This is a genomic window from Vibrio sp. LaRot3, assembly GCF_027587025.1.
GTDB lineage: Bacteria > Pseudomonadota > Gammaproteobacteria > Enterobacterales > Vibrionaceae > Vibrio.
Genome location: NZ_JAPPTI010000004.1, coordinates 171,318 through 228,126, shown reverse-complemented (window position 1 = coordinate 228,126; position 56,809 = coordinate 171,318). Strand labels below are relative to the sequence as shown.

General features: G+C 45.3%; 57 protein-coding genes and 1 riboswitch (1 of these 58 running past the window's edge). Of the genes, 29 read left to right on the top strand and 28 right to left on the bottom strand.

Annotated elements, in window-relative coordinates:
- The 4 genes from putA to OH461_RS11625 all read left to right on the top strand — a co-directional run.
- On the top strand, positions 1–2,625 hold the 3' portion of the coding sequence (putA, locus tag OH461_RS11645; protein WP_270020786.1) for a bifunctional proline dehydrogenase/L-glutamate gamma-semialdehyde dehydrogenase PutA. The gene continues 507 nt to the left of window position 1, outside the view; the window shows 2,625 of its 3,132 coding nt (coding positions 508–3,132); its start codon lies off the left edge, out of view; it ends in the stop codon at positions 2,623–2,625.
- A gap of 1 nt (position 2,626) precedes the next feature.
- Positions 2,627–3,325 (top strand): 1-pyrroline-5-carboxylate dehydrogenase, encoded by a 699-nt coding sequence (locus OH461_RS11640; protein ID WP_270020785.1) that lies wholly within the window; start codon positions 2,627–2,629, stop codon positions 3,323–3,325.
- A gap of 68 nt (positions 3,326–3,393) precedes the next feature.
- The gene (gene putP / locus OH461_RS11635) at positions 3,394–4,884 is read left to right on the top strand and encodes a sodium/proline symporter PutP (RefSeq protein ID WP_270020784.1); all 1,491 of its coding nucleotides are present in this window, start codon (positions 3,394–3,396) and stop codon (positions 4,882–4,884) included.
- A gap of 498 nt (positions 4,885–5,382) precedes the next feature.
- On the top strand, positions 5,383–5,850 hold the full coding sequence (locus OH461_RS11625) for an Lrp/AsnC family transcriptional regulator (RefSeq protein ID WP_270020782.1): 468 nt from the start codon (positions 5,383–5,385) through the stop codon (positions 5,848–5,850).
- A gap of 71 nt (positions 5,851–5,921) precedes the next feature.
- Here the strand turns inward: OH461_RS11625 and OH461_RS11620 are convergent, their stop codons facing one another.
- Entirely contained in the window at positions 5,922–6,626 is a 705-nt protein-coding gene (locus tag OH461_RS11620) for a DUF445 domain-containing protein (protein ID WP_270020781.1), read from the bottom strand.
- Positions 6,627–6,842: 216 nt separating this feature from the next.
- On the opposite strand from OH461_RS11620, the gene OH461_RS11615 reads away from it, so the two are divergent.
- From OH461_RS11615 to OH461_RS11605, 3 genes are all read left to right on the top strand, one after another.
- Positions 6,843–7,670 carry a GNAT family N-acetyltransferase gene (locus OH461_RS11615; protein WP_270020780.1) on the top strand — a complete coding sequence of 276 codons (828 nt, stop codon included), beginning with the start codon at positions 6,843–6,845 and terminating at the stop codon, positions 7,668–7,670.
- 100 nt (positions 7,671–7,770) lie between these two features.
- On the top strand, positions 7,771–8,604 hold the full coding sequence (locus OH461_RS11610; protein ID WP_270020779.1) for a helix-turn-helix transcriptional regulator: 834 nt from the start codon (positions 7,771–7,773) through the stop codon (positions 8,602–8,604).
- A 144-nt stretch (positions 8,605–8,748) separates the two neighbouring features.
- Positions 8,749–9,156: a hypothetical protein gene (locus OH461_RS11605; protein WP_270020778.1), complete on the top strand. Its 408-nt coding sequence runs from the start codon at positions 8,749–8,751 to the stop codon at positions 9,154–9,156.
- Positions 9,157–9,256: 100 nt separating this feature from the next.
- On the opposite strand, the gene OH461_RS11600 is transcribed toward OH461_RS11605, so the two are convergent.
- The 3 genes from OH461_RS11600 to OH461_RS11590 form a co-directional block, all read right to left on the bottom strand.
- Positions 9,257–9,952 (bottom strand): VC0807 family protein, encoded by a 696-nt coding sequence (locus OH461_RS11600; protein ID WP_270020777.1) that lies wholly within the window; start codon positions 9,950–9,952, stop codon positions 9,257–9,259.
- A 319-nt stretch (positions 9,953–10,271) separates the two neighbouring features.
- On the bottom strand, positions 10,272–11,411 hold the full coding sequence (locus OH461_RS11595; RefSeq protein WP_270020776.1) for an iron-containing alcohol dehydrogenase: 1,140 nt from the start codon (positions 11,409–11,411) through the stop codon (positions 10,272–10,274).
- Between the two features lie 309 nt (positions 11,412–11,720).
- Positions 11,721–12,200 (bottom strand): DUF4234 domain-containing protein, encoded by a 480-nt coding sequence (locus OH461_RS11590; RefSeq protein ID WP_270020775.1) that lies wholly within the window; start codon positions 12,198–12,200, stop codon positions 11,721–11,723.
- A 286-nt stretch (positions 12,201–12,486) separates the two neighbouring features.
- Between OH461_RS11590 and OH461_RS11585 the strand changes: the two genes are divergently transcribed.
- Complete coding sequence (locus OH461_RS11585; RefSeq protein ID WP_270020774.1) at positions 12,487–12,924, top strand: hypothetical protein; 438 nt, start codon at positions 12,487–12,489, stop codon at positions 12,922–12,924.
- 41 nt (positions 12,925–12,965) lie between these two features.
- Here OH461_RS11585 and OH461_RS11580 read toward each other — a convergent pair whose 3' ends face one another.
- Positions 12,966–13,325: an HMA2 domain-containing protein gene (locus OH461_RS11580; protein ID WP_270020773.1), complete on the bottom strand. Its 360-nt coding sequence runs from the start codon at positions 13,323–13,325 to the stop codon at positions 12,966–12,968.
- A gap of 141 nt (positions 13,326–13,466) precedes the next feature.
- Here OH461_RS11580 and OH461_RS11575 point away from each other — a divergent pair, with 141 nt between their 5' ends.
- The 11 genes from OH461_RS11575 (at position 13,467) to OH461_RS11525 (ending at position 22,749) form a co-directional block, all read left to right on the top strand.
- Positions 13,467–13,796: an HMA2 domain-containing protein gene (locus tag OH461_RS11575; protein ID WP_270020772.1), complete on the top strand. Its 330-nt coding sequence runs from the start codon at positions 13,467–13,469 to the stop codon at positions 13,794–13,796.
- Positions 13,796–14,578 carry a YtxH domain-containing protein gene (locus OH461_RS11570; RefSeq protein ID WP_270020771.1) on the top strand — a complete coding sequence of 261 codons (783 nt, stop codon included), beginning with the start codon at positions 13,796–13,798 and terminating at the stop codon, positions 14,576–14,578. The genes OH461_RS11575 and OH461_RS11570 overlap by 1 nt, the downstream gene beginning before the upstream one ends.
- Positions 14,575–14,886: a hypothetical protein gene (locus tag OH461_RS11565; RefSeq protein WP_270020770.1), complete on the top strand. Its 312-nt coding sequence runs from the start codon at positions 14,575–14,577 to the stop codon at positions 14,884–14,886. Before OH461_RS11570 ends, OH461_RS11565 begins: the two co-directional genes overlap by 4 nt.
- Entirely contained in the window at positions 14,873–15,196 is a 324-nt protein-coding gene (locus tag OH461_RS11560; RefSeq protein WP_270020769.1) for a YtxH domain-containing protein, read from the top strand. Before OH461_RS11565 ends, OH461_RS11560 begins: the two co-directional genes overlap by 14 nt.
- Positions 15,193–17,256 (top strand): heavy metal translocating P-type ATPase, encoded by a 2,064-nt coding sequence (locus tag OH461_RS11555; RefSeq protein ID WP_270020768.1) that lies wholly within the window; start codon positions 15,193–15,195, stop codon positions 17,254–17,256. The genes OH461_RS11560 and OH461_RS11555 overlap by 4 nt, the downstream gene beginning before the upstream one ends.
- 79 nt (positions 17,257–17,335) lie before the next feature.
- Positions 17,336–17,471, top strand: a riboswitch (TPP riboswitch).
- A gap of 155 nt (positions 17,472–17,626) precedes the next feature.
- Positions 17,627–18,469 carry a bifunctional hydroxymethylpyrimidine kinase/phosphomethylpyrimidine kinase gene (gene thiD / locus OH461_RS11550; protein ID WP_270020767.1) on the top strand — a complete coding sequence of 281 codons (843 nt, stop codon included), beginning with the start codon at positions 17,627–17,629 and terminating at the stop codon, positions 18,467–18,469.
- Between the two features lie 3 nt (positions 18,470–18,472).
- Positions 18,473–19,237, top strand: a complete 765-nt coding sequence (locus OH461_RS11545; RefSeq protein ID WP_270020766.1) for an ABC transporter ATP-binding protein — start codon at positions 18,473–18,475, stop codon at positions 19,235–19,237.
- Between the two features lie 19 nt (positions 19,238–19,256).
- Positions 19,257–20,027 carry an ABC transporter permease gene (locus OH461_RS11540; RefSeq protein WP_443088457.1) on the top strand — a complete coding sequence of 257 codons (771 nt, stop codon included), beginning with the start codon at positions 19,257–19,259 and terminating at the stop codon, positions 20,025–20,027.
- A gap of 50 nt (positions 20,028–20,077) precedes the next feature.
- Positions 20,078–21,028 carry an ABC transporter substrate-binding protein gene (locus OH461_RS11535; protein ID WP_270020764.1) on the top strand — a complete coding sequence of 317 codons (951 nt, stop codon included), beginning with the start codon at positions 20,078–20,080 and terminating at the stop codon, positions 21,026–21,028.
- 67 nt (positions 21,029–21,095) lie between these two features.
- Positions 21,096–21,761, top strand: a complete 666-nt coding sequence (tenA, locus tag OH461_RS11530) for a thiaminase II (RefSeq protein WP_270020763.1) — start codon at positions 21,096–21,098, stop codon at positions 21,759–21,761.
- A 223-nt stretch (positions 21,762–21,984) separates the two neighbouring features.
- Entirely contained in the window at positions 21,985–22,749 is a 765-nt protein-coding gene (locus OH461_RS11525; RefSeq protein ID WP_270020762.1) for a phosphatase PAP2 family protein, read from the top strand.
- An 11-nt stretch (positions 22,750–22,760) separates the two neighbouring features.
- Here the strand turns inward: OH461_RS11525 and OH461_RS11520 are convergent, their stop codons facing one another.
- The 7 genes from OH461_RS11520 to OH461_RS11490 form a co-directional block, all read right to left on the bottom strand.
- Entirely contained in the window at positions 22,761–23,495 is a 735-nt protein-coding gene (locus OH461_RS11520) for an ABC transporter ATP-binding protein (protein ID WP_333482224.1), read from the bottom strand.
- A gap of 83 nt (positions 23,496–23,578) precedes the next feature.
- Complete coding sequence (locus OH461_RS11515) at positions 23,579–24,652, bottom strand: FecCD family ABC transporter permease (protein WP_270020761.1); 1,074 nt, start codon at positions 24,650–24,652, stop codon at positions 23,579–23,581.
- Positions 24,631–25,665 (bottom strand): FecCD family ABC transporter permease, encoded by a 1,035-nt coding sequence (locus OH461_RS11510; protein WP_270020760.1) that lies wholly within the window; start codon positions 25,663–25,665, stop codon positions 24,631–24,633. Before OH461_RS11510 ends, OH461_RS11515 begins: the two co-directional genes overlap by 22 nt.
- A gap of 2 nt (positions 25,666–25,667) precedes the next feature.
- Positions 25,668–26,612, bottom strand: a complete 945-nt coding sequence (fepB, locus tag OH461_RS11505; RefSeq protein ID WP_270020759.1) for a Fe2+-enterobactin ABC transporter substrate-binding protein — start codon at positions 26,610–26,612, stop codon at positions 25,668–25,670.
- Positions 26,613–26,712: 100 nt separating this feature from the next.
- Positions 26,713–27,537 (bottom strand): siderophore-interacting protein, encoded by an 825-nt coding sequence (locus OH461_RS11500; RefSeq protein WP_270020758.1) that lies wholly within the window; start codon positions 27,535–27,537, stop codon positions 26,713–26,715.
- Between the two features lie 199 nt (positions 27,538–27,736).
- Positions 27,737–29,398: a methyl-accepting chemotaxis protein gene (locus OH461_RS11495; protein WP_270020757.1), complete on the bottom strand. Its 1,662-nt coding sequence runs from the start codon at positions 29,396–29,398 to the stop codon at positions 27,737–27,739.
- Positions 29,399–29,605: 207 nt separating this feature from the next.
- On the bottom strand, positions 29,606–30,385 hold the full coding sequence (locus OH461_RS11490) for a DUF4344 domain-containing metallopeptidase (RefSeq protein WP_270020756.1): 780 nt from the start codon (positions 30,383–30,385) through the stop codon (positions 29,606–29,608).
- 142 nt (positions 30,386–30,527) lie between these two features.
- On the opposite strand from OH461_RS11490, the gene OH461_RS11485 reads away from it, so the two are divergent.
- Positions 30,528–30,884 (top strand): YibL family ribosome-associated protein, encoded by a 357-nt coding sequence (locus tag OH461_RS11485; RefSeq protein ID WP_270020755.1) that lies wholly within the window; start codon positions 30,528–30,530, stop codon positions 30,882–30,884.
- A gap of 90 nt (positions 30,885–30,974) precedes the next feature.
- On the opposite strand, the gene speB is transcribed toward OH461_RS11485, so the two are convergent.
- The 5 genes from speB to OH461_RS11460 form a co-directional block, all read right to left on the bottom strand.
- Complete coding sequence (gene speB / locus OH461_RS11480; RefSeq protein ID WP_270020754.1) at positions 30,975–31,907, bottom strand: agmatinase; 933 nt, start codon at positions 31,905–31,907, stop codon at positions 30,975–30,977.
- Positions 31,908–33,818: an arginine decarboxylase gene (gene speA / locus OH461_RS11475; RefSeq protein ID WP_270020753.1), complete on the bottom strand. Its 1,911-nt coding sequence runs from the start codon at positions 33,816–33,818 to the stop codon at positions 31,908–31,910.
- 377 nt (positions 33,819–34,195) lie between these two features.
- Positions 34,196–34,612 carry a MarR family winged helix-turn-helix transcriptional regulator gene (locus tag OH461_RS11470; protein ID WP_270020752.1) on the bottom strand — a complete coding sequence of 139 codons (417 nt, stop codon included), beginning with the start codon at positions 34,610–34,612 and terminating at the stop codon, positions 34,196–34,198.
- Complete coding sequence (dmeF, locus tag OH461_RS11465; RefSeq protein ID WP_270020751.1) at positions 34,575–35,522, bottom strand: CDF family Co(II)/Ni(II) efflux transporter DmeF; 948 nt, start codon at positions 35,520–35,522, stop codon at positions 34,575–34,577. Before dmeF ends, OH461_RS11470 begins: the two co-directional genes overlap by 38 nt.
- A 190-nt stretch (positions 35,523–35,712) precedes the next feature.
- Positions 35,713–36,069 carry a DUF413 domain-containing protein gene (locus tag OH461_RS11460; RefSeq protein WP_260260455.1) on the bottom strand — a complete coding sequence of 119 codons (357 nt, stop codon included), beginning with the start codon at positions 36,067–36,069 and terminating at the stop codon, positions 35,713–35,715.
- 246 nt (positions 36,070–36,315) lie between these two features.
- Here OH461_RS11460 and OH461_RS11455 point away from each other — a divergent pair, with 246 nt between their 5' ends.
- Complete coding sequence (locus OH461_RS11455) at positions 36,316–37,209, top strand: LysR family transcriptional regulator (RefSeq protein ID WP_270020750.1); 894 nt, start codon at positions 36,316–36,318, stop codon at positions 37,207–37,209.
- A gap of 131 nt (positions 37,210–37,340) precedes the next feature.
- Here the strand turns inward: OH461_RS11455 and OH461_RS11450 are convergent, their stop codons facing one another.
- Together OH461_RS11450 and OH461_RS11445 are read right to left on the bottom strand one after the other, a co-directional pair.
- The gene (locus tag OH461_RS11450) at positions 37,341–38,870 is read right to left on the bottom strand and encodes a YfcC family protein (protein ID WP_270020749.1); all 1,530 of its coding nucleotides are present in this window, start codon (positions 38,868–38,870) and stop codon (positions 37,341–37,343) included.
- Positions 38,871–39,590: 720 nt separating this feature from the next.
- The gene (locus OH461_RS11445) at positions 39,591–39,755 is read right to left on the bottom strand and encodes a hypothetical protein (RefSeq protein WP_270020748.1); all 165 of its coding nucleotides are present in this window, start codon (positions 39,753–39,755) and stop codon (positions 39,591–39,593) included.
- A 325-nt stretch (positions 39,756–40,080) separates the two neighbouring features.
- On the opposite strand from OH461_RS11445, the gene OH461_RS11440 reads away from it, so the two are divergent.
- Together OH461_RS11440 and OH461_RS11435 are read left to right on the top strand one after the other, a co-directional pair.
- The gene (locus OH461_RS11440) at positions 40,081–40,623 is read left to right on the top strand and encodes a TetR/AcrR family transcriptional regulator (RefSeq protein WP_270020747.1); all 543 of its coding nucleotides are present in this window, start codon (positions 40,081–40,083) and stop codon (positions 40,621–40,623) included.
- Between the two features lie 89 nt (positions 40,624–40,712).
- Positions 40,713–41,219, top strand: a complete 507-nt coding sequence (locus tag OH461_RS11435) for a GNAT family N-acetyltransferase (protein WP_270020746.1) — start codon at positions 40,713–40,715, stop codon at positions 41,217–41,219.
- Positions 41,220–41,276: 57 nt separating this feature from the next.
- Here OH461_RS11435 and OH461_RS11430 read toward each other — a convergent pair whose 3' ends face one another.
- Both OH461_RS11430 and OH461_RS11425 read right to left on the bottom strand, forming a co-directional pair.
- Positions 41,277–41,981: a class I SAM-dependent DNA methyltransferase gene (locus tag OH461_RS11430; protein ID WP_270020745.1), complete on the bottom strand. Its 705-nt coding sequence runs from the start codon at positions 41,979–41,981 to the stop codon at positions 41,277–41,279.
- Positions 41,982–42,248: 267 nt separating this feature from the next.
- Positions 42,249–43,178 (bottom strand): LysR family transcriptional regulator, encoded by a 930-nt coding sequence (locus OH461_RS11425; protein WP_270020744.1) that lies wholly within the window; start codon positions 43,176–43,178, stop codon positions 42,249–42,251.
- A gap of 117 nt (positions 43,179–43,295) precedes the next feature.
- Here OH461_RS11425 and OH461_RS11420 point away from each other — a divergent pair, with 117 nt between their 5' ends.
- Positions 43,296–43,964 (top strand): SDR family oxidoreductase, encoded by a 669-nt coding sequence (locus OH461_RS11420; RefSeq protein ID WP_270020743.1) that lies wholly within the window; start codon positions 43,296–43,298, stop codon positions 43,962–43,964.
- A gap of 83 nt (positions 43,965–44,047) precedes the next feature.
- On the top strand, positions 44,048–45,229 hold the full coding sequence (locus tag OH461_RS11415; RefSeq protein WP_270020742.1) for an MFS transporter: 1,182 nt from the start codon (positions 44,048–44,050) through the stop codon (positions 45,227–45,229).
- A gap of 96 nt (positions 45,230–45,325) precedes the next feature.
- Here OH461_RS11415 and OH461_RS11410 read toward each other — a convergent pair whose 3' ends face one another.
- The 3 genes from OH461_RS11410 to OH461_RS11400 form a co-directional block, all read right to left on the bottom strand.
- Positions 45,326–45,907: an FMN-dependent NADH-azoreductase gene (locus OH461_RS11410; RefSeq protein ID WP_270020741.1), complete on the bottom strand. Its 582-nt coding sequence runs from the start codon at positions 45,905–45,907 to the stop codon at positions 45,326–45,328.
- Between the two features lie 167 nt (positions 45,908–46,074).
- Entirely contained in the window at positions 46,075–49,074 is a 3,000-nt protein-coding gene (locus OH461_RS11405; protein WP_270020740.1) for an efflux RND transporter permease subunit, read from the bottom strand.
- A 12-nt stretch (positions 49,075–49,086) separates the two neighbouring features.
- Positions 49,087–49,863: an efflux RND transporter periplasmic adaptor subunit gene (locus tag OH461_RS11400; protein WP_270020739.1), complete on the bottom strand. Its 777-nt coding sequence runs from the start codon at positions 49,861–49,863 to the stop codon at positions 49,087–49,089.
- Between the two features lie 158 nt (positions 49,864–50,021).
- Here OH461_RS11400 and OH461_RS11395 point away from each other — a divergent pair, with 158 nt between their 5' ends.
- Both OH461_RS11395 and OH461_RS11390 read left to right on the top strand, forming a co-directional pair.
- Entirely contained in the window at positions 50,022–50,702 is a 681-nt protein-coding gene (locus tag OH461_RS11395) for a response regulator transcription factor (protein WP_270020738.1), read from the top strand.
- A complete protein-coding gene (locus tag OH461_RS11390; protein ID WP_270020737.1) occupies positions 50,702–51,964 on the top strand; it encodes a sensor histidine kinase in 1,263 nt (420 codons plus the stop codon). Before OH461_RS11395 ends, OH461_RS11390 begins: the two co-directional genes overlap by 1 nt.
- A gap of 11 nt (positions 51,965–51,975) precedes the next feature.
- On the opposite strand, the gene OH461_RS11385 is transcribed toward OH461_RS11390, so the two are convergent.
- Entirely contained in the window at positions 51,976–52,179 is a 204-nt protein-coding gene (locus tag OH461_RS11385; RefSeq protein WP_270020736.1) for a hypothetical protein, read from the bottom strand.
- A 268-nt stretch (positions 52,180–52,447) separates the two neighbouring features.
- Between OH461_RS11385 and OH461_RS11380 the strand changes: the two genes are divergently transcribed.
- On the top strand, positions 52,448–53,800 hold the full coding sequence (locus OH461_RS11380; protein ID WP_270020735.1) for a DNA-3-methyladenine glycosylase 2 family protein: 1,353 nt from the start codon (positions 52,448–52,450) through the stop codon (positions 53,798–53,800).
- Positions 53,800–54,273: a methylated-DNA--[protein]-cysteine S-methyltransferase gene (locus tag OH461_RS11375; RefSeq protein ID WP_270020734.1), complete on the top strand. Its 474-nt coding sequence runs from the start codon at positions 53,800–53,802 to the stop codon at positions 54,271–54,273. Before OH461_RS11380 ends, OH461_RS11375 begins: the two co-directional genes overlap by 1 nt.
- Positions 54,274–54,298: 25 nt before the next feature.
- Here OH461_RS11375 and OH461_RS11370 read toward each other — a convergent pair whose 3' ends face one another.
- The 3 genes from OH461_RS11370 to OH461_RS11360 form a co-directional block, all read right to left on the bottom strand.
- Entirely contained in the window at positions 54,299–54,871 is a 573-nt protein-coding gene (locus OH461_RS11370; RefSeq protein WP_270020733.1) for an NAD(P)H-dependent oxidoreductase, read from the bottom strand.
- A gap of 45 nt (positions 54,872–54,916) precedes the next feature.
- Complete coding sequence (locus OH461_RS11365; RefSeq protein WP_270020732.1) at positions 54,917–55,276, bottom strand: MerR family transcriptional regulator; 360 nt, start codon at positions 55,274–55,276, stop codon at positions 54,917–54,919.
- Positions 55,277–55,456: 180 nt separating this feature from the next.
- Positions 55,457–56,794 (bottom strand): sodium/glutamate symporter, encoded by a 1,338-nt coding sequence (locus tag OH461_RS11360; RefSeq protein ID WP_270020731.1) that lies wholly within the window; start codon positions 56,792–56,794, stop codon positions 55,457–55,459.
- Between the last annotated feature and the right edge of the window lie 15 nt (positions 56,795–56,809).

Sequence of the window (56,809 nt, the reverse complement as noted above, 5' to 3'; positions counted from 1 at the left end):
CCGGTGATCCGCAAAGCGATGCATCAAGCGATGAAAATCATGGGGCATCAGTTTGTATTGGGTCGTAGCATTGCCGAAGCGCAGAAGAACGGTAAGGCGATGCGCGATAAAGGGTTTACCTATTCTTACGACATGCTGGGTGAAGCCGCTCTTACCTCTGGCGATGCGAATAAATATTTCAAAGATTACTTGATGGCTATTGAAGCGGTAGGTCGTGACAAATATGGCTTGGACACAAGCCCTGCGCCTTCTGTATCTATTAAGTTGTCTGCGCTGCATCCTCGTTATGAAGTGGCGAATGAAGCGCGCGTACTGACCGAGTTGCATGACACCGTTATACAATTGCTTACTCGTGCAGTAGAGCTAGACGTGGCAATCACCATTGACGCAGAAGAAGCGGATCGCTTAGAGCTGTCATTAAAATTGTTTGAGAAACTATATCGCAGTGATGTGGTTAAAGGTTGGGGTAAGTTTGGCCTAGTAGTGCAAGCCTATTCCAAGCGTGCGCTACCTGTGTTGGTCTGGCTCAATGGTTTGGCCAAACAGCAGGGCGATCGCATTCCAATGCGTTTGGTGAAAGGGGCGTATTGGGACAGTGAAATTAAGTGGTCTCAGCAAGCGGGTTATGCAAACTATCCGGTTTACACTCGCAAAGAAGCGACAGATGTTGCTTACCTCGCCTGTGCCCGTTTCTTATTGAGCGAGCATGTAAAAGGCAATATCTTCCCGCAGTTTGCTTCTCATAACGCTCAAACCGTGACTTCAATTGCGGTAATGGCGACGCATAAAGAGTTTGAATTCCAACGTTTACATGGCATGGGCGATTCGCTTTATAACCACGTCATGGAGACTTATAAACAGTCAGTCCGTATTTATGCACCAGTAGGAAGCCATAAAGATTTGCTACCGTATCTGGTTCGTCGACTGTTAGAAAATGGCGCGAACAGCTCGTTTGTTCACCGTTTAGTTGATGCTCGCTGTCCAGTTGGGAGCTTAACTGTTCACCCTATTGATAGCTTGCTTGCCTATGAAAGCTTAAATAATCGCAGTATTCCTCTGCCGCCGGATGTCTTTACAGAACGGAAAAACTCAGCGGGAATCAACGTTGATATAGAAAGCGAAGCTCGCCCATTTGAGGCGCAAGTGGAAGCTTGGCTTACTCGTCAATGGAACGCTGCGCCAATACTGAATGGTCAGCTAAATACCGAAAGCATGATCAAGGATAGTTCGCATGTTGAAACTGTGACTGCCCCATATGATCGACGTTTGCAGGTCGGGCGTGTTGCGATGGCAAACCTTGATCATGTTTCCGTAGCCATTAATGGCGCACAGGCAGCACTCAGTGCTTGGCAGCAGACATCTGCCAACGAGCGCGCAAGCAAACTGGATAAGCTGGCAGATTTGCTAGAAGCAAACTTGGCTGAATTGGTGGCACTGTGTCATCAAGAAGCGGGCAAGACTATTCATGACAGCATTGATGAGGTGCGTGAAGCGGTTGATTTTTGTCGTTACTACGCCAAACAAGTTGAAGCCTTGGGGTCATTGGCGGTAACGGGCTTTGATGGACAGGTTCGTCAGGTATCACGAACGGGTCGTGGCGTATTTGTTTGTATTAGCCCTTGGAATTTCCCATTGGCTATCTTCCTTGGCCAAGTGAGCGCCGCATTGGTTGCCGGTAACACTGTTGTTGCTAAACCAGCAGAACAAACGAGCTTAATAGCCCACCGAGCGGTAGAGCTAATGCTAGATGCGGGTTTTGACAATGGTGTGATTCAACTATTGCCAGGTCTAGGCTCTGACATTGGTCATGCTTTGACCTCTCATCCGGCGATTGCCGGAGTCGCCTTTACGGGCTCGACGGCGACTGCCCAATTGATAAATAAAACCTTGGCCGAGCGTGAGACTGCGCCAGTACCGTTTATCGCAGAAACGGGTGGTCAGAACGCCATGATCGTTGATAGCACTGCGTTACCTGAGCAAGTAGTCCGTGATGTGATTCGCTCAGCTTTTGCTTCCGCAGGTCAACGTTGTAGTGCACTGCGCGTGCTGTATGTACAAGAAGATATCGCAGATCGAATCATCGCTTTGATTCAAGGTGCAATGCAGGAGCTTTCGGTCGGTGTCCCACATCTTCACTCAACCGATGTGGGCCCTGTGATTGATCAAAAAGCGAAGCAGAAACTGCAAGCGCATATTGAGCATATGAGCACCACGCAAAAGACCATCACCCAACTCAACCTACCAGAGACTTGTGTCCATGGTGATTACATCGCGCCATCCGCATTTGAAATTGATGACATTGCCTGCCTAACCGAAGAGCAGTTTGGCCCAATTTTGCATGTGGTTCGTTTCAAGGCCAATCAATTAACTCAGGTGGTAGAGCAAATAAATCAGACTGGCTTTGGTTTAACCATGGGTGTTCATAGTCGTAATAAAACCACTTATCGCTGGATAGAAAAACACGCACGCGTGGGTAACTGTTACATCAACCGTGACCAAGTTGGTGCGGTGGTAGGCGTACAGCCATTTGGCGGTCAAGGATTGTCGGGTACCGGGCCGAAAGCGGGTGGCCCTCATTATCTCTATCGCTTTACTCAAGCAACGTACAACGCAGAGGAGAAATAATATGGTTCATCAAGTGATTCGTTTTTCTGATGCGTTTTCAGCTTGGGAAAATTGGAACCTAACCGATTTTGATTCGAAAACCGAAGCTCTGTTATCGGTCAAAAACATTTTGGCGCAAAGCCAACCAAAGCTGGGTGCAGTGATTGGTTTTCACCTAGAGCAAGCGAGTGCTTTGTTGGCACAAACTCATCAGTTGGTTGGCCCAACTGGTGAAACGAACGAACTTTACACCGCTGGGCGTGGTGTTGCTGCCATTATCGTCGAGCAAACTTCAGATAACGCCCAACTCGCGGCGATGGCGCAGATTACAGCGGCACTCGTTGCTGGGAACAGCGTGGTGATTTGTTCAGACGATCAGGATTTCACAGAAAACTTGGATGCTGCTTATCAGCAGTCTTCTTTACCAACCAATCTTATGCAATTTACCTCTTTTGATGCCTTTCAGCAGGTATTGGAATCGGATGTGCGTAGTGTGGGATGGGTTGGTTCAACTAAGGCGGAATTAAGCCTTAATCGACAATTGGCAACGCGTACAGGTGCGATTGTCAGTTTGGTTTCAGAAACGGATCTTGATGCACTCAATGTGGCTCATGATTCGCATCTGTCGCTTCGGTTTATTACCGAGCGAACGAGAACAATAAATATAACAGCAGTGGGTGGAAACGCGACCTTGTTAGAACTTGGGACCGATGCTCACTAACCCTGTTGTGGCGGTACCACGGAGGATACCGCCACAGTGGGTGATCTTTTTGCTAAGAGGAAAAACACATGGAAAATAGCTTTGCTATTACAACCACATTTATCGCTTACTTAATCATGATGTTAGCGATAGGTGTTATTGCGTATCAACGAACGAAAAACTCAACGGACTACTTCTTAGGTGGACGCTCACTTGGCCCTTGGCCGGCAGCGTTATCTGCGGGTGCATCAGACATGAGTGGCTGGTTGCTACTTGGTCTACCGGGTTACGCTTATGCGGCAGGTATTGAAGCGTTTTGGCTTGCGGGTGGCTTGCTTGTGGGAACATGGGCTAACTGGTTGATCAGTGCTAAGCGTCTGCGTACTTACAGCATCACGACAGATGCGTTAACGTTACCAGAGTTCTTATCGCGTCGCTTTAATGACAAATCAAAGCTGATTCAAACAATTTCTGCTTTCTTTATCCTTTTATTCTTCCTTTTCTACACCAGCTCAGGCTTGGTGGCAGGCGGTAAATTGTTTGAAACAGTATTTGGCCTTGATTACACCACTGCGGTCATCATCGGAACCGTTTGTGTTGTGTCATACACACTGTTTGGCGGTTTCCTTGCGGTATCGTGGACCGATTTAGTGCAAGGCCTTCTTATGGCCGCAGCGCTGATGATCGTGCCAATTGTTGCAATGGATGGTGGGTTTAGCGACTTAGGTGCGAGCCTTGAACGCATTAACCCTGAGCTATTAACACTGTGGGATGATTCAACGGGTAAACCGCTTTCCGCTATTGCGATTATTTCTTTGGTTGCATGGGGTCTAGGTTACTTTGGTCAGCCACATATTCTGGCTCGTTTTAAAGCGTCTCGAACCAATAAAGATTTGACGACAGCCCGTCGCATCGCTGTTATCTGGACTGCATTGTCTATGATTGGCGCAATGCTTGTTGGTCTAGTTGGTTTAATTTACGTGACTAACTCTGCCAACGTAACACTCGATGATGGTGAGAAAGTGTTCATGCTATTAGTGAATGCTATGTTCCACCCAGTGGTAGCGGGTATCTTACTGGCGGCGATTCTAGCGGCGATCATGAGTACTGCCGATTCTCAATTGTTGGTGTCTTCATCGGCATTGGCTGAGGACTTTTATAAGCAAGTCTTCAAGCAAGACGCAAGCTCTGAAGAGATTGTGATGGTAGGCCGTATTGCGGTAGTTGCTATCTCAATTGTGGCACTGATTTTAGCGATGACACCAGATAGCTCGGTACTTGGATTAGTTTCTTACGCTTGGGCAGGTTTTGGTGCAGCATTTGGCCCTGCGGTCGTACTGAGTTTGTACTGGTCTAAGATGAACCGTAACGGTGCACTAGCGGGTATTATTGTTGGTGGTGTGACCATTGTGGTTTGGAAGCAATTGTCTGGTGGTTGGTTCGATGTGTATGAAATCGTCCCAGGTATTATTCTTTCAACAATTGCAATTGTGGCAGTAAGTCGTCTAACGGGTGAGCCAGAAGAAGCTGTTCAAGCTCAACATAAGGATTTTGAGAAGCAGCTAATAGAACTTGATTAGCCCTTATAGGTGAATGATTTTAGCCCTGCGTAGCAGGGCTTTTTTATTCTTCCAAGGAAAATTTAATCCTGAGTCACATTTTTGATACACAAATTTCAATTAAGGGAACCAACTGTTTATAAAAGAGTCAATTTCAAGGACTGGCGAAATATAGGGGAGAAAAGTGATGCCACAAATGTACTGCGATTGCTGTCATAAGAAGACCGCTCATAAAATTGTAATGAAACGCTGTGACCAAACGCAGGATTCATTATTTAAAGCATTTTTCTGCTTTTTCTCCACAGTAGTACAAGGCGACCATTACGTGAAAATGGAGAAGCAATACTATTGCCGTGCGTGCAATCATCAGTCAGAGCCGCAAACGACAATTTTGCCGAATGTAAAAGCCGCATAAACATTTTCTTACTGAATCTTACGCAATTACGTTTTTCTTGTTCCAAATAGTGTGATTAACTGGTTTATAAGCCGTTGTACTAATGACATTTATGGAAGTTGATCATGGAATTAGATCGAATTGATCGCGAAATTTTGCGTGTTCTGCATAACCAAGGAAGAATCGCTATCGTTGAGTTGGCGCGTCATGTCAACCTCACTACCTCTCCCTGCTCTGATCGTGTAAAACGATTGGAAAAAGAAGGCTATATTACTGGTTATCATGCTGAGTTGAATGCGGAAAAACTTGGCTTAGATGTGCAAGTTTTTATTCATATTCGTCTAGATCAAAGCAGCTTCTCTATTTTTGAAAAATTCGCTAAAGCCATTGAAGATATGCCTGAAATTGAATCTTGCTATTCACTTTCGGGGGATTTTGACACCATGATCAAAGTGCGTGTGCGCAGTATGAAAGAGTATCAGCACTTCATGTCACAGAAGTTGGGCAACTTACCCGGTGTTATTCAAACTCGGAGTGAAGTGGTGATCGAAGAGCATAAGACCAGTTTCGGAGTCAGTGCTGCGCAGATATAACCCAAACAAAATTGAAAAAGGAGCACATGTTGTGCTCCTTTTGCGTTTAAGAGGGTAGTTAGTAACGACGATTAAGCGATGAAAGAGGACGCGATACCAATCAGGCCGCCGAATACACCACCCCAAACCACAAGCCAACCTAGGTGCTCTTTTATCATGGTTTGTACCATTTCTTTGACCAGTTGAGGTGTCAGCTCACTTAAGCGTTGATCGATGATGTTTTCAATATTGGTTTTGATTTCATCCATCATAGCTGGAGATTCAAGCTGATCTTTTAGCGCGTCTTTAACCGTGTCACTTTGGCTAATCTCAATCACTGATTGCTGCATCTTTTCTACGAACGGCTGTTTGAGTGGCTGTAATGCTTCTGTACCGCCAAACATCGCCAACATGCCACCAAACGGTGAGTTTGCGATCACTTCAACTAATGAATCAAACGTCGGGTTGAAATCCACCTTAGCAATCACTGGCTCAAGATTTAGCGTTTTTTCTCCTGCCATTTCTTGGCTTAAGAACTTGTCGATGTTTTGTTCATTAAAGAACTGTTCCATCATCAGATTCTTGATTGCTGCTTTGAACTCTTCAAAACGAGCAGGGATAACGCCTGAACCGTATAAGCCCGGCACTTTCTCAAACAACATGTGGATAGCAAGCCAGTTAGTAATCGCACCTGAGAAGGCGAATAGACCCGCGTAAAAGGCAATTTGGTTGTCAGCTTGATGGCCACCGGCTAAAAGAGCAAGGGCGATAATGTTAGTGAGTAGACTCTTATTCATTGGACGCTTATTTATCAAATGTTGGGATTGAAACAAAGTGGGGCGAGTATATACCAAGCAAAGGCTTGGATAGAAATTTTGTCACGTCTGCTGGATGTAAATATCCTGCATGCTGTCGGTTTTGTTCAATCACTTTCGGGCGTTGTTTACTAATATCTATCGCACAAGGTGCTTCGCTTTGGAACGCACTTTTTAGTTTTAATAGAGAACTTCGAAATGTTAGAGATAAATAAAGTTGACTCGATCGACATACTACAACCACTTAAAGCGGAGTATTTCGCGCAAACGACCGCACCATTAGATGGCATGTGGCATTTTGGGTTTGCACCTATGTCACAGCATTTTGGGTTCTATGAGGGGCATAACTTGGTAGGATTTTGCTGTATTAACCATGACGGCTATTTGCTGCAATTTTATCTCGCGCCAAATGCAAAGTCGTCCGCCTCTGATCTGTTTACTTTACTCGCGCAAAACAACAGCAAAGTAATAAGCGAAGTCGTGGGTGAGGTGAAAGGGGCGTTTGTGAGTACTTGTGACCCTTTGTTTTTGTCATTGAGTTTAGACAATGTAGAAACGCTCTCTGTTAACGCATTGCTTTATTGTGGTTTACGTAACGAGCGTATAGAACCCGAACAAAAGGCGACTTTAGTTAACGTATTGCCTCATGACCTTGGTGTCTTTGTTACCTTTGCAGCTGATGCGATAGGGGCACCAGTCGATTGGTTGAAAGAATATTTTGGGCAATTGATTGAGAAGCAAGAGCTTTTTGGCTACTGGGTTGAAGGGCGATTAATCGCCTCTGGGGAATGTCGTAAGTTTGAACAATTCCAACAAGATTATGCGGATCTTGGCATGATTGTTTCACCGAAACATCGAGGCCAAGGTATTGCCACTGATGTTCTTAACGCTCTCATTGATCATGCTCAGCAGCAGGACTTAACACCTATGTGTTCAACGGAAGCGAGCAATATTGGTGCGCAAAAAGCCATGGCTAAAGCGGGGCTTAAAAGTAAACACCGATTTGTTCGAATTGATTTCAAGTAAAGCCTAAAGTGATACCACGCTCGGGGGTATCGAATTTCGTGCTAATGCATAGAGGTTATCTGCTAGGATCGTGATCGAATGATTAAAAGGGAAAGGCTGAATGCTTCATTGGATACTTCCTGCTACGCAACCATGCAGTGAACTAATTGAATGTTTTTGGTTCATTGAGAAAACCACAGCGCAGCAAGTGAGTTTTCCGAAATTGAACCCTGATCCTAGTGCGCATTTAATACTTGCTCCGCTGGGTACACCATACAACTATGCTTTTGATGACAAGGTTTGTACAGGCCATGGCTGCCATTTGCTGTTTGCCCATAAAGAAACCGCGCAGTTGGACCATTCAAAACCGTTTTTGCATGTGGGTATTAAACTGCGACCAAGTGCGATCTATCGTTTGGCTCTCAACTCAGCCAATAGTGAGTCGTTAGATAACGTTATTGAGTTGAATACCGTATTATCTTTGGGTTTGGAAGAGTCTGATTTGAATCGCCTCTTTGAGCTAGCAAGGCACGACCCTTTGCAATGCGTCAGCGAACTAGAAAATGATTTGGCGCTGTGGCTTGCTAACGCACAACATGATCAGCACAGTAAACTTGCTGATAAAGTGGTAGAGGCGCTGCCGCATACCGCGATTGCCGATTTAAGTGCTAAGCTGTATTGCTCGCAGCGCACCATAGAGCGCAGTTTCCGAAAGGTGACCAATTTAACCCTTAAGCAGTATCAGGCGATGATCAAACTAGAGTTAATGTTGGAATATCTTTATCAGCGACCGAGCAATGAGATTGATTGGGTCGATGTTGCTTATCAGTTTGGCTTTAGCGATCAACCTCATCTTATTCGATACTTAAAGAAGCAAATCGGTACCACGCCCCAAAAGTATATTGTTCAGCGCGGTTTCACGATCGATGTTTATGGTGGTGTGACCTCGGAGTAATGCTCTGAACATCAATAGAATCGGAATTTAGTGCTCGTCTTGGTGGTTGAGCGACCGGTAACTTATCAGGGGCGGTGATTGGGTATTGCAGAGCTTAACGGATGAGCGATACCATAAGGGAATTAATAGGTTAAAGATTTCATTATGTCAGATGAAGAACGCGCTCTAGAGTGGATGCGCCAACAAGTCCAGAAAATTGCTCCCTACGCTGAAGAACCATCGTTTGATGATTGTGTAGAGCTGCTCAACCCTGCATTTAAAAAAGGGAAAAGTGTTGCTCAGCTGCGCTTTTTGCTCGGTGAAGCAGATAGAAGAGCAGGAGCGGCAGAGCGTAAACACGCAGCGTTAAAATACGCCAAAGAGAAAAGCCCTAATGCAGGTCAAATCTTGCGTTTGCAGAGCAAGCTCCAGCAGGTGCAATTAGCCCTTAAATTGGCCACTGGCGACAACAATATGACCATTTCCCAGTTCTGCGCAGAATACGATGTGAGTAAGCGTGACGGGAACGAAGCTTGGCATGAGAAGCTACTGCAACAGAGCAAGAAAAAGTAACTTAGATTTGTGGCTTAAATTCTGCCTGAAAGGCTGAAGAGAGTTAAGTAGCGAGCTAGCCTGAGGATTAGCCTAGCTCGCAGAATAGATGCTGAATGAATTAACTGGTATGGAAAATTTGCTCAGTCTCTAGTGATGTCATGGCGCGGATTTGACGCCAAACATAGTAGAAGATGCCTAGCATCATTAACATGCTTGGAATAGCGATGATAGGGTAGCTGTAAAGTGTCATCTTACCTAACTCCTCATTGAACGCCGCTGTGCCAGCAGGGCTGGTCACAATCCAAGTTGCCAAGAAGTAGTTCATTGCTGAAGAAAACGCGAAAGTGCTCGCGAACAGGTAGTTTGATGACATTAAGCAGCGATCGAACGCTTCCATTTTGCCATTTTCTTTCAAACGCTCGGTGATTAACTTTAGGTTTAATACCGTGTCATTCAAAATCATCTTCTGCATTAATGGGTAGCGCGTAAACGTAGACCCCAATACACCCAAGCCGATTAAACCCGGAATCAACGCTTCTTTTAGTGCTAACCAACGCGTATCAAGCTCTAACAAACCAATCCCACCGGTCAGCAATACGCTGATAAAGCCCAGTGCAGATATAAAGTTAAATTTCTTATTGCGGATAAGATCCATACCGCCATACACAATAGGAAAAGCCAATGCGACCACAAGGGCCATCACTGTTCCTAAGTGCTCTTCGCCACTGAACTTCATCAAGATCAATGATGGAATAAATACGTTAAATAGGATTTCGACTAAAGGGTTCGACTTTTTGGTGGTCGTGTTATTCATAATTCTGTACTGACTCTATGATGTCGGCTGCTGTTTACTTTTGAGGGTGCAGTTTTCATCGCCTAGCGTGAGATGTAAAGGATTAAAATGCCGAGTTGTGTAACCAATGGTGAAATAGTTGGCGATTTATCGAAGATAAACGGGCAAGTTCTTTAGCTAGGAGAAAGAGTTAGGTTTATACGTGGCGCGAAAAGTGTGTTTTAGCGCAGGGGGAGAAATCTTTGTTAATTGGTTTGGAATGGGCTTATGTGACAACGTCACCTGAATTGGCTAGGTGACGTTGTTGAAGTGCGATTTACTACTACGGGTGTTCTAAAAATTACTCGCCGTAGAATGCACGGCGGTAGATTTCTTTAACATCCGCTACTGTAGGTGTGCCCGGGTTGGTCAAGGTACATGGGTCGTCGAATGCGTTTTGGCTCATGCGATCGAGTACTTCTAAGAACTGATCTTCTTTAATATCCACTTCGGTCACTTCTTTAAGTGTCAGTGGGATATCCAGTTTGGTATTCAGTTCGCGTAGATCGTTTTCAATGCATTCAATACCGAGGTAACGCTCCATCTCGGCGTACTTGTCGGTCGATTTTTTGTTGTACTCAATGATGTACGGCATCAAGATCGCGTTGGTTAAGCCATGTGTGATACCGAACTCGCCACCAATCTTGTGTGCTAAAGAGTGAACAAGGCCAAGAGATACATTTGAGAAAGCCATACCTGCTAGCGTAGATGCGTTGTGCATGTTGTCGCGTGCAGTCATATCGTCACCTTGTTTATAGGCGGTTTCGATATTTTCAAACACTAACTTGGTAGCGCGCATCGCAAGAGGATCTGAGTAGTCGTTAGCAACAGTAGAAACAAAGGCTTCCAGTGCGTGAGCCATGACATCCATACCGGTGTTAGCGGTGATATGCGCAGGCATTTTCGCTGGTAATGCAGGGTCGATAATTGCAACGTCTGGCACGATGTGAGAAGAAACAATTGGGTATTTGATGTGGTTTTCTAGGTCTGTGATTACTGAGAATGCAGTAATTTCTGATGCTGTGCCGCTGGTGGATGGGATAGCAACAAACTTCGCTTTGGTGCGAAGTGCTGGCATTGAACCAACAGGAATAATATCTTCAAAGCCTAGTTTTGGATGCTCGTAGAAACACCACATGATCTTAGCTGCGTCGAGTGCAGAACCGCCACCAATGGCGATGATCCAATCTGGTTCGAAGTCGCGCATTGCTTGAGCGCCTTTGACCACTGTTTGTACGGATGGGTTTGGTTCCACGCCATCAAAGACAATAGAATCGATGCCTGCTTCCGCTAAGTAACCTTGAGTTTGGGCAATAAAACCAAACTTCTTCATTGAACTGCCACCGGTAACGATGACCGCTTTACGACCCTCTAAAGACTTCAAAGCATCCATAGCATTTTCGCCAAAATAAATGCTCTCAGGGATCTTAAACATATTCATTTAGATTTTCCTTCAGTCAAAAATTAATAGATAACTGACTGGAATCTTAACTCTAATGAATGCTGCAAAATTGATCAGCATCATGGGCAGACAAAGCATAAAAGTTGTCTAACATTTGCGATGTGAATTTAGGAGAGTAGTAACATAAATTATGCAATGATATGTAACTAATATAAATTTATTCGAATTAAATCAATTGGTTAATTGATTGTTAAGATGGGAGAAGGTCACTTGATTAGAGCTGAGAACTTAAAGAGGAAGGAGCGCAACAAGCAAAATAAATGGGCTTGTTGCGCGAGACTTTGGGGCTTAGAACTCGTGAGTGTCTGAGTTGTTTTGTCTGTCTGCGCTTAATTGATCACAGATACAGTTAATTTTGTAGTTGAAGTACAGCGGGGTGAACATGAAAGTCCAGAAGCCATGGAACCAGTAGAATGTGCGCTTTTGAAATTGGAACGCAGCATTAAGTCGATTACGAGCTTTAAATCCCCATACTAGCTGCATGATGGCAACGATAAGAGAAAGCACACTGTCGACCAATCCTAGTGAAGCATTTTCAGGAAAAATGAAAATGGATGTAAGGCCAGTTAACAATGATATGTAGGCGAGGCCTAGCAGTAGGTCAGTGTAAGCACTGCCGATGTTGTTCATACCATGAGGAAGCTGATCGATTTTACGTGTTTGAGTACGAATGTAATACGCACTGTAAACGCCAAGAGTAATAATGGTTAAGGCAAGTAAACGCCATGTACTTTGGCTGCGGAAATTTAATAAGGATTGATTGTCCATTGTGATCCTAGTGACCGTTGTTGTGTGAGTTAATAGGGTGATAAAGCCCGAATTTAAAATATTCTAAATAAGCTTATATATCAGTGAGCTAATGGCAGCTTTATAACATTTTGGATATATCATCTAAATAGTAACTTAAATGCGTATTGCGATTTTGAGACACGGTTACGGTCACTTAGTGCAACGTTGCCATAAGGTTTTAAATTGTAAATGCGATGTATTTGCAATCGCATCTTTGCTATTCTTGCAAAAGATAGTCCGGTAATAAGCCATGAGTATGTCGTAAATGGGCGCTAAGAAGTCACTAAAAAAGCTAAAGAAAAAAGTTGAGAAAGTTCAGTCCAAATCGCTTAAGCAATTGAAAGGTTTGGCTGCTTCTACGCCATCTGCTGTCGCTAAAGAGCAGGTGTCTGGCTCTGCTTGGCAGGCGGAGTTTAAACAAGTTTCTCAACAAGCATTAGTTGATGTTGCTTCTGAACTGGCTGCGCCACTTAATCCGGTATTGTCTTGGTTTAATGAAGGCAGCTCAACCTCTTTTCAATCTCTTGGTCAGTCGCTTGCGTCAACATCGCAAACGTCAGGCGCAAAAAAGGACGCTCTGACGCGCCCTAATGTTCGTTCTATTGTGCACTTACCGATGAAGTCTCCGCCTTGTAAACGCTGCCCAGCGTTAAGCAATGGTGTTTGTAAGTGTGCGGCGAAGAAACTGCAAAAATCGGCTTAATCTATCGTTCTTTGTTCGTGAGTCGCTATCGGTAATACTTGCTATAGGCTCATGATCACGCGGCTCACCGATGGCCCAACTAAACGGCTTAATGCGATTCCGGCCATGCCTTTGGCAAACGTCTTAGTACCACTGACTACAGCGTTCTCAATAAATGATGGCTTCGCATTGCTTCGCAGCCAACCATGACTTTCCAAAATTTCCAATACACTGTCGCAATCTAGCTCGTTTGCATCGAATGTAATAGCCACCGAACCTGCGTATTTTTTATGTTTGATTTCGCTGATCGCATCAATTTGTTCGAGCTGTTCAATCAGGTCTGAGACCTCATTTGTGTGCTCTTTGATGTAATCAGACCTTACTCTAAGCCTTTGATTTGTTTTGTGAATGTAAGTGTTCATAAAAAATCCAATACAAACGATAACTATTGCTATTTGCAAACATTAGCACCCTATTTGATTGAACGCAAAAAATCTTTAATTAGTTCGCAATAAATCCCCAAACTCGCTAGGGATTTACAATGGATTCGATATACTTTTTCTATGAAACAACATGTTGAAACGGCTCTAAAACTCAGATCGTGGGTAGTGATTGGCCATCACATTCCAGGGCGGGTTCGTCTCAAGTATAAATTGGGTATTGTGGCGCAGTTAGCCAAGTTTAAAACTCAAGATATAGAGCGAGCGTTAGCGTCAATTCCCGCGTTTAAAAACTACAAGCTGAACAGCGTAACGGGCAGTATTTTGATCGAATACGATGCAAGTTTAGTTAATCCAGAATGGATCAATGCGCTGTTTTCAGAGTCGGACCTGCATGCAGAGCAAGCATGCTACGCGATTGCTGAGAGCTTGAACCTAAATGGAGCAAGTTAATGAGCGACAAACACCAACAAGGTGATACGGCTAATCCTTATGCCCAGATGGGTGAAGCGCCACAGGGTGCGGATCAGCAAGTACCACCTCATGGCGGTTTCTATGGTTATCCACCGCATATGACGCCTCCTCCACATTTTGCTGACCCTCGATTTGCTCAAGCACAAATGGAGCAAGCGCAGGTTCCTCCACACATGGCACACATGCCACCACCTATGTGGCACCATCCAATGTGGATGCATCACCCGGCATATTGCCACCCTTCGATGATGCCCCCACCGTACTGGCATCAACACCCACACATGCATTCACCAATGCAAGCTCAGCCAGAGGATGATCAACCTGATCCTTTGTTTGAACAAGCGCAAGCCATGCTTGATGGCGCGTTAGGTGAAGAAGCAGGAATGTTTAAAGAACTATTAGGAAGTCTAGGTATGAACGATAAAGAATTTTGGAAAGGCGCTATGGTTGGCGCTGCGGCTGCGTTACTACTGAGCAATGAAAACGTGCGTGGCAAGCTAATGGGTTTAGTTTCTGGTGCAGGTGACATGCTCAAAACCGGTGGTGGTGCAGTAAAAGAGACCGCTACCAATACAGCGCATAGCGTAAAAGAGAATGTGGCAACAGGCGGTGAAATTTTCCGTGATACTTACTCTGCGGGTAAGCAAGGTTTCCAAGAATCTGTTGAGCGCCATCAACAAGCGAAACAAGAACCAGCAGAAGAGCAGCCAGTAGCACAGGCAGTTGAATCTGAGCCTCAAGCAGAAGAAAAGCCTGAATGAGTAACGCCACTGACAAACTAAGCGCAGCTAGCCGAGCCATGATTGTGGGGGCGATGGCTGGCGGCGGTGCGTCGGTAGTGAGCAATTGGCAGCGACACCAACAAGGTGAGATCGATACCAATCAAATGGCGACTCAAGCGGCAGTATCTGCTTTAAAAGCAGGTGCAGTGAGCGGCGCATCCACTTATGTGGCAGAAAAAATGGCCGGACGCCCAGCATTATCACTATTCACTATTCTTAGTGTTGGTGCGGCAGGTGTGTATTTAATGGATCAGCTTTCGGAAAATAAATCAGATGAACAACAATAATCCATATCAGGGCTACCCATATTACGGTTACCCATACAATGGTTACCAAAACGGCGCGCAACCAAATCAAGGTACGCAAGAAACACCTTACAAAAAGCAAAACACCAAAACGCACTTTGCGATGGGTCTTGTGGCTGGTGCTGCTGTGGCGTACTTGCTAAGCAACAAGAAGTTTCAGCAAGGTGTGACTGCGACAGGTGAGAAAGCGTGGTCTACCGTGCGTGGTGAAGTGGAAGAGCTGAAAGAGCGCTTGGAAGATACTCAAGCTGAACTGGAATACTATCGTAACCTGCACAAAGGCGAAGAATGATTGGCATTCAGGTCAAACACCATTTCCCTGGTCGAATTCGTTTTAAGGTAAAAGCGCTTAGGCAGTATCAGGATATCGGTGAATGGATCAAACAGAGTTTGATGGCCATTCAGGGTATTCGTGACGTGCGCGTCAACCTTGATGCTTGCGCGATCGTGGTTGAGTACGACAAAGCGTTGCTCAATAGCCAAACGTTAGAACAGCGAATAGCGCAGCTCGACTTTGAACAAGCAGAGCAAAGCGATAGCGAACACCAGTTCACTCGTGGTGACATTGCCATGAACGTGATTGGTACGCTAGCTGCGGCCATGTTGCCGAATAAATGGGGCGCATTGACGACCGCGACTCTGATTGCACCTACGTTAGTAGAGGGCATCAATGAGCTGCGCGAGAAAAAAATCTCAGTTGAAGTGCTTGATGCGATTGCGGTTGGTCTTTCTGCTTGGCGTGGTGATTATCGCACAGCCATGATGACCCAAAGCTTGATAAGCCTTGGTGAATACATGGAGCAGAAAACCAGTCGCAACAGTGATCAGCTGCTTGCTGATTTGATGCGCCCACAAGAATCGATTGTGTGGCAAGTGTTACCAAATGGTGACAAGCAGCAAATCAATTCGACTGAGTTATCCGCGGGAGATGTGATTGAGTTGGCTCCGGGCAGTGCTATCCCAGTTGATGGCGTGGTCATTGACGGCGCTGCGCTGGTGAATCAATCTGCGCTAACCGGTGAGAACGTTCCGGTCCGTCGTGAGCTAGATGCTTTGGTTTACTCAGGTACTAGTGTGCATGAAGGCACCATTAAAGTACGGGTAGAAAAAGTCGGCAGTGAGGCAACTACCGCGAAAATCGCTAAGTTGATTTACGATTCGCTCAGCGAGAAAAGCGAGATTCAACAAGTTACTCAAGACATGGCTAATCGCCGCGTGAAGATTACGCTTGGTATTGGTGCTGCGGTATTTGCATTAACCCAAGATATCAACCGTGTGGCGTCGGTATTCCTCGTTGATTACTCCTGTGCACTAAAGCTCAGCACACCGGTGACGTTTAAGTCGATCATGTATCGCGCTGCGCAGCAAGGCATCTTGCTTAAAGGCGGTAGTGCGATTGAAAAACTGGCGCAAATCGACACATGCGTGTTTGATAAAACCGGTACGTTGACTTATGGCGATATGGAAGTCACTGATGTTATTCCACTTTGCGAAACCAACAGTGCGCGCGATTTGCTTGCTATTGCCGCCTCGGTAGAAGAGCACAGTAATCACCCACTTTCTCAAGCGGTTGTGAATGCTGCGAAAAATCACCAATTGCCTCACATTGAACATGGCGAGGTAGAGTACGTGATTGCGCACGGCTTGAAGAGTACCTTGAATCAACACTGTTTAGTGATGGGCAGCCGCCACTTCTTAGAAGAGCACGAACAGGTCGATTTTAGTGATGTTGAAGAGCAAATTCGTCACTATGAGCAGTTAGGGCGTCACCTAATTTTCATCTCTTCGAAGAAGAAGCTGATTGGCATGATAGGTCTTCGTGATCACTTACGTGAAGACGTAGCTGAAACCTTAAGCCACCTGCGTCAGTTAGGTATTAAGCAGTTAGTGATGATCTCTGGTGATAGCGCCTATAAAGCGCACATGTTAGGTGACGAACTGCAATTGGATCGCGTATTCGCCGAAGCGACACCGAAGAGTAAATCAGCCATTATTGATGAGTTGCAACAGCAAGGTCACAAGGTGATGTTTGTTGGTGATGGCGTGAATGATGCGCCCGCACTGACCAAAGCAGACGTTGGCGTCGCTATGTGCCGCGGTACTGAGCTCGCAAGGCAAGCGGCAGATGTGGTGTTGTTGCAAGATAAGCTGCATGGCGTCGCTGAGACCTACCAGTTAGCGCAAATTGCGATGGGCATGATCAACACCAACATTAAGATTGCTGAGTATGTTAACAGCGGTATCATGCTAGCGGCAGCGATGGGTATGCTAAGCCCAACCATGAGTGCATTACTGCACAATGGTACGACTCTAGGTATTCTTGCTCGCTCTGTAGCAATTAAGAATGGTTAACTTGTCTGTTAGAAAAACGCCTGTTTTACTTCGGTAAAACAGGCGTTTTTTTTGCGTTGAATTACTGATACTATCTGCTCAAACATAGTCGGGGAGCCCAGCTAATCATCCAATCCACGTGAGAAGATGAGCAAGTTAGAGGCTGAGATCGCATTGCGAGACCCGTTGAACCTGATTCAGTTAGCACTGACGTAGGGAACTATAGAACACAAGCTGTGCGCCTTTTCGCTGGTATTATTTAGTGATGATCCCGTGATAATAGAGGTAATGTTTATGGCCGAGTTTGTGTCGCTCATCTATACCACGGATCTCTATTCCCTCGGTCTATTTGTTGATGAGTCAGTTCCTTACCGTGCGTTAAGGAGTGACCATGTCAACACATCAGCTTTCTCAATCTACGCCAATTGTATTAACCATTGCGGGCTCAGACAGTGGCGGCGGCGCTGGGGTTCAAGCGGATATTAAGGCAATTTCAGCGACAGGCAGTTTTGCTTGTTCAGCCATCACCGCAATTACTTCACAAAACACCCTTGGCGTATCGGCAATTTGTGCCATCCCTCTTGAACATGTCGCAAGCCAACTTGATGCGGTATTCAGTGATATTAAAGTTGATGCGGTAAAAATCGGCATGTTGGCCGATAGCGATATCATTGAAGTCGTTGCCAGTAAGATCGAACAATACCAACCTAAATTCGTTGTGTTAGACCCAGTAATGGTTGCGACCAGTGGTGACTTGCTATTGAAAACAGACGCAATCAACACATTAAAGCAGCGACTAATTCCATTAGCAGATTTGATCACGCCGAATCTTCCTGAGGGCGCAGCCTTAACCGGGCAAGCTGTACCAAAATCTGAAGATGAAATGGGCGCAATGATTGAAGATTTGCGCCAGCTTGGAGCCAAAGCGGTACTACTAAAGGCTGGTCATCTAGAGCAAGACGAAAACAGTAATGATTTGTATATCACCCAAGATTCCGTCTCGCTTATTAGTGCGAAACGAGTGCTGACCAAGAACACCCACGGTACAGGTTGTACCCTCTCTTCTGCCATCGCTTCATATTTGGCTCAAGGCTATGATCTCGATGGCGCAGTTGTTCATGGCAAAGAATACATCTCTCAAGCGATTGCTCATGCCGACCAACTATCGATAGGGGACGGGCATGGCCCAGTCCACCACTTCTATTCTACTCAAAAGTACGCAACTCAAAGCTAGAGTGTGAGTATGACAGCGGTTGGAATTGAAATAAAACACGCATCACTGCGTTACCTCGATAGTGAGCAACCCGTGCTGCAAGGTTTGAATATGCAAATTCAAGCGGGTAAGTGGACATGTTTATTGGGTCGAAGTGGTTGTGGCAAAACTACCTTACTGCGTTACTTAGCTGGATTGGCTGAGCAGCAAATGGAATGGGTTGGAGAACTGAATTTAACACCTTGCTCCCTTGGTGCAATCAATCCACTACAAGGCCAACTTGCGTATATGGCGCAGCAGGATTTGTTATTACCTTGGCTTAGCGTGTTAGACAACGTATGTCTTAGTCAGCGCTTTTCTTCTTCAAGCGAGCAAGATAAAAAGCGAGCGCTTACTTTGCTTGAGAAGGTTGGCCTAAAATCCGATGCGGATAAGCGCCCTCAACAGTTGTCTGGAGGAATGCGTCAACGTGTCGCGCTCGCTCGTACGCTAATGCAAGACAAACCTTTGGTGTTAATGGACGAGCCATTTTCTGCGTTGGATGCGGTGACTCGCTATAAATTGCAGTCTCTTGCGGCAGAGTTGCTGCGTGATAAAACCGTTATTTTGATTACTCACGATCCACAAGAAGCGATCCGATTAGCCGATCAGCTTTATGTGTTGCGAGGTTCGCCAGCATCGGCTTGTCAGCTATCCGTACCAAGCACCTTACCACCAAGAACTATGGATGCAGAGTGCGCTCAATTGCAGCAGCAGATCTTAGATACGTTGGAGCATGACTATGAGTAACATGACCGATATTGATGCCATGACTCATAAACTTGCAGCGCAGCAAGCACGACTTAATCCAGTAGTGCGAATGGTGGTATCGGTTGCTGTCATTTTGGGGCTGTGGCAATTGGTGGTTGTGCTGTTTGATATGCCGAGCTTTATTCTGCCTGCACCTTTGGATGTTCTGGAGCGGTTAGTCGCCCGTTATGACGTATTGCTTAAACACACATGGGTCACGGCTCAAGAGATCCTATTGGGTTTGCTACTTGGGCTTTCAATGGGGTTACTGTTTGCTTTGCAAATGCTGTTGTTTGAACCTCTTAAGCGCTGGCTGCTGCCTATTCTTATTGCCAGCCAAGCCATTCCTGTTTTTGCTATCGCGCCGGTACTAATGCTTTGGCTAGGCTATGGCATCGCTTCAAAAGTGGTGATGGCCGCCATCATTATTTTCTTCCCAGTCACGACTTGCTGCTATGACGGTTTACGGAATACACCGCGCGGTTATCTCGATTTGGCGCAAACCATGGGGGCAAGTAAGTGGCAAAAGCTGCGTCATATTCAACTGCCTGCTTCATTACCAACCTTAGCTTCAGGTATTCGGGTTGCAGTGGTGATTGCTCCGATTGGTGCTGTAGTGGGCGAGTGGGTGGGCTCAAGCCAAGGACTAGGCTATCTAATGCTTCAAGCGAATGCTCGTATGATCATTGATGAGATGTTTGCTGCGCTATTTATCCTCGCGCTGCTCTCCATTGCACTCTACTTCTTTACCGATAAGTTGTTGAAACGACTTATCCCTTGGAGCGATTAAAGCTCCAGAAAATGCTCAACATAACGACAAAATGAAAAAAGGAACCTTCAGTGAAAAACAATAAACTACTTTCAGCAGTGGCTTTGCTTGCTTCACTTGCATCTGCTTCTGTGTTTGCCGAAGAGAAAAAACTTACCTTGATGCTAGATTGGTTTGTGAACCCGAACCATGGCCCAATCGTCATCGCTCAGCAGCGTGGCTACTTTGAGCAGCAAGGCTTAAAGGTGGAAATTCAAGAGCCAGCCGATCCAAGTACGCCACCTAAGCTGGTGGCAGCGGGTAAGGTCGATTTGGCGATTTCTTATCAACCTAGCTTAACCATCGATGTGGCCGCTGGTTTGCCACTGATTCGCTCTGCAACGTTAATCGCGACTCCGCTCAATACCTTGATGGTGTTAGATAACGGCAAGAACGACAATCTAAGTGATCTTAAAGGCAAAAAAGTCGGTATCGCGATTGCGGGTAATGAAGAAGCGGTAATCGGAACCATGCTTGGTCAGCAAGGCGTTAAGTTCTCTGACGTAGAGATCATCAATGTTGGTTGGGCGCTATCTTCTTCGTTGGCGTCAGGCAAAGTGGATGCAATTTGGGGTGGTTTGCGTAACTTCGAAACCAACCAATTGGCTTTAGAAGGTTATAAAGCCAAAGCTTTCTTCCCTGAAGAACATGGTGTGCCAGCATACGATGAACTGGTGTTTGTCGCCAATGCTAAAACTCACGATGCAGAGGCGATTAAAGCGTTCAACCAAGCATTAGAACAAGCGACTACTTACATTGTTAATCACCCACAAGTGTCTTGGCAGGAGTTTGTTGCTTACTCGCCTGATACGCTCAACAACGAGTTAAATAAACGTGCTTGGAACGATACGCTAACACGTTTTGCGCTTCGTCCATCGGCGGTCGATTTGAAACGCTACGATGATTATGCCGAGTTTATGTACTCGCAAAAACTGATTGAAACTTTGCCAAAAGCAGCCGACTACGTACCAGAGTTTAATTAAGGCCGGTTAGCTCTTAAAAAGATGATTTTTGGCGAAAATTCAACCACAAAAGATAAACAGACCCTATATGAAATACCAAGATTTAATTGAGGCGTGCCGCAGCGACTGGAATGAATACACACAGCATGCGTTTGTACGTCAACTCGCAAAAGGCCGCTTAGATCAAGCGTGCTTTTTACATTACTTAAAACAAGACTTTTTGTTCTTAAAGCAGTACGCAAGGGCGTATGCACTGGCGATATACAAGGCAAATAGTCTTCAAGATATGCGCCAAGCTCTGCCAAGTGTTCATGCTTTGCTAGACTCTGAAATCGCCCATCATGTCACCTATTGTCAGCAATGGGGATTGACGGAATCAGACCTAGAAAACGAAGCGGAAGACTTTGGTACCGTGGCTTACACGCGCTATGTATTGGATGCCGGTATGACAGGGGATTTAGTTGACTTATATGCGGCGCTTGCACCATGCTCTATTGGTTATGCTGCTATTGGTAAAGCGTTGATTGAAGATAGAGAAACGGTGCGTGAGGGTAACCCTTATGCTAGTTGGATTGAGCTTTATGGTGGAGATGAATTCCAAACAGGCGTGGCACAAGGTGCTGAACACTTTAACCGCTTGTTGCAAGACATCGACATCAACAGTCAAAAAGGGCAGCACTTAATTCAAGTGTTCAAAACCGCCACACGTATGGAAGTGGCGTTTTGGCAGCAAGGCTTGGATATCCTACGATAGTTTATTTTGCTATTGCTCTATTGAGCCAGTGAGTTTGAACTTATTGGCTCAATATTCAACCCACCTCATTTATTAATCGTGGCCAAACATGGTTGTTATGTATCGAACTGGGCGCGATCTTTCGTCAAATTGACATCTTCTTGATAATTTTTCCACACCATTTCAGCTAATATCTCGTTTCTAATTGGTTTAGCACTCGGGTTTACTCAGTTGAGTGGGAATTATGAAAGCACACTTCAAAACTAAACGTCATGGTCTTGGCTTATTGCTGCTATTACTGCTAGTGATTGCGCCGATGACGCTATTGGTCAGTCATATTGAATTATTAAGTCACGTGTGTGATGTACAGGGCTTTTCTATGACGTTATTGACTCATTCGGCGGGCAGTAGCGGCTTTTTAGTGACGTTAGCGGTACTGTGTTGCTTAAGCTTGTTGTGCCGAATGACGCCAAAGCAGCGAGTGGCACTGATGGCGCAACTCGGGCTTATTCTAGTGGTTGGGTTTGTGGCTAAAACGGGCCTCAAGCACCTGACGGAAAGTCCAAGACCCTACACCGAGTTGCTGACTCATCAGCTGTTGATCCCTAATCCTAGCCATTTCTACAAATTGAATGAATTGCAGCAGCACAATGTGATTGAACGAATCTCGCAGCATGTTAGTGAGTGGCGTACCCTGCATTGGCAAGGTGAAACGGATTATTCGTTCCCGTCAGGGCATACGATTTTTGTCTCGATTTGTTTAGCGTTCTTTGGTGGCTTGTTTGTAGAGCATAAACGCTATGGCTTAGCCGCATTGTTGTTTGTATGGGGTGTCGGTGTGGCTTATAGCCGTTTGTGGTTAGGCATGCACCGACCAATGGATTTGATTGGCTCGGTACTATTTATCGGCTTGATTTATGCTCTAATACCTAATTTTTACCCTTTAGTGGCGCAGGTTTGGCAAAAGCTAAAGCTAGATAGCTATTTTCCTTCGAAACCTGCCCACTAGTTAGTGAAATGCTAGTCCCATGCGCCGATAGGAATGATCATCGGCGTGTGGCTTATTGGGTCTGGCATAATTTGACAGTTGAGGCCAAATACATCCATCACCAACTCTGGTGTCATGAGCTTTTCTGGTTCGCCTTCGGTTACCTTTTTCCCGTTCGCTAAAACAATCAAATGATCGGCATATCGACATGCTTGATTCAAGTCGTGGAGAACCGCGACCACAGTTCGGCCTTCTTTTCTGTTGAGGCGTTTAAATAGATCCAATAGCTCTACTTGGTGGGCAATATCTAGGTAAGTGGTCGGTTCATCCAAAAATAGAATATCGGTGTTTTGCGCCAAAACCATCGCAATCCATACTCGTTGACGTTGCCCGCCAGAAAGTTGAGAGACTTGTTTTTCTGCCAGCTGCTCTACTCCAGCAGCTTGCATTGCTTCGGTCACGAAGTGTTGGTCTTCTTCACTCCATTGTCGGAATAGGTTCTGGTGTGGAAATCGCCCTCGAGCAACCAAATCAACCACACGAATACCATCAGGCGCTTGAGCGGTTTGTGGCAGTAGGCCAATTTGTTTGGCGACGTCTTTACTGGGCAGTTTGTGTAGCGGTTGGCCATCAAAGCTTATTTCACCTTTGATTGGTGTAAGTAAACGGCACAGGCTGCGCAATAGGGTCGATTTTCCGCAACCATTCGGGCCAATAATAACGCTGAACTTACCGTCAGGAATCGCAATATCAAGCTGCTGACATATAGGCGTATTGTCGTAGCCCAGAGTAAGGTTTTGACCTTGAATTCGACTGGTTAAGTGGGAGTTAAAGTTTGGGTTTGTCACGATTAAAGGTCTCGACGTTGAGCTAGTAAAAACAGTAAATAGACACCACCAATTAGGCCTGTCATGGTGCCGATAGGCAGTGAAAAATCAAACGGGAGTAATTGGCTAATTAAGTCTGCGCTGATCAATAAAATCGCGCCCATTAAAGCAGAACCGATAATCAATATTTGCCCACCACCAATCAGACGAGCGATCAACTGCGGTGCGGCTAATGCAATGAACGAAATTGGGCCTGCTGCACCTGTGGCTAAAGCGGCGAGGATCACAGCGATAAAGAGCATTAGCAAGCGAGTGGTCTCGACATTGACGCCAAGTTGTTTGGCTAAGTCGTCGCCCATTTCGATAAGAGAGAGTCGTCGCGCAAAATAGGTTGCCGCTGGGACAAGCAATACTACGCCTGCGAGTACGGGCAGTGCGTGTTGCCATGTTCTGGCATGTAGCGATCCTGCCAGCCACAAATTGGCCGTAATAGCGCTATCAATATGGCCTTTGACTAGCATAAGGCTGTTGAGTGCAGACAGAATCGACCCCACGCCAATACCGATGAGTATTAAGCGATAACCGCCCACTCGGCCATATTGGCGAGATAATAGATAGACGATGACCGCTGTCGCGAGACCACCACCAATAGCGGATACGCTGACTGCAAGGCCTGACTGTTCGAATAATACGATTTGGGCGATAGCCCCGGAAGCCGCTCCGGTGGTAAAGCCGATGATATCGGGAGAGCCTAATGCGTTGCGAGATAGGGATTGGAAAATTGCGCCAGAGACACCTAATGCTGCGCCGACAAATAGGGCTGTGGTAATTCTTGGCAAACGTATGTTCATCACAACACGCTGCTTGAAACCTTGAGTGACTTCCCCGCTAACAATTGACCAAACTTCGTTGAGGCCAATGTTTAGTTTCCCAACGGTGACAGAGTAAGCCGCTAACAAGCAAACAGAGCAGAGGAGTGTAAAGTAAGTGAATGCTTGCTTTTTGCTCATAATCAGTTGGAAAGGGCCAATTTTGACGACTGAGTAATGCATCGGTTTTGTGCCAGTGTCATTACTTATAGCTGCGAGATTTTCCATCGTTTCACCATGTAGATAAAGAATGGTCCGCCGATCAACGCCGCCATAATTCCTACGCTAATCTCGTTCGGATGGCCAATAATTCGGCCAAGGATGTCAGCAGAGAGGATCAACATTGCACCAATCACCATCGAATAAGGCATTAACCAACGGTGGTCAGGGCCAACAATAAAGCGAGCCAAATGTGGGGCAGTTAAACCGATAAAACTGATAGGCCCAGCGGCTGCGGTGGCTGAGCCAGAAAGTATAATGATTGCGCCGCAGGCAATGAGCCAAATGACTTTTGGGTTGCTGCCGAGCGATTGGCCAAACTCTTGACCAAGAGAGAGTGCATCTAAAGCTGGCGCAATCAAAATAGAGGCTATCGCTCCAATCACAATAAGAACTGTGACTGAATAAAGCACATCATACCCGCGTCCTTGTAGAGAGCCCACTACCCAGTGTCGGAATCTATCAAACACTTCTTGATGGCTGTTGATGGTTATCAAATGGGTAACGGCCAACAGCACGACAGACAATGCCGCACCAGCTAACACTAAACGAACAGGATTAACGGTCTTATGCAGCCCGGCTAAAAAGTAGACGGCGACGCCGGTTAAGCCACTACCAATTGAGCCAAAGAAAACGTAATCACTGGGTTGGGTGATGCTGGCAAAGGCGATCGCGCCAGCTATGGCGAACATCGCGCCGGCATTGACGCCAAGTAATCCCGGGTCTGCGAGAGGGTTACGGGTTAGCGCTTGCATCAAAGTACCAGAAAGGCCTAAGCCGACACCGACCACAATCGCTAATAGACTACGAGGAATACGGATATGGTGAACCAGTAAGTGCTCACTATTGGTTGAATCGTAGCTGAATATCGCGTCGAGTGTGGTTTGCCAGTTGATGTTCCTCGCACCAATGAAAACACTGGTGCACGTGAGAAGCGCTAATAATACAATGGCAACGATTAACCCTTGCTTAAGCCGTTGATGTTTCAGTTCTTGCCTAGCAAAGGCATGAGCAGTAGACATGATTATTCCGCGTTCTTAGCAAATTGCTTAGCAATGTTGTCGATGATGTTGCGTGCGCTGTATGGGTCGATACGAAACGAAGTTAGACCAAGGCCATAAACCTGTTGGTTTTGCACCGATGGCATGTTGATGAACACTTCGTTGCTCATAAACTCATTCGCCTTTCTTCCATCCGCTTCAATAAGAAAGGTGGTTTCGCCCTTGAGAAGTGATAGGTTTTCATAGTGCACACGGATGAAATCACGGTGACGAGCGGTGCTTGATTGCCAAGCATCATTCGGTGCTTCAATATCAAAACCAAGCGAAGTGAGCAGCATTGCGTGTGCGCCTTGAGGTCTACCGATGGCGTTCAGCATGCCTGCGCCATGATAGCTAATGATGTTGGCCTGACCTTCTGGAATGGCTAAGGTTTGCTTGGTTCTAGCGACATAGCGTTCATAATCCGCTAATTTTTCAGCTACTTGCTGTTCTAGACCGGTTAATTCACCAATCTGCTTAGCCAGATCTTGCCATGATTGAATGCTGTAATCGAGAATGACGGTTGGAGCGATTTGACGAAATTCTTCCACTTGTTCAAGCGTAGAGTCAGCACCTGTCAGCGATACGATAATCAAATCTGGTTCAACTGCGTAAGCCGATTCAAGATCCACACTGCCAGCGGGCCAAAGGTTGGTTAAGCCGCGCTCTTTTGCCACCTCATCCCATTGTGAGAAATATTCCCCTTTTACCGCGCCCGCGCTGCCAATAAGCGGTGTATCCATTGCCAATAAAGTGCCTGTTAAGCTGACCGAGGTAGAGATAATGCGTTTGGGCGCACTTTCGATCACCGTAATACTGCCATCAGCGTTAGTGAAGGATCTTGGCCAAGCAGAATCTTGCGCAAAGCAAAGTGAAGAAAACAATAGAATTGAGGATGTGATGATCGCTTTAAAGGTAATGACTTTCATAGCTTGTGATTCTTTACAGGTGACTGACGTTAGGCGGTTTAACTATTGGTAAACACAAAGGGCCAATGGATGTTGGCCTCTTGGTGTTGAGTTCTTGTGTTTAATACTCTTCGTCCATGATGTCATGGCGCGCTTCATGGTACTCATCTTCATCTTGGCCTCGACGCCAGTATGGTAGTGCGTGAAGGTCTCGTTTTTTGAGTTGATAGGTCTCAATAAGATGCTTGCGACACGCCAGAACCGCATCGTTTTCGCCGGCAAGAAATGCCGTGAGCTTACCTGATTGTGCTTGTGGGTCGATGGTGCGGATAGCATCTAATAGTGGCTCAGAATCGGCGCGAACCTCTCTCACTACCCAAACGACTTCAACACCAGCAGGGTGGGTGAGTGCGTGAATATCTTCTTCGCAGGGTACTTCAACAAATGCATAACCTTTTGCACTCTCAGGCAACTGTTCTAGTAGAGCACTGATCGCTGGAAGAGCGGTGAGATCGCCTGCCAATATATGCCAGTCTGCTGGTGGTAGCAGAGTCTGAGGACCTCCTGGACCACCTAAGCCAATCTTGTCTCCGGGTTGTGCGTTGATCGCCCAGCCGGAAGCAGGACTATCTGGGCTATGGGGAACAAAGTCTACATCCAGTTCATTAAGATCTTCGCGGAAATGGCGAATGGTGTAAGCTCGCGAAACGGGCTTGTGCTCGGGCCAGTAGATTTTTTCTTCGGTGCGAGTCGGTAATTCTAGAGTGCCTGTTTCTTGGTTAGCAAAAAACAGCTTGATGAGAAGTCCTTCTGTACCAGCAGGAAAACCTTTTAGATCCTCTCCCGAAAAGGTCACGCGAAGTAGGTTAGGGGTGATGTATTGTTTGCGAACGCATTCGATTAGGCGCGGCATCATGCGCCCATCACTACGGACTTTGGTCATCATTTTTCCTTAAATGAAATTGCTAATCGTAATTATTATCAATAAATAAATTATTGATAGCAATTAAAAATCGTCCGATAGTTGGATGTTTAATGAAAAGTTTAACTAGAAAAGCAGCAAGGCATGGGCGGGAGCAAAAAAAGAAGCGACCATATTTCGGTCGCTCCTAAGTGGATATTATCTTTAGGGTTGCGCTTTAGCTTTACACTGTAAAACGGTCTACTAGGCCATACAGCTCGTTAGCTCGACCGTTAAGGTTTTGGCTACCTGCGCGGTTTTCGTTGGCGAGTGCCGCAGACTGGGAGCTCTGGTCAGAAATAACAACAATGCGCTGTGAAATCTCTTGACCAACGATGCTCTGTTCTTCGGTTGCCGTTGCGATTAGTGAGTTCATATCCATGATGGTATCGATAGATTGCTGAATCTTCACCAACGCTTCCGCTGCCGCATTTGCTTCACTAACTGTATGCGTTGAGCGTGATTGGCTTGAGTCCATCGCTTTTACCGCTGCATCAGAAGCGGCTTTAAGCTGCTCGATCATGGTGTGAATCTCACCTGTGCTCTCTTGAGTACGGCTAGCCAATTTACGAACTTCATCTGCTACCACAGCGAAGCCTCGGCCTTGTTCACCTGCACGAGCTGCCTCGATGGCAGCATTAAGCGCGAGTAAGTTGGTTTGTTCAGCGATGTCTTGGATAACTTCAAGTGAAGAAGAGATGTTTTGAACATCGCCTTCTAGACGAGAAATCACCTCATTAGCTTGTGATACCTCACCAGCTAATTCTTCAACAGATTGCGCAGCAGCGTTGACGATCTGCTGGGCTTCTTTGGCATTGTCGTCCGCTTCTTTCGCACTATCAGCGGCTTGGCTCGCATTGCTTGAGATTTCTTGCGCCGTGGTGGTCATCTCAGTCATTGCTGTTGCAACTTGCTCCGTTTCTTCGCGTTGGCCTGTTGCCAACTCATCAACGCGTGCAGCGCGAGATGACATATGAGTGGTCTCTTCAACCACTTGTTGACCGACATCCGTTACACTGCGGATGATGTTTTGCAGGCTTGCAACGAAGGCGTTAAAGTTTTCACTTAGGCGTGCGTATTCTGGTGCGCGGAATTTTTCCATACGTGCGGTAAGATCGGCATCACCGCTCGCGAATGAACTAATAGAGCGATCGAACTGCTCTAGTGGTCCCATAATGGTGCGGTTCACGGCAATAGCAAATGCCGCCACAAGTACAGCGATAACTAAACAGAAAATAACAATCGCAGTAATCGAGCTTTGAAGAGCTTGGTTGGAATTTGATTCTAGTTCGGCGATAACCGCGTCGATATCATCCGTATAAAAGCCAGTACCAATCACCAAATCCCACTCAGGAATGTAAACGGAGTAGCTCAGTTTAGGCAGCGCGACACTTTCACCCGGTTTCGGGAAATAGTAAGTCGTGAACTTATCCAACTTGGCATTTTTGATCAGGTCTTGAATCAGGTAGTTGCCCTGCTTATCTTGAAGGTTGTAGTAGTTTTTACCTATCCCATCAGTTCCTTGGCCTATTGCGATACGTACACCTTTTGAATCGTAAGCAAACACATAACCTGATTCGCCATATTCGAGGCCTTTAAGTGTTGGTAACGCGTCTTCTAGTGATGCACCACGATCTAAAAAGGGTTGAACAGAGGATTTTGCCATTTGGATATAGGCTTTTAGCTCTTGTTGCTTCATAGCCATCATGTTGGAGCGAGTCGCTGCAATTTGTTGTTCGGTAAGCTCTGTGGTCTTGATGTAAGACACGCTCATCATACCGATGGCCATTAATAATAAGGGGATGATCGAAAGGACATACAAACGATTTCTAATAGATAGACTCATAACAATTCCTGCACTGATTTACTTCAATTTTATTAGAATATGTAACTAACCATTTTCAATGATTAACCGGGATGTTAACAATGTTAGCGACCGATAACTGTGAAACTTGATAGAAGAATCATTAATTATTGAGGAGAAATATCTATATGTGCACTAGGTTCAGCCGCCATGTAATGTGAAACGGCTGAACGATAGAAGGATGAGTTGTTAGTCGTTTGTTTCTTTTTGAGGGCGTAAATAGTGATGCCAGCTTTGGCTAATCGCAGGATATTGAAATTCACAGAATTCTTTTCGCTCACTTAGATAGTCATTCTCGACTTCATCGAGTAAGCCTGCATGTTTGTCGGGGTCACTGCCGTACACCAAACACAAAGTAGAGAAGTAACGCTGAAGGTCGAAACTGTGCTCGTCGATGTACTCGCCAAAATCGTAATAGTCGGGTCTGTCGTCTGACTCAAAGGCAAACATATCCGCAGCGCTGATCGCGGCATCATCACCATCTTCCACATATTCAATCATCATCACGACGGCAAAATTATCCACTGCATCCTCTTCTTTGCCGAGAATCGGGATATTTTGATCTTCAATATAAGCGTGGCCGGCTTCGTGCAAAAGAGTGTGTAGAATGGTATCTATCGCGCCAGCTTCCGCGGACTTACCAAATTTCTTTTCATAATCATTGGCTTTGAAGTAGTTCAGAGCCTGCTGGTAAAAATTATAGGGCATATGAACCACGTGCGTTTCAGGATCATACAAAGGACCATCTTCGCCACCATATTGAATGGTTAATGCTTTCTCAAATGGAAAATGTTGGTTTGATAGCTCGACCAGTAGTGGGTTTACGCCGCTTTGTTTGAGTGCCGTCATTGCGGCTTTTTGCTGGGCGTTTTCACCGGTCGCGTATTTAATGATGACGCTGTCTGTATTAGCCATGGCAGACAATGAAAGAGTCATTAAACCGCCGAGAAGTAATGGTTTTATAGGCATAGTATTTCCTTATGGCGCAAGTTGGCTTGACTCTATCAGAGTAGCGGAATTATACGCTAGTAAGGAAAGTGCTTTTTGTTATAGGGCGACAACATTGGCTATGCTATACTCCGCGCCCACAGCAAATTAAGAGTTGATTATCATGAGCATCAAAAAAGAAATTCAGCAGCTAAATAACCGTTTAGATACTTGTCGCCGTAAGTTGGATGCCGCCAAATCTCGTGGTGATCAAGAGATGATTACTAAGTTCACTGATGAAATCGACAAAATCACTAAGAAGGTTTCTCAGTTCAAGCACAAACAAAGCTACGAACTGAATAAAGAACGTAAAAGTTTGCTAGATATGCCGTTTTCTCGCGAAATTACTAAAGCAGAGCAAGCGGACATGGGTAAGCTTAAGAAATCAGTGAAAGGTCTGGTTGTGGTTCACCCAATGACGAAAATTGGTAAAGAGCTGCGTTTAGACGTGATGACAGGTTTTGCGCCGAAGAAGTTCTAACTAGGTACTCTAGTTACGGATTTAAAGCCATGAATATGAAAATCCCCGCCAGAGTGCGGGGATTTTTGTTTTTGCGCAATAAACAAACGTTTAAGCGTCTTTGTCTGTTTTGCTTGAAGCCCATGCGTACATTAGCTCAAGTGCCACTGTCGCGCCTGCCAAAGCAGTCATGTCACTATGATCGTATGGCGGTGAAACCTCTACCACGTCCATGCCTACGATGTTCATGCCAGCAAAGCCACGTAGGACTTTCAGTACTTTATCTGAGTTCAAACCGCCACATACTGGCGTGCCTGTACCCGGTGCAAAAGCCGGATCAAGACAGTCGATGTCAAACGTCACGTAGACAGGCTTATCACCGACAGTTGCACGGACTTGCGCAACGATTTCATCGGCGGTTAAATCATTAGCTTGCATCGCGTTAATGACATTGAAGCCATGATTTTGTTGTTCATACTCAGTGCGAATACCGATCTGCACTGAGTGTTTTGGCGAAATTAGACCTTCGTTTGGCGCATGGTAGAACATGGTACCGTGGTCGTAAGCACTGCCGTTAGCATAGGTATCGGTATGGGCATCAAAATGAACCAGCGCCATCTCACCGTAATGCTTAGCGTATGCACGCAAAATAGGTAGAGTGATAAAGTGATCACCCCCTAGTGCAAACATGGTTTTGCCGTTTTTCAGAATCTCGCCGGTCGCTTTTTCTAAGCGGTAGGTGAAGTCTTCTGCGTCGCCGCAATCAAACACTAAGTCACCTGCATCGATCATCTTCACGCGATCGAATAGGTTGAAGTCCCAAGGGAATTTTTTACCTTCCCATGCTAGGTTTACCGACGCGCGACGAATCGCATCAGGGCCCATACGAGCACCCGGACGACCAGATGTTGCCATATCTAGCGGTACACCGAGTACCACCAAATCAGCATCGCTGCCGATTGGGTTGCGTAGATACGGTTGGCGCATAAAACTCATTGAGTTTGAATACAGTGAATAATCAGTTTTATCAAACAAATCATTCATTTAGAAATCCTCTAAATAGGTGTAGCCGCAAAGACCTTGTTCAAGTTCTTGAAGCACTTGTTGTTGTTCTTGTTGGTCAACACGTAGGTTAACCAGTTCGCGGTAGTTATCGCGAATCTTGTCTACATCGATGTGCACGTAGCGCATCATGTCTTCTACTGAGTCACCTTGGTCAATTCGCTCAATAATGGCTTCACCTTGCTCGTTGACTGACACAACCGCGCTATGAGTATCACCAAATAAGTTGTGCATATCGCCCAAGATTTCTTGGTATGCACCGACTAAGAAGAAGCCCATTAGGTATGGCTTATCTTTGTTCCATGCAGGCACCGGTAATGTCGTTTCAATACCTTGGCCTTCAACGTACTGCTCTACCGCGCCGTCTGAGTCACACGTAATGTCGAGCATCACTGCGCGGCGATCTTCGAGTTCATCTAAACCGGATAACGGAAGTACAGGGAATACCTGATCAATGCCCCACGCATCTGGTAAAGATTGGAACAACGAGAAGTTAACAAAGAACTTGTCAGCCAAGCGCTCATTCAATTCATCAAGAATTGGGCGGTGGAAACGGTTCTTCGTGCTCATTGCACGGCTCAGTTCAAAGTAAATACGCAGCGATAGTTGCTCGGCCCACGCACGTTGCTGTAGGTTCAGCACGCCAGTTGCAAACTGTGAGTGCACTTCCGCTAAATCACTTTGGGTATCGTTGTAAATCTCAATCAATGCACGTGCATCGCTGCCATCTTGCAGGGTTTGCCAGTTACGCCACATGTTTTGCAGAAGCGTTGGTGCATCAACTTCAAGTTCGTTCACTTCTTCTGGATGATACGCTTCTGTACCGATCACGTTGGTGATCAACACCGCATGATGAGCCGTTAACGAGCGACCAGATTCAGAAATGATGACTGGCATCGGCTGACCGTACGCTTGGCAAACGTCACCAACGGTTGAAACGATGTTACGGGCGTATTCAATCAAGCCGTAGTTCATCGAGTTTGATGATTGGCTGCGCGTACCATCGTAGTCCACTGCTAGACCACCACCGATATCGAAGAAATCGATTTTTGCACCCATCTCACGCAGCTCGCAGTAGAAACGAGCAGACTCGTTCACACCATTACGAATGTCACGGATGTTGGCCATTTGCGAACCAAGGTGGAAGTGCACCAATTGCATCGCATCAAGCTGATCTTCTTGTTTTAGACGCTCAATGACTGTGAGTACTTGAGAGGCGGACAAACCAAATTTAGACTTTTCACCACCGCTTGCTTGCCACTTACCTGCACCTTGTGATGCAAGGCGAATGCGCAAGCCTAAGCGTGGTTTCACACCTAAACTTTTCGCTTCTTTTAGTACCAAATCAAGTTCAGACAGTTTCTCTAAAACGATGAATACTTTGTGGCCTAATTTTTCCCCGATTAGCGCAAGGCGAACGTATTCACGGTCTTTGTAGCCGTTACACACAATCACAGAGCTGGCTTTTTGCGCTAGGGCTAATACCGCAAGAAGTTCAGGCTTACTGCCGGCCTCAAGGCCGAGCTGCTTGGTCTCTAAACTTGCTTGGCTAGCTAAGATCTCATCAACAACTTCTTTCTGCTGGTTTACTTTGATTGGGTAAACCAACAGGTAATTATTCGGGTATTGGTATTCTTCAATCGCTTGGTTAAAGGCTTGGCAAATACCGTGCACACGTTGGTGCAATATTTGTGGGAAACGTACTAGAACGGGCAGGTTTAACTGCTGTTTTTCTAGTTGAGACACAATATTGCTCAAAGGAATTTGGTGCGTTTTTTCGGTTGTTGGAGAAACGTAAACTTCGCCTTGGTTGTCGATACCGTAGAAGCCTTGGCTCCAGTAATGAACGTTGTAGTCAGCGCGAACGCGATCTAATTTGGTTGTTTTTTCCACATCTAATCTCACAAGATTGGCGAGAAAAACGTGAATCCGCCATTGGCCTGATTCACACCTAGCACGTGATGTAGTTTTTACGTGCCTAAATACATCATGATCATTTTAGCCTACGATTTTTGATCGCTTGATTTCCATTCATTTATATATGGGGTAACAGAGGCTAAGGGCGTTAGCTATTTGGCTTAATTTATTGTTTTATTTAAGTATTTATAGCTGGTGAGTATTTAGGGTGCTACTACGTGTTGGGCGCATTAACGGACAAAAACCAGTCAGTGTCTAACAAATAGTTTTTGTCGATTCGATAACCAATAGGTGGTCTAGTTTATGGGGGAGGAGATGGTTTAAATGGTTTTAAAAATCAATGAATTAGATGCCTAAAACTCACGGTTTATTTTTTGCAAACTTTGCACCAAACTCGCCTGTTCTTGGTCATCAATATGACGAGTTAGGTCACGAACCAAATCGAGGTGTAATTGGTGGTGATGTTGATGTAGCTCTAAGCCTTGATGGGTTAATTTTACAACGATCGCTCGGCGATCTTCAGGGTGCGCGCAGCGATCAATAAGCCCAGCTTTAACTAACTTATCGACTTGAACAGTCAGCGTGCCAGTAGTGATCGCGAGCTTTTCTGCTAGCTCTTTCATTCTTAGCACGCCGTGGTTACCTAATACTTCGATGGTGTGAATCTGCGCCAGTGAGTACCCCGTTTCTTTTACTACAGATTGTTCCCATGAGGACATCTTGTCGTAAAATTCAGTCAGTAATTGGTTGAGGTTCTCTAGCTCTTTCATCGTCGTTCGGCTGCAGTTCAATCGTTAGGTGGCTGATTTTATCAAACTTTGCCAGTAAATGTTGATAGTCAGTAAGGCTTTTATCGGATTGATTTTTTATCGAGATGATTGCAGCAAAGTGATCAGCGCTGATTTTCCAAATATGTACATCAGTTATCTGAGCGAAAGGGCGCAACTCTGCCTCTATTTGCTGTTGGTAGTCGTTGTTTATACTCGCATCTAGCAAGACGGGTGCAGTTTGTTGCAGCAAGCCCCATGTCCATTTACCAATGACTAATCCACCTACAATCCCCATCAATGCATCAAGCCAATGCCAGCCAAGGTATTTACCAACAAATAGCGCGACGATAGCGAGCACAGAGGTCAGCGTATCTGCTAATACGTGCATGTAAGCGGCTTTGAGATTGTGATCATGGTGGTGGTGTTCGCCGTGATGATGGCCATGGTGATCATGGTGGTGGTCATCGTGAAGGAGGAAAATACTCAGCACATTCACAGTCAGGCCCAAAATGGCGACCATGATGGCTTCATTGAACTGGATCGTCTCGGGGTTAAATAAGCGGTGGATGGATTCACCAAACATGGCTAGCGCGACAATGCCAAGTGCGATTGCACTGGTAAAGCCCCCTAATACGCTAACTTTGCCGGCACCAAATGAGTATTTACCACTTTGGGCGTGTTTCTTCGCATAGCGATAGGCAAAGAGCGTAATGCAAAAGGCAGCGGCGTGTGTGCCCATATGCCAGCCGTCGGCGAGTAACGCCATTGAGCCAAATAGGGTTCCTGCGATGATCTCGGCAAACATGGCTGATAACGTCAGTATCAATACATACCAAGTGCGACGCTCTCCCTTGTTATTGCGAGGCGTGAAATCATGGCTATGAGTGGAAGAAAATTCGCGTGTTGTCATAAATAAATGGTTTGACTATCAAAGTATTTGATTGTTAATTTAGTTTGATGGTCAAACTATGTCAACCGAATAGGTAGAATTATTAACTGGCAAAGAAACACTAGAAAAACAAAAGCCCCAACCATGAGGAAGGGGCTTTGAGTGTGAATGACCTAGCTGTGGAGAGTAGGCGTTTCAGAAATTGGGCTGTTTAGTCTTCTTCAACCAAACTTACATCTTCTGAGTAATCATCTGATGTTTCTGGTTTGTTACGACCATTCAAGGTATGAAAGCGTTTGCGGCCACGCGCTAGCTGAACATATTTCAGCCATGTACGTTCAAGTTTGGTTTTTGCTTTGCCTGGGTTTTCAATAACTTTAACGAAGTGCTTTTCTTCCGAGTTAGTTGGAGAAAGTTCACCAGTCTCAAGGCCAAGCATTGTGTCGCCGTAAAGTGTTAGGAGTTCTTCTTCGGCAAGTGTAAAGTCACCCGATTTAGCAAAGCCACGTGGAAACTTAGTGTTGTCGTAGAAACGTTTTTTGCCATGACGAAATTCGGTGTCAGACATTTTCATAAACCTCAAATGGTATAGTGATGGATTACAACCTATGCTCTCACGCTTTCTGCACCTGCTTGAACGGTAGCATTGGTATAAGGCGAAAATTAGGCGTAAAGTTAGCAAAAGAAAAACAAAACATTTTTGTCTTTACTATTAGTGCTTTTTGTTACGTTTAGATAACAGTTTCGACTTTCTCTCTTTCGTAATAATTGCTTTGTTTGCTAATTTAGGGCAGCAATTTCCTGAGGATCAAAAATGGACGTAAAAGTCTTTAAAACATTTTTAGAGCTGGCTAACGTGCGCCACTTTGGCCGCGCAGCAGAGAACCTTTACATAACCCAAGCGGCGGTGAGTGCCCGTATTAAACAGCTAGAAAGCTACTTTGATACTCAGCTATTTATTCGTGATCGTAATAACATTAAGTTAACGTCTTCTGGCGAGCGGTTAGTCAGCTATGCCGAAGTGATGGTCACGACTCTTCAACAAGCCAAACTGGAGCTATCCCTAGAGAGTGGTAAAGCCCTGCAACTGACGATGGGCGGCACACCAAATGTGTGGGATGCTTACTTGCAAAACTGTTTGAGCATGACGACCGATGCCTTTGGCGGTTATGGTTTCATGGCAGAGGTGATGGGGCGTGAAGCCTTAGTGCGTAGCTTACAAGAGCGCACGTTAGATATGGCATTCGCGTTTGACCAAATCAAAGCCGACGAGCTTAACTGCAAAAAAGTTGCAGATGTCGTGTTGTTGATGGTCTCAACTGAGGCAAGTAACTTAGAAACCGTATTTGAAGATAAGTATGTTTATGTGGATTGGGGAACGAAATTTGCCTCTGAACATGCAGATCGCCATGCGAAAGTGCCTGCACCATACCTACGCACATCTACTGCACGTATCGCGTTAGACTTTATTCTCGAAAAAGGCGGTAGTGCATACTTACCGGCTTCTTTGGTTGAACCATTCCTTGCAAGCGGTCAGCTGCATAAAGTGGAAGGGGTTGAAGACTGGATTCGCCCTATTTACTTAAGCTACCGTAAAGCAAGCAGTTCTGTTGATGCCATTAAACAAGTAGAAGAGTTGGTGAAAGGCATTGATCCCGTTACTGCGTACAGTTTGCAGCAAGCGGCTGATTTACCGATGGATGAGTAATCATTCCCTTAGTCAAACAGAAAAACGATGAAATAGAAAACCTCGGCCATGTGCCGAGGTTTTTCTTTATAGAGCTTACGGTCATTGGATAGCGATTTTTCTGTTGGGATAGAGTGCTATCTGATTCCTCGTCAAGCCAGTGCAACTTGAATGACGAGCATGATGGCACCAAAACCTAGTGTAAACACCACCATCGGCCAGACGAACTTAAGCCACTTGTTGTAGGACATTCCTAGCATTTGCAAAGTCGCTAATACAAGACCCGTTGGGGTTAAGTAGAGCATTGCGTATTGCCCCCAGTTGTAGGCAGAGACCACGATTTCACGGGGAATACCCACCGTATCCGCCAACGGCGCCATGATTGGCATAGAGAGCACGGCTAAGCCCGATGAGGATGGAACGATAAATCCAAGTAGCGCGAATACAAACATCTGCGCAACGATAAATACGCCGCCTTCCATTCCGGAGACAAAGTTGGACGCGGCAAACAAAATCGTATCGGAGATCATGCCTTGCTCAAGCACCAAGTTTACTCCGCGAGCAAGCCCGATAATCAAAGAGACTCCGACTAATTCAGAAGCGCCTTTTGTGAATGACTCTACTAACGTTTTTTCTGGTAGCCCTGAAATCACCATAATCACGATAGTAATAGCCAAGAAAGAGGCTGCCATGGTCGGAAACCACCATCCACCTACTGATACGCCCCAAATCATGAGCGGAAACGCGAGGGTAAATAGCGTAAGAATGAGCTTACGTCGCGTGGTAAAAGGAAGCTCATGATTCATGTCTACGTCTTTCAAATAGCGCGCTTCAAATTCTTCATGATCTGCGTAGGTGTAGGAGAAGCTAGGGTCGGCTTTAACTTTATTGCAATACCAATACATATAGCTACTAAGAGCAATGAAGCCGACAATCAAGCCAAATACTCGGAACTCAATACCCTCAGTAAATGGGATGCCTGCGGCATTGGAGGCAATAACAACAGAGAAGGGGTTAATAGTCGAAAATGTAGAGCCCATGGACCCCGCCATGAAAATCGCCCCGACACAAACTATCGAGTCATAGCCTAAGGAGAGGAATATTGGTACTAAGATAGGGTAAAACGCCACCGCTTCTTCTTCTAATCCGCAGCTGGTGCCACCCAGTGCCATGACCAAGCAGACTGAAAAGACAAGGCTAAATTCCCGCCCCTTACTTTTCTTAGATAATGCGATTAGCCCTGAGTTAAATGAACCGGTTGCGTTGACTACGCCTATCATCCCGCCAAGTACAAGTATGAACACAATCACATCAGCACCTTCAATAGTGCCTTCGACCATGCTCTTGGTGACATCAATAATGCCTTTGTGTACGGGTTCTACGCGTTCGTAAGTGCCGGGAACTGCAATCGGTTTACGAATAATGCCATTCGTAAATTGATCAATTTTTATATTGACCCCAAGTTTATCTAGCTCTTGTTGGTTGGCTGCTACGGCTGTAATGTCTCCGGAGGGTGTGGCAACCGATAGCATGCCAGAGTCTGCATTGTAAGTGAGTTTTGAATAGACCCCGGCTGGGATCATCCAAGTACAGGCCACCGCAAGCACTGTGATGATAAATAGGATCGTGAAAGCGCTGGGGAAGGTTTTAAATCTTAGGCGCGGGAGTGCTACGCTTGTCATAACTGTCTCTCCTTGTCGTTACATAGGTGTCTCTCAACCTAGGCATATCTGCTGCTGACCAAACCCTTCTTTACTCTTGGTAGATTCGCCATCTTGGATTAATTCGAATGAACTTCACGTTAGCTATATTGGGGTCGTACAGTAAGGCCAATTCAGATAGATTTTTTATAACAAATAAACTGTCGATGTAATTTATGGTGCAATATTGGTATTGTTTGGTTTTTAATTTAATAAACTAGAATGTGATTATTTTTTACTGCAATGGGATTTAGGCGGTTATTCTCCTCGGAATTATTTTCAATACGCTATAATTAATAACATACGCCTACTTAATTTTATGAATCCCGACATGATTCACAAAATGATTTTTACTATACTTATAGGTATTACTATCATTGTAAGTTCTTGTATTTAAGTGTTAATTGGTCTTTTCGTATTTGGAATGTATGAATGCAAAATTAAAAGTTTGATATGGTTGGATAAGTATTTTGGATATCCGAGGTTATATGGATATTATTTTGCAGAAGTGTGTAGTGGGGGGTTAATAAATAGTGGTAAACCGAGAAGAGTAATAAAGGTTTATAGGCAATGAAATTGAAAGATAACTAAATAACTTTGGTGCGCGTTCGTTAATGTATTAATGTCGGACTATAAGCTTAACAAGACAGCAAAGAGATGCTATTCGCTTGAGTCATAAAACACATCGACAAATTCACTTAATTACGAGCTTGTCTGTTCTGATTCTTCTTTCTCTTTTTCGGCCAATTGTTTTAGTTTCTTATCTTGATCAAAATGCCACTTGATAGCGTAGTATCCGGCGATAGCCAGAGCGATGACTTTAATTGCCATAGCAACATAAGGGAAAAAATCTGTCCAGTGAGTCATCGTTAATCTCCATACTACTGTTAGTGGTTATGGATATAGGCTAGTTTTGCTGTGAAACCTTAAGTAATAGCAATGACCTATACCGACGCCATCACAACGTATCCAGTTTGCGATAGTTGGCGTTTTGTAAACATTTTGTTTCTTAATGTGGCGCGAATATATTGTGTGAGAGAATGATTGTCAATCTCAAGTACTAGTCCTAGATCTCAGTTTGAGCATCACCGTGCGATAGTGTGGGACAGCGTTAGTTGTAAATTTTCTTGACACCACATGACTGCTGGAAGTAAATTGCAGACCGTCTGGTCGGTTTGAGTGAAATTAGTTTATGAGTAAAAGGCAAAAAGTCGTTGAAGTTGCGACTCGGCTGTTTTCTGAAAATGGTTTTGAAAATACGCCAGTGTCGATGATATGCGAACAAGCAGAAGTGTCGAAAGGTGCGGTATTTCATCACTTTAAAAACAAAAACGATATCTTAAGAGAAGTGTTTGTTTATATTACTGCCGCGATTGAAGAAGCAGATAAAAGTGATGAGCATATTATTGATACTGATAACCGACTTGAAGCGATGATCGACTCGATTTTCGATGGTATGACAGTGGCAGAGCATCGGAAAATGTACCAGTTTAACTTCAGCGTTATGGTTCATCCGACAACTCGGGCTATTGTTAGCGACTTAATTGAAGAAAGATACCAAGCTTTACAAGCCTCTACGGAAGAGGTGTTTCGTTCGCTTTGTTACCCAAACCCAGCAGTAGTGACTAAGATGTTCATTGCTGAGATTGATGGTATTGCTATGAATTACCTACTTAATGATGATTTTCCGATAGAAGACGTTAAGCAAGAATTCATTAATAAATACGTTAAATAGTTTTTAAATCACGCTCAAAAGTGCGTGATTTTTTAGAGAACAGCAACAAACCGACCGGTTGGTTTGTTGCTTGCCAATGAGGAAAGAAAATGATCACCCCATATGAAATACAATTTAAAGCATTCGCCAATGCTGGTGGACTTTATGATGAAAGGCATGCCAAGCTCTATGCTGAATTTGCAGAAGACCTAATTGCCGATGGAAGTTACTCGATCGTTTATGAGGGGGTTGCTCACGCATGTTATACGCCGATCACGATAGATGAAGCACCGCATTTGAAATGTTATGTCCTTGCCCCACTTGCGGTATTGCCTGAATACCAAGGTCAAGGTTATGCGACAAGGCTTATGGAACAAGCAGAACGAGAGTTAGATGCAGACGTGATTTTTGTGATGGGCGAGCCTTTCCATTATGGTAATCGCTACAACACTCCACACAATGTGTTACCACCTGTGGTGACCCAGGCTCCATTAGAGTGTTGGTTTGCTAGAGAACTGACCGAGGGAGCAATGAGTGAGGTTGGCCATTCAACTTCAAGCATTACTGGGCCGTACTCCACTCCGCTGATGTGGGGGCACCCGAGCGAGCAGGTCTAGGCGTAATAAAAGGAGCTAAGTTTAGCTCCTTTAATGATTTGGATAGGTCAAGAGTGATTAAGCCCTGATTTTCTCGCATCGAATGAAAATGAAGTTTGGATTGTTCTTGAGGTGTTGATAGGTCGATTCAGATTGCTGCTTGGCACTTTCATCGACTTGCCCTTCATTTAATGCAGAGACCACTAATCCCGCTTCAGAAATAGCGCTCGTTATCTCGGTTAGTGAACGGCGATAGAAACCGACTTTAACGGGTTCTCCGACTGTGTTCCATTCTTCTTCAATAAATTCGCGACTAAAATAGTTGCCAGATGGCGAACACTCAAAATCCGCAAATGGATGATGAGTAGAAAACACCATATAGCCTCCGGGTTTCAACACTCGATGAACAGAAGCAAAAACAGGGGTTAGATCTTCGATGTAGTGCAAAACCAAAGGGCAGACGATTACATCGGCGCTGTTGTCTTGCTCTGCGGTTAGCCCTTTAGCTATATCTTGGGTATAGGCATGAACCTTTGAGCCAAAGCGCTGTTTCACCAATGCGACCATCTCGTTAGAAACGTCTACACAAGTGAGTTTGTTTACCGACTGCTCTATAAGCCACTGGGCGTACTCGCCCGGCCCGCAGCCCATATCAATAACGTCTTTACCTGCTATGTTATCAAGTAAAGCAATAGTGGAAGGGCGCTCTAATAGGGCGTTGTATATGTTGTTCTTTACCACTTCCGCATACTTAATGGCATGTTTCGTATACATTTCAGACATTGAATTCACCTGACAATTGGAAATACAGTTTGCTTATAGGGCGAAGTTCGATTTTATCTCGCTTTGCGATTTTTACATATACAAATCCAGCATTGACGACCATATCAAAATACACGCAATGTGCGTTAGGTTTTGGTTAACCTTGAAGTGGGGTATATCGATTCTTCCAAATAGGGCTAAGGCGTTTTACCACACGTATGAACTTCAAAAAGGATGCGAATGACTTTGCTTATTTAGTGAAAAGATGAGTGGTTTGGATGGATAACGTTAAGGCTTGTCAGCAAATTGGGAGTGAAAGCGTTCAATCAGAAAATCTATAAATAGGCGAAGTCGTTTCGGTTGGTATTGCCTGCTGAGGTAAATGACGTTTAGGTCAGCACCAACAGATGATGTAGAGGCATTAAAGTTTTTCATATAGCCATTAAGCAGGGTGACCAGTCGTTGTTGTTTGATGTCCTCTTGTACGTCAAGAATGGATTTTAATGCGATACCTGCTCCATCTAATGCCCATTGGCGAATGACCTCGCCATCATCTGAAAAACGCTTTGGTACAACAGTTATTACGTTGTGCTGGTCATTATCTTGGAAATGCCATGTTTTGAGTTCTTCGTTGCTTCGTACCATTGCTAAGCAATCATGCGCAGCTAAATCTTGAGGTTGTATCGGTGTGCCTTTTCTAGCTAGGTATTGTGGGGAAGCACATAATACCCGTCGGCTTGAGGCAAGCTTACGAGAGATGAGGTTGCTGTCAGCCAGCTCCCCGTAACGGATGACAATATCGAGCCCTGATTCTGTCAAGTTGGATAGATTGTCATTGAGGTATAGATAAGGCACGACTTCTGGATATAACTGGCTGAATTCCGAGATTATCGGTGATAGGTATTGCTTACCAATATCCCTTGGTGCCGATATTTTTAAGCTTCCTCGGACTTCTTTTGTCCCTGTTTGGAGGAGGTTTTCGGTTGCTTTCACACTGTCGATGATTTCTAAACAAGCTTGATGATACATTGCGCCAGAATCGGTCAATGAGATATGTCTTGTGCTGCGATTGAGAAGTTTTACACCGTAACGCTCTTCTAATGCTTGCAGACGGGCTGTGACTGTCGCTGGCGATAAGCCTAGCTCTCTACCAGCAGCTGCTAATCCTTGGTTTTTTACAATACTGGCAAACAAAGTCATATCAGAAAACTTGTCCATGTTTATCTCTCTTTATTGTTCGACTCAGGTGAATAATCAATTTAAATATTACTCAATTATCAAAATTAAACCAATGAATATACTGACTCCATCGAAACGAGATTGGAGATACAAGTTATGAAAGAAGAGAAAACGGTCTATGTTGTGCTTGGCGGTACTTCAGGAATTGGTGCGGAAATAGGGAAACAATTAGAGAGTAAAAATAGTGTAGTGCATGTCGCTAGTCGTAAGACGGGGTTAGATATCAGTGATGAACAATCGGTGTATCACTATTTCGAAACTATTGGAGCCTTTGACCATCTTATTGTGACTGCGGGGTCTTATGCGCCATCGGGCAAAGTGGTTGATGTCATTGTTGACCAAGCAAAATACGCTTTCGATACCAAGTTTTGGGGCGCAATTAATGCGGTGAAGCATGGCGCTCGCTATATCAAGCAAGGTGGGTCGATCACTCTGACATCAGGCATGCTATCGCGAAAAGTGGTGGCTAATACCTATGTAAAAACGGCGATCAATGCAGCTATAGAAGCGACCACCAAGGTTCTGGCAAAAGAACTGGCTCCTATTCGCGTCAACGTCGTTAGTCCAGGAGTAACAAGAACGCAAGCTTATCAAGCTATGAAAGTAGACGATAGAAACGCCATGTATGAACGAGTTCAAGGTAGTTTGCCTGTAGGCAAAGTGGGGCAACCAAGTGATGTTGCCAAAGCATATTTACTTCTGATTGATAACTCGTACATGACCGGAGCTGTCATTGATGTCGAGGGTGGTGCGTTACTTGGTTAATGCTCATTAGAAATAGGGTGCGATGGCATTTAAAACGCTTGCTACCCATGGCTTCAAACGAAATAAACAAGAGATTCTTCCCCATGAATAAAGAAAAAATGCCATTACAGGTATGGATCCTAACACTCGCCGCTTTTGCTATCGGAACCGCTGAATTTGTAATCGCAGGGATTCTTCCTCAGGTGGCCAATTCGCTCGCTATTACTGAGGGGCAAGCCGGTTACTTGATTAGTGCTTACGCACTTGCGATTGTGTTCGGTGGGCCGCTGTTGACGATCTATCTAGCTCGGTTTAATAAAAAAGCGGTTTTGGCTGGGTTAATGGTGCTGTTCATTGCTGGTAATGTATTGTCTGCTTTTGCACCCAATTACTTAGTGTTAATGGTTAGTCGAGTTGTAACTGGCTTAGTACAAGGGCCGTTTTATGGCATTGGTGCAGTAGTGGCGACCAATTTGGTGTCGGAAAAAATGGCAGGTCGAGCGGTAGGGCAAATGTTTGCTGGCCTAACGTTGGCTAATGTTTTAGGTGTGCCGGGCGGCACTTGGATTGGCTTGCAGTTTGGCTGGCATTCCACGTTTTTGACCGTTGCAGCATTTGGTTTAGTGGCGCTGTTTTTCATCACATCGGTGATTAAATCAACAGGTCACGGCGAAGCGAAAGATGTTAAAGCGCAGTTGGCGGCATTTAAAAATCCGATGCTAATAGTCAGCCTTGCTATCACCGTATTTGCTTGGTCGGGATTCATGACTTTATACGGTTATATTGCACCTATCGCGATGCACATAACAGGGTTTGCTGAGAGTGCAGTGACTTGGATTCTGGTTATTGTTGGTATCGGTCTGATTGTGGGTAATACAATGGGCGGTCGTTCGTCAGATAAGAACTTACAAAAAGCTTCGATGTTTTGGGCAATGGCAATGATCGTTTCGCTATTGCTGGTTGGTTTGGCAATCGAAAGTAAGCTGATGTTTGTGGTAACGGCTTTTGTCTTTGGCATTGCTTCTTTTGCTAATGTGCCAGCAATGCAGCTTCGAGTTATGAAGCATGGCGGTGAGGGACAAGAGTTGGCTGCAACGGCGAATATTTCAGCCTTTAACTTAGCGAATGCGTTTGGCGGTTTCCTCGGCGGTATAGTGATTGATAGTCATTTAGGGGCTGGTATGATTCCTTTCGCGGCGATTGTGGTACCAATGATCGGGTTGTTGATGATTGCGAAGGTCAATGCGAAGGAAGTGAAACAAGCGGCAGTAATAGAAAGCCAATAATTGGTAGTAGTCTATTAGACAAAAAGCTTGATAAAGAAAGGACAAAAAACCTCGGTGGTCAAACCGAGGTTTTTTATTAGGCAGTGAATTTGAGTTTTAAATCAGAGCAGACAGCTGAGATAACGCCTTTTCGCGGCTGCTTTGGGCTGATTCATCACCCATGCTTAGAGCTTCTGCATAAACAAACTCAACATCAGTTAGGCCAATAAAACCAAGCATAGTGGTTAGGTAGCCTTTAATGGAGTCACGATCGCTGTCTTTATGCATGCCGCCACGGGTTGTGACCACGATAACTTTCTTATTTTCAATCAGGCCTTTCGGGCCTTGCTCTGTGTAAGTAAAGGTTACGCCTGCTCGTGCAATAATATCGAACCAGTTTTTCAACTGAGTCGGTACCATGAAGTTGTACATAGGTGCTGCAATGACGATTTGATCCGCGGCTTTTAATTCTTCAATCAGGTTATTGGATAGTTCAAGAATCTCGAGTAGTTCAGGTGACAAATCATCAGCAGAGCCGCGTAGCGCGGTCGCTACTTTTGCATCTAGTACTGGAATTGGGTTCTCAGCGAGATCTCGTTCGATAATATTGTTTTTGCCTTCTAGGGCTGCGTCAATCAGTTGGTTTGATTGCGAATATTCGCTCAGAATGCTCGATTTAAGTACAAGAGTTGAAGTCATAATGGCGCTCCGTCAGAGTTATTTCGTTATGTTAGGCGCAGTTTACTGACAGGATGGCAGAGAGATAATCTGGCAATTTGGATGGTAATGTTCAAAATTTTCGAATAAGAAAAATCCCGCTAATGTTTAGTCATACCATTAGCGGGGAGTGGAAAGGGGTTAGTGTGCTACTTTTTCGCGCAACATACGCTGTATAGGGACGGAATAACCAACAACACGACAGGTAACGAAAACAGTAAACCGTAACCCAGTGTAAGAGACATTGGCCCCATGTAAACATCAGTGCCTCCAATGCCGTATGCTAATGGAAGAAGCCCGACAACGGTTGTGATTGATGTCAACAGTATTGGTCGCAATCGACTCGCACTGGCGTCAATAACGGCTTGAGTGATTTCTAGGCCAGAGTCTATTAGCTCGTTGATTCGGTTGATCAGCACCAATGCATTGTTGACTACGACGCCAGTCATACCCAAGACTCCAATCAATGCAAACAGCGATACCGGCTGCATGTGGACGAATAACGCCATGAGTGCAGCAACCGCAGCAAATGGGATCACCGCCATGATCATTAGAGGCTGCAGTAAAGAGCTAAACATTAACGCCAACACGAAGTAGATCCCGATCATTGCTGCTGGGAAGGCAACAAAGAAGCCCGACAACGTTTCATTGGTATTTTCAGCTTCGCCACCAATATCCAGTTTCACTTTTGTGCCAACTTTGCCGCTTAGTGCTTCTGTCAGTGCTTGGCTTAAATCCCCCGGTGAGAGGTTGTCATCTGTGATCTGGGCGCTGACCAACACTTGGCGATCGCCGTTGTAGTGGAGAATCTCGCGCGGCGCTTGGACTCGTTCAATTTTTGCTAATCGATTGAGAGGTACTTGCTCTCCCGTCGGTGTCGAAATTTTAGTGGTATTCAGTTTTGCGATATTGCGATGCTCTTGATTCAATATCACACGCAGGTCCACTTCTTCGTCACCAATCCAAGTTGAGGTAACGCTTTCCCCGTCAAATGCGATACGCAGTGTTGATGCAAGGTCTTGCACTGTAAGGTTATAGCGGCCTAACCAATCATATTGTGGAATGATTTGCAGCTGAGGATCTTTAAGGCTTTCGTTATGAGTGACTTTATCCAAACCGGCTTGCTGTTCCATCCATTCAATGGTGAGGTCTACCGCATGATTACGTTGCTCCGTATCATTACTGATCACGCGGATTTCCAGCGGTTCACCTGGTGGTGGGCCTCCGGCATCAACGGTAAACTTTACGAAGTCGATCAAATCTGATTGAGCCAACGTTTGGTTCAAACTGTCTGCGATTTGGTTAGCCGTGCGACTACGTTGTTCAAAGTTTGTTAGCGTAAGTAAGCCTGTGCTAGCAGGGCTTTGATAGGTCATGCTATAGGCAACCCGTTCATCGTCTGGTAATTGGCTAATCGCCTGCTCTAACTCAAGGTGCGCCGCACGAATTTTTTCGATAGGTGTACCGGGGGCAACTTCGGTATAAATCTCTACGTATTTGGCGGTTTCGGCCGGGAAGATATCCAACTTTAAGGTGGTGAGTAGTGCTGCGCTTCCACTTAACGCGAGCAGCGCGATAACTAAGACACTTTTCCGCCATGTTAAGCAGCGTTCTAGCAGGCGCTTATACGCTTGTATCAGTGGTTGGAAACGGTCTACTTTCACGTCTTGTTGGTTTCTCTTCTCCATTGAGTTGGCGAGGTGAGCCGGTAAGGTAAAGGTACATTCGGCGAGGGAGAAAAGCAGCGCAGCAATCACGGTAATCGGGATCACGATGATGGCTTTACCCATTGCTCCGGGAATGAAGAACATCGGGATAAACACCAACGCTGTGGTGGTTAAGCTGGCGATGATTGGTCGAATCACGTTATATACGCCATCAACAGCGGCTTGCAATGCAGGCTTTCCGGATTGTTTTTCTTGATAGATGCTTTCAGCAACGATCACTGAGTCATCCACAATGATACCAATGACTAACAATACTGCGGCTAGCGTGATGCTGTCTAAGTTCATTCCGAGCATTGGTAGCACCAGCATTACGCCGAGTACACAAAACGGAATAGAAACGGACACCCAAAACGCGATTTGGCGTTGTAAGATAAGGCTTAGAACTAGCAGTACCAGTATCAGTCCAACTCCACCATTGGTCGTCACGATTGAGAATTTAGCACTCATATCGTCTGCTAAGTTCAGCACGATAGGAAAACGATAATCCCCCTGTAAGCGTTCAGCTTCGTCAGCAAGTAGGTTTTTTACATTATCAATGGTGGCAATGATATCGGCACTGGCACTTTTTGAGATTGTAAATAGAACCGCCTGTTCACCGTTCACCAAGCCTATTTGCGTCGCTTTTTCGAAAGTATCGTGCACGTTAGCCACATCAGATAGGCGGATTAACTCACCCGTTGGTAGCGTTTTGATGATGGTACTTGCCAACTCTTCTGTTGAGGTGATTTGCGTCATTGTGACAATGCGTTCTTCACTGTTCCACGATTCAACTAAACCGCCAGAGAGTGATAGGTTGCGGGTATTGACCGCATTGGTAACTTCGGCAAAAGTGAGCTTGTACCGCGCAACTTTGGCAGGGTCGAGTTCTATCCAAAATTCGCGTTTGGAAAAACCAGACAGTGAAACTTTGCCCACGCCCGGTACATTGCGGATGCTTTTCTCTAGCTCTCGCGCATATTGTTGCTGTGCGGTGTTGCCGAGGTCAGTCACGACGCCAAAGGTTAACACTTCAAATGATGATGTGCTTTCCTGTTCCACAACCGGCGGGTTAGTAATGTCTTTAGGTAAGCCTTGAACTCGGTCTACCGCTTGCTGGATATCTCGGACGGTTTTGTCGAGGTCATAGCCTTCATCAAGCTCGATCAAAATCTGTGATTGACCATCATAAGAGTAAGAGGTGTATTTGGTTAGCCCTTGAACCGTCTTAAGCTCTTGCTCGATTTTATTGGTAATGTTGAGCTCGATATCTTGTGCGGAAGCGCCCGGATACTGAGTAGTGATAGTGACTTCTGCAAAGGCGACGTCAGGCAACTCTTGCAGTTTTAAAATGCTGGTGGCGCCTAGCCCGATAAGCACGACCATTAAGGTCAAAATACGGGCTAAAAAACTGCGCTGAGCAAAGTAGGATAAAAAGCCTTTCATTGCGTTCCCTTACTACTGACTAACTGACGACAGTTGTGTGGTGGCGTGAATCGACATCCCAGGCTTTAGGCTGTGATCTTGGTTATCGATGTCAATTTCTACGGGGTAGGCGAGTGAGTTTGCATCCGGTTCGACGCCAATACGGCTAATGTTGGCTGTGATACGCTGCGTCGGCGTGGATTCGCTCCATAGCTCAACCGTTTGGCCAACGGCAAGATCGGCGAGATCAAATTCACTCGCCAGTAGGCGCACGGTGAGAGTATCGATGTTGACGATTCGGTAAAGAGGGTCGCCTTGGTTTACCCATGTACCATTTTCAACATGGCGTTGGCTTACAAAACCACCCAGTAAGGTTTTAATGGTGGTTTGCTTCAAATCCTCACGGGAATTGGCGACATCGAGCTGAGCCAGCGAAAGGTTCGCTTTAGCGCTGGCGTAATCGGCAGCAGCAATGTCCAACTCATTTTGCGATAAGCTGTTCTTCTTTCTGAGCTCTTGATAGCGCTGGTAAACAGAGTGCTTAAGCTTCAAATCGGCTTGAGCAAGTGCGAGGTGCGCTTTCTTCTTGCTTAGTTCAAGTTTGAAATCGTCTGCCTTCACTGTGGCGAGCGTTTCTCCTTGATTCACGATTTGACCTACATCGAGGTCAGCATTTTGAATAACACCGCTTACTTCTGAAACGATATTGACGGGGTCATTGCTGATGGTTTTTCCTATCAAGTCCACTGCTAACAGAGATGGAGCGATAAAAATAGAACCGATAGATAGCGAGAGTAGTATTTTTTGCATGGTCAGCTCCTAACGTAATATCAGTAGTTTGAAAGGACCGATGTCGAGTTTTTGTCGAAGCGAACTCGACACTGAAGATATTTGTTCCATGATCAAATTTGACATAAATTCGACATCGCGCTGAGCACACTGCAAGAGTGAAGATAGAAGGTATTGCTATGCTAGATGGTAAGCAGATTTTGGTTGTCGAAGACAACGAAGAACTACAAGGTATTTTGGCCGATTTTCTTGAGGTAAAAGGCGCAGAGCCTGATTTTGCTGAAAACGGTGAGCTCGGGCTATCGTTAGCATTAGAGAACGAGTTCGATGCCATCATTTTGGATGTGATGTTGCCGAAAAAAGATGGCATGCAGGTGGCGAAAGAACTGCGTGCTAACGGCTGCACAACTCCAATTTTGATGTTAACCGCGCTTAATGGTCAGCAAGATTTACTGACTGGTTTTGAGTCCGGTGTGGATGATTTTGTGAGTAAACCTTTTCAGTTTCCTGAACTCGAAGCAAGATTGATTGCCTTAATCAACCGTTATCGCGGCCAAGTTGCTCAAACCCACTTAACATACGGTCAACTTGAGATAGATGAGAAAACCCATCAAGTGCGACGTGATGGTCATCTATTAGTATGCACGCCAGTTATGTACCAAATTTTAGTGACTTTAGTGAAAGCGCAGGGAGATGTTGTGACAAGGGAAACCTTAATCCAACAGCTTTGGGGAGATGACGCACCAGACAAAGATGTGCTTCGTAGCCATATTTATTTGCTCCGCAATATTCTTGATAAGCCATTTGAAAAAGCGATGCTTAAAACTGTGCCTAAATTCGGCTTTCGTTTGGAGAAGTAATGGCACTTTTTGACAAGTTGTTTAAGCACCGAACTGGCAATTCAATTCAAGACGTTAAAGTACGTCTACTCACCACGTTTTCTTTTATTGCACTGTCTACTTCGTTCATTGTCTTTTTCTCCTTTGCGTTGAGCTTAGTTCTTCACGAGGATGACCAAATTCAGCAACACTTGGTTTCGTTTGAGCAAATTGGCGTTAAGCATTATTCGTTATCTCAAGAAGATACAACCGAATTAAGTAAGCATGTGATGGCTTACTACAGCCATGACGCCCTACCCGCCAATCTACGTGAAAATGGCCCGTATCCACTGGGAGAGGTGACTCGTATTCGTTCGTACTACCTTGAGGGTTTTATGGTCTACCGCACCGAGTTTGAGTATCAAGGTAAAACCGTTCCAATGTACTTAACCATCGGTGCGCGTGCGATTGAATTTGGGGATGACAATTGGGATGTGTTGCTTGGTGTCTCAATGCTGTTGATGGTGTTCCTCATTGTTGTGCTGCGTTTTTCACTTAAGCGTGTATTTGAAGGGTTGATGTCACCTATTTCAGAGCTTTCTCAGCAGTTGCAAACTAAGCAAGAGGGTCAGTTTAAAGTTAATGAGCGCGCCATCGATGAAATACAACAGATGACGCAGCATCTCAATCAGTATGCACAAATGAAAGAGCGGCTTGGTAAGCAAGAGTTGATGTTTGCTAAGTACGCAAGCCATGAACTCAAAACCCCAATTGCGGTGGTGTTAGGCGCAGCGGAACTGCAAGCAATGAAGCCTGATGAAGCCTTTCAAACCAAGCAGCGAAAGCGCATTCTTACCGCGGCCCAAGGCATGCAAAATACCATGGAAGTTTTGCTGAGTATTGTTAAACAAGAGAATGTCAGCCAAGTAAACCAAGAGTACCCAGTGGCACATTTTCAGTTGGATGTGGAATCGTATCGCGGTTCAAATCACTCTAATGTGCCAATCGACGTGGTGATAGAAGAGGGAGCTCATGTTAACTTCCCTCGGGTTGTCTTAGAGATGATTTTGAAGAATCTGGTCTCTAATGCGTTACGATTTACTGAGCATGGAAAGATTGAAGTCATCATCGGCAGTCAAGGCGTGACGGTGTTAGATACTGGTACGGGTTATAACCCAGAAAATGGCACAGAGCATGGCTTAGGTTTGTTGATCGTTCAACGCTTATGTGCGAGTTATGGCTGGCAATTTAAGATAGGAGACAACCCGAATCAGCAGGGTTGCCTCGCTCAGTTATCTCGCTAATCGCTTTTCTGTTAAAGGCTCATTAAGCTTTCGATAGATTCTTCGACTGAGAGATCATGGTAGTTACGAATGCGTTTGCCATCGGTCGTATCGATAAGAATGGAATCAATACTGGATGTACCATGTGAATCAATAATAGCCAATGATTGGTCGACACTTTTGCAGACCATAGTGGAGTGATCGTTTAACACGATTGTGCATGAGTGGAAATTCATAGCCAACATCCTATCCGTAGTTTATTTGACGTTTTGTTTGGGAACACCCTGTTCCTCTTGTTATTTAACAACCGTAGTGCAGACAAGGTGAATATGCAACACGGGAAATGTCATCGAATATCTAACTGATTGAATCTTCGTTATTGAGTTCCGAAAATGGCTACTAGAAAATGAGTATCGCGCTACACTATGTTTCAATACTCATGTTTCATTACTTATGTGTGGTTAGTTACCTGCCATTTGTGGTGGCAAATTCGAAGTGGTTAGTATGGAACTCTCTCAACAGCAATGCCAAATTGCGCGCGAAGCGCGAGATGCAAGATTTGATGGTCGATTTTTCGTTGCAGTGAAAACGACGAAGATTTTCTGTCGTCCGATTTGCCCAGCGAACTTACCAAAAGAAGAAAACGTCGAATATTTTCAAGATGTCGCGTTAGCTCTGCAAGCGGGTTATCGACCGTGTTTGCGTTGCCGCCCAGATAGCGCGCCCAATTCGTGGGCTTGGCGAGGCGTTGATACCACGTTTGAAAGAGCGCTTAAACTGATAGAGCAGGGTGAACTAAGCCAAAATAACATGGCAGAATTTGCCGAGCGCTTAGGCATTACTGATCGTTACTTACGCCAGTTATTTCAGACACGGATTGGGATGTCACCAAAGCAATATGCCTTGTATCACCAACTGATGTTTGCCAAACAGTTATTGCATAACAGTAATATGCCAGTGGCCGATATTGGCTTTGCTAGTGGCTTTAATAGTACACGCCGCTTTAATGATGCCTTTCAAAAGATGCTGCAATTGACGCCTAGTCAAATCAGAAAAACAGGCATCAAGCAGGGTATTAGCCAGCACATCGAGTTAAGTTTTAAAGGTCACTTTGATTGGAAACATATGCTTGATTTTTATCGCCTCAGAGCCATTGATGGCTTAGAAACCGTGACCGATGAAAGCTATGCCAGACATTTTAAAATGGGTCAACATGGAGGTTGGTTCCGATTAAGCCAAGTTCAGGGCAAACACGTGTTTAAACTGGAATTTGAGCTAGAAGAAGTCACTCAGTTAAAACGTTTGGTCAATCAAATAAGGCGCATGTTTGACCTTGATGCGGATATCGACGTAATCGAAAAGCACCTTAGCCAAGTTGAGCCTAGATTAGTGCGCCAATCTGGGATTCGTATTCCCGGAGTGTGGAGTACGTGGGAGGCGGGCGTTCGAGCCATATTAGGTCAGCAAGTATCTATTAAAGCGGCAATTAATCAGCTCAATTTGTTGGTCACAACATTACAACCGCAAGGTGTCACTCATTTTCCAACCCCAGATGAAGTGGCGGGGGCGGATTTGAGTTTTTTGAGAATGCCTCAGAGCCGAAAAGAAACCTTGGCGCGTTTTGCCAGCTTAATGGTAGAGCAACCTGGTGCTGATTTTGAACAGTGGTTAGCGCTGAAAGGCATAGGTCCATGGACAGTCAATTACGCTGCATTGCGCGGTTTATCTGATCCAAATTGCTTTTTAACCGGTGACTTGATCGTGAAAAAAGCCCTCGAACAATTTCCTCGCCTTACTAAAGAATCTGTTTCACCTTATGGCAGTTATGCCACGTTTCACTGTTGGAGCCACGCTTAATGAATGTATACACCTATTTAGACACGCCGCTTGGCAGAATGACGTTGCAAGCCAATCAGGATGGCTTATTGGGCGCTTGGTTTACCACTCAAACCACTCAGCCTGATGACCTGGGCGAGCGTGATGATGAACAGCCAGTTTTGCAAAAGGCTTGTGTTCAATTAAGCGAATACTTTGCGGGAATTCGAGATCAGTTTGATCTGCCTTTAGCTGCTACTGGAACGGGTTTTCAACAGCAAGTTTGGCAAGCCTTAACTACCATTCCTTTTGGAGAAACATGGAGTTATCAACAGCTAGCGGATGCAATTGGAAATCCTAAAGCGGTGCGCGCCGTTGGGTTAGCCAATGGCAAAAACCCGATATCGATTATAGTGCCATGCCATCGCGTGATTGGTAAAAGTGGCAAGCTAACGGGCTATGCGGGTGGGGTTGAGCGTAAGGCCGCATTGCTCAAGCTTGAAGGGATTGGATAATCCCCTCCCGTTAAACTGAAAACAATCAGATACTTTTAGCGCGTTTGGCCACTTTTTCCAGCCAATTGTCTCGTTGCTCCTTCGTAGAGTTAATCACTGGTCCAAAGTAGGTGGCCTTGGTGTTTTTTATACCTGAAAAGTCCAAGATAGAGGTTTTGAGCTGTTTGTAGATGGCGTTACCTTTAACGTACTTATACCAAAATGGTGGGTTATCAAGGGTGAAGATCAGTTCCGACGTTCGTCCAGTGAGGAGCTTTTGTGGAAAGGCTTTTCCCTCAACGTACTTGAAGGCAAATTCAGGTAAGAAAGTGCGGTCGATAGCACCTTTAAATTTCGCTGGAATCGTGCCCCACCAAACAGGGCTGATAATCACAATATGTTCGGCCCATTGAATCTTATCCTGAAATTCGACAAGGTCGGGTTCAAGCGCGACTTTTTCGCTATACCCCATGGTTAAATCTATTTGAAACTGCATATCAGCGAGGTTGAGCTGCTGGACTTCATGGCTGTTTGATGCCATGGCGACATATTGATCGCTAATAGACTGACAAAAGCTGGTGGATTTAGGGTTGGCGTTGATAACGAGCACTTTTCTCATGATTTTTCTATCCATGTAATCGAAAAATGCAGTGTAAACTCTCACCTATGGGTTAGAGTCAAGCCCTTGAACACATTGATTTATTGAAACGCGATACTCTTCCATACGCGCCTTTTGCGCTTGAAGCGTTTTAATTTCTACTTCAATCGACGCTTGTTTATCGAGCAAAAAATCACTGACGCGCTGCCAATCAAAATCTTCTTGTTCGTTTTTCAACGCCACCAGTTCAGAGAGGCGAATACCTAATGACTGAGCCTCTTTAATGATTTTGATGAGGTTGATATTGGTGTGGCTGTAAACGCGATATTTGCCCGATCTTTCGACTTCCAGTAAGCCTAGAGATTCGTATAGTCTGATGGCGCGCTGAGTTGCCCCAGATTTTTGCGACGCTTCCTTGATGAACATTGACCTTCCTTATTCGTATGTTCATTAGATGGGATATGGCTTAAGCTTATGCCATGAGTTTCGCTATGTTACCGATTTCTCTAAAGTTAGGCTATTGAAGAACAACATGATGCATTGATGGTGGGACCGACAGCGCGCATAAGAAAGGGCCTTAAAATGGCCCTTTCAGTCGTGCTTGAGTTAAGATTGTTTCGCTTGGCTTAAGCGGTTGAACACAAATCGCCAAATAAACAACACGAAACCAATATAAGCGAGGCCAACCCCAAGCGCTTGCCAATGTAGGCCGTTGTACATCGCAATAGGCATCAGTGAGATGATGAAGATATCGGTAATGGAGCCCGGTACGTAAGCAATGGCGTAATCGTCGAGCACTTTACTGCGCATCTTAGGATCAACAATACGCAGCAGGGCGATACCCATGGCAACTGTGCCCGTTAGCCAGCCCCAAGAGAAGATTCCTTTTTCAAACCAATCATCGCCAATCACGCGTGGTGCCACCCAGAAAATGAGCCAAAGCGTGAAGGAAACACCACCAATCGCTAGGATCACCATAGGCATTAGGTATTGTGCTAACACGGTAATTTTAATCGCTGAAATACCAAAAATGATCAGGTAATCGGTACTGATGCCCGCAGCATGCTTAAACGCACCGTCACATAGATAACGAGAAGCTTTGGTTTGCTTGGCGATGATGCGTACTAACATGCCTGCTAAAAAGCCAGTCACAAAAGTTGGGATGCTGACTTTGTCGTGGAATGATGACAAGAAGTTAGCCGACAGGTAAGCAAATGCGGTGACTACGATAACCAACGCGCCATGAATCGCGAAAGAGTCGACCGACAATGAAGACATGGTGTCTTTCATTACTGGCTGCTGATCGCCCGGCTTAACCAAGCCTTTGCGTTGATGGTCATCCATGCTGGCGAATGTGGTGAAGGTGTCAATCCAGCCCATCTTTAATGCGACTTGAAGCATTAACATGCCAACAGAAATTGAGATAAAAATGCCTACGGTGGCAAAGGTTAGGCCAAGGGTAAAGCCATCTTCCCAGCCTAGAGAGGTAAAGATTTCACCCACAACAGATGCAGATCCATGGCCGCCCATAAAACCCGCTGACATGGTAATGCCAAAGCCCGGGTTGATGTCTGGCCAAAATAGGGTAGTGAGCAATAGGCCGAACATGCCCGCGAATAGCCATTGCGAAACTGACGCAATTTGGTTGAACGCCCACAGTGAGCCTGCGCGTTGGGCGACCGTTCGCGGAGAAGGTAAATCGGTCGCAAGGCCAAGCGCTGAAAACAGTGCAGCGGTAAGTAAACTTGCGTTGGCGGTAAAGGTTTCTGTCCATGGTAGAACATCGAAAACCGCGGGGCCGAGTAACAGCCCAAATAGGCCTGCTAATACAGCAGATGGTACGTACATGCGCTGCAATAAAGAAAGGTGTACACGAAGAATTTTCGCAGCGATAAGTAGAAAGCCTGCAATGGCGAGATCAGTCAGCATTAGACCCTGTGGCATTTATCCTCCAGTCTG

What these genes read in the sequence shown, in the direction of transcription:
- OH461_RS11640 (WP_270020785.1), top strand. Translation starts at nt 2,627, where the DNA reads ATGGTTCATCAAGTGATTCGTTTTTCTGATGCGTTTTCAGCTTGGGAA.
- putP (WP_270020784.1), top strand. Translation starts at nt 3,394, where the DNA reads ATGGAAAATAGCTTTGCTATTACAACCACATTTATCGCTTACTTAATC.
- OH461_RS11625 (WP_270020782.1), top strand. Translation starts at nt 5,383, where the DNA reads ATGGAATTAGATCGAATTGATCGCGAAATTTTGCGTGTTCTGCATAAC.
- OH461_RS11620 (WP_270020781.1), bottom strand. Translation starts at nt 6,626, where the DNA reads ATGAATAAGAGTCTACTCACTAACATTATCGCCCTTGCTCTTTTAGCC.
- OH461_RS11615 (WP_270020780.1), top strand. Translation starts at nt 6,843, where the DNA reads ATGTTAGAGATAAATAAAGTTGACTCGATCGACATACTACAACCACTT.
- OH461_RS11610 (WP_270020779.1), top strand. Translation starts at nt 7,771, where the DNA reads ATGCTTCATTGGATACTTCCTGCTACGCAACCATGCAGTGAACTAATT.
- OH461_RS11605 (WP_270020778.1), top strand. Translation starts at nt 8,749, where the DNA reads ATGTCAGATGAAGAACGCGCTCTAGAGTGGATGCGCCAACAAGTCCAG.
- OH461_RS11600 (WP_270020777.1), bottom strand. Translation starts at nt 9,952, where the DNA reads ATGAATAACACGACCACCAAAAAGTCGAACCCTTTAGTCGAAATCCTA.
- OH461_RS11595 (WP_270020776.1), bottom strand. Translation starts at nt 11,411, where the DNA reads ATGAATATGTTTAAGATCCCTGAGAGCATTTATTTTGGCGAAAATGCT.
- OH461_RS11590 (WP_270020775.1), bottom strand. Translation starts at nt 12,200, where the DNA reads ATGGACAATCAATCCTTATTAAATTTCCGCAGCCAAAGTACATGGCGT.
- OH461_RS11585 (WP_270020774.1), top strand. Translation starts at nt 12,487, where the DNA reads ATGGGCGCTAAGAAGTCACTAAAAAAGCTAAAGAAAAAAGTTGAGAAA.
- OH461_RS11580 (WP_270020773.1), bottom strand. Translation starts at nt 13,325, where the DNA reads ATGAACACTTACATTCACAAAACAAATCAAAGGCTTAGAGTAAGGTCT.
- OH461_RS11575 (WP_270020772.1), top strand. Translation starts at nt 13,467, where the DNA reads ATGAAACAACATGTTGAAACGGCTCTAAAACTCAGATCGTGGGTAGTG.
- OH461_RS11570 (WP_270020771.1), top strand. Translation starts at nt 13,796, where the DNA reads ATGAGCGACAAACACCAACAAGGTGATACGGCTAATCCTTATGCCCAG.
- OH461_RS11565 (WP_270020770.1), top strand. Translation starts at nt 14,575, where the DNA reads ATGAGTAACGCCACTGACAAACTAAGCGCAGCTAGCCGAGCCATGATT.
- OH461_RS11560 (WP_270020769.1), top strand. Translation starts at nt 14,873, where the DNA reads ATGAACAACAATAATCCATATCAGGGCTACCCATATTACGGTTACCCA.
- OH461_RS11555 (WP_270020768.1), top strand. Translation starts at nt 15,193, where the DNA reads ATGATTGGCATTCAGGTCAAACACCATTTCCCTGGTCGAATTCGTTTT.
- thiD (WP_270020767.1), top strand. Translation starts at nt 17,627, where the DNA reads ATGTCAACACATCAGCTTTCTCAATCTACGCCAATTGTATTAACCATT.
- OH461_RS11540 (WP_443088457.1), top strand. Translation starts at nt 19,257, where the DNA reads ATGACTCATAAACTTGCAGCGCAGCAAGCACGACTTAATCCAGTAGTG.
- tenA (WP_270020763.1), top strand. Translation starts at nt 21,096, where the DNA reads ATGAAATACCAAGATTTAATTGAGGCGTGCCGCAGCGACTGGAATGAA.
- OH461_RS11525 (WP_270020762.1), top strand. Translation starts at nt 21,985, where the DNA reads ATGAAAGCACACTTCAAAACTAAACGTCATGGTCTTGGCTTATTGCTG.
- OH461_RS11515 (WP_270020761.1), bottom strand. Translation starts at nt 24,652, where the DNA reads ATGGAAAATCTCGCAGCTATAAGTAATGACACTGGCACAAAACCGATG.
- OH461_RS11510 (WP_270020760.1), bottom strand. Translation starts at nt 25,665, where the DNA reads ATGTCTACTGCTCATGCCTTTGCTAGGCAAGAACTGAAACATCAACGG.
- fepB (WP_270020759.1), bottom strand. Translation starts at nt 26,612, where the DNA reads ATGAAAGTCATTACCTTTAAAGCGATCATCACATCCTCAATTCTATTG.
- OH461_RS11500 (WP_270020758.1), bottom strand. Translation starts at nt 27,537, where the DNA reads ATGATGACCAAAGTCCGTAGTGATGGGCGCATGATGCCGCGCCTAATC.
- OH461_RS11495 (WP_270020757.1), bottom strand. Translation starts at nt 29,398, where the DNA reads ATGAGTCTATCTATTAGAAATCGTTTGTATGTCCTTTCGATCATCCCC.
- OH461_RS11490 (WP_270020756.1), bottom strand. Translation starts at nt 30,385, where the DNA reads ATGCCTATAAAACCATTACTTCTCGGCGGTTTAATGACTCTTTCATTG.
- OH461_RS11485 (WP_270020755.1), top strand. Translation starts at nt 30,528, where the DNA reads ATGAGCATCAAAAAAGAAATTCAGCAGCTAAATAACCGTTTAGATACT.
- speB (WP_270020754.1), bottom strand. Translation starts at nt 31,907, where the DNA reads ATGAATGATTTGTTTGATAAAACTGATTATTCACTGTATTCAAACTCA.
- OH461_RS11470 (WP_270020752.1), bottom strand. Translation starts at nt 34,612, where the DNA reads ATGAAAGAGCTAGAGAACCTCAACCAATTACTGACTGAATTTTACGAC.
- dmeF (WP_270020751.1), bottom strand. Translation starts at nt 35,522, where the DNA reads ATGACAACACGCGAATTTTCTTCCACTCATAGCCATGATTTCACGCCT.
- OH461_RS11460 (WP_260260455.1), bottom strand. Translation starts at nt 36,069, where the DNA reads ATGTCTGACACCGAATTTCGTCATGGCAAAAAACGTTTCTACGACAAC.
- OH461_RS11455 (WP_270020750.1), top strand. Translation starts at nt 36,316, where the DNA reads ATGGACGTAAAAGTCTTTAAAACATTTTTAGAGCTGGCTAACGTGCGC.
- OH461_RS11450 (WP_270020749.1), bottom strand. Translation starts at nt 38,870, where the DNA reads ATGACAAGCGTAGCACTCCCGCGCCTAAGATTTAAAACCTTCCCCAGC.
- OH461_RS11445 (WP_270020748.1), bottom strand. Translation starts at nt 39,755, where the DNA reads ATGACTCACTGGACAGATTTTTTCCCTTATGTTGCTATGGCAATTAAA.
- OH461_RS11440 (WP_270020747.1), top strand. Translation starts at nt 40,081, where the DNA reads ATGAGTAAAAGGCAAAAAGTCGTTGAAGTTGCGACTCGGCTGTTTTCT.
- OH461_RS11435 (WP_270020746.1), top strand. Translation starts at nt 40,713, where the DNA reads ATGATCACCCCATATGAAATACAATTTAAAGCATTCGCCAATGCTGGT.
- OH461_RS11430 (WP_270020745.1), bottom strand. Translation starts at nt 41,981, where the DNA reads ATGTCTGAAATGTATACGAAACATGCCATTAAGTATGCGGAAGTGGTA.
- OH461_RS11425 (WP_270020744.1), bottom strand. Translation starts at nt 43,178, where the DNA reads ATGGACAAGTTTTCTGATATGACTTTGTTTGCCAGTATTGTAAAAAAC.
- OH461_RS11420 (WP_270020743.1), top strand. Translation starts at nt 43,296, where the DNA reads ATGAAAGAAGAGAAAACGGTCTATGTTGTGCTTGGCGGTACTTCAGGA.
- OH461_RS11415 (WP_270020742.1), top strand. Translation starts at nt 44,048, where the DNA reads ATGAATAAAGAAAAAATGCCATTACAGGTATGGATCCTAACACTCGCC.
- OH461_RS11410 (WP_270020741.1), bottom strand. Translation starts at nt 45,907, where the DNA reads ATGACTTCAACTCTTGTACTTAAATCGAGCATTCTGAGCGAATATTCG.
- OH461_RS11405 (WP_270020740.1), bottom strand. Translation starts at nt 49,074, where the DNA reads ATGAAAGGCTTTTTATCCTACTTTGCTCAGCGCAGTTTTTTAGCCCGT.
- OH461_RS11400 (WP_270020739.1), bottom strand. Translation starts at nt 49,863, where the DNA reads ATGCAAAAAATACTACTCTCGCTATCTATCGGTTCTATTTTTATCGCT.
- OH461_RS11395 (WP_270020738.1), top strand. Translation starts at nt 50,022, where the DNA reads ATGCTAGATGGTAAGCAGATTTTGGTTGTCGAAGACAACGAAGAACTA.
- OH461_RS11390 (WP_270020737.1), top strand. Translation starts at nt 50,702, where the DNA reads ATGGCACTTTTTGACAAGTTGTTTAAGCACCGAACTGGCAATTCAATT.
- OH461_RS11385 (WP_270020736.1), bottom strand. Translation starts at nt 52,179, where the DNA reads ATGAATTTCCACTCATGCACAATCGTGTTAAACGATCACTCCACTATG.
- OH461_RS11380 (WP_270020735.1), top strand. Translation starts at nt 52,448, where the DNA reads ATGGAACTCTCTCAACAGCAATGCCAAATTGCGCGCGAAGCGCGAGAT.
- OH461_RS11375 (WP_270020734.1), top strand. Translation starts at nt 53,800, where the DNA reads ATGAATGTATACACCTATTTAGACACGCCGCTTGGCAGAATGACGTTG.
- OH461_RS11370 (WP_270020733.1), bottom strand. Translation starts at nt 54,871, where the DNA reads ATGAGAAAAGTGCTCGTTATCAACGCCAACCCTAAATCCACCAGCTTT.
- OH461_RS11365 (WP_270020732.1), bottom strand. Translation starts at nt 55,276, where the DNA reads ATGTTCATCAAGGAAGCGTCGCAAAAATCTGGGGCAACTCAGCGCGCC.
- OH461_RS11360 (WP_270020731.1), bottom strand. Translation starts at nt 56,794, where the DNA reads ATGCCACAGGGTCTAATGCTGACTGATCTCGCCATTGCAGGCTTTCTA.